The organism is Candidatus Tumulicola sp., assembly GCA_035601835.1.
Lineage (GTDB): Bacteria > Vulcanimicrobiota > Vulcanimicrobiia > Eremiobacterales > Eremiobacteraceae > DATNNM01.
The window spans coordinates 114,608-157,159 of record DATNNM010000015.1; the positions used below are offsets into that span (position 1 = coordinate 114,608).

At 60.2% G+C, this 42,552-nt stretch carries 43 protein-coding genes (1 of these 43 running past the window's edge); 14 read left to right on the top strand and 29 right to left on the bottom strand.

The window, feature by feature from the left end; genetic code table 11:
* The 3 genes from VN934_10250 to VN934_10260 all read left to right on the top strand — a co-directional run.
* Positions 1–557, top strand: the 3' portion of a protein-coding gene (locus VN934_10250) for a putative ABC exporter domain-containing protein (GenBank protein ID HXM19169.1). 1,069 nt of this gene lie to the left of the window's left edge; the window shows 557 of its 1,626 coding nt (coding positions 1,070–1,626); the start codon falls outside the window, past its left edge; the stop codon is at positions 555–557.
* A gap of 78 nt (positions 558–635) precedes the next feature.
* Positions 636–2,420: a copper amine oxidase N-terminal domain-containing protein gene (locus VN934_10255; GenBank protein HXM19170.1), complete on the top strand. Its 1,785-nt coding sequence runs from the start codon at positions 636–638 to the stop codon at positions 2,418–2,420.
* Between the two features lie 113 nt (positions 2,421–2,533).
* On the top strand, positions 2,534–3,124 hold the full coding sequence (locus VN934_10260; protein ID HXM19171.1) for a cob(I)yrinic acid a,c-diamide adenosyltransferase: 591 nt from the start codon (positions 2,534–2,536) through the stop codon (positions 3,122–3,124).
* Here the strand turns inward: VN934_10260 and VN934_10265 are convergent.
* Both VN934_10265 and VN934_10270 read right to left on the bottom strand, forming a co-directional pair.
* Positions 3,121–4,020, bottom strand: a complete 900-nt coding sequence (locus VN934_10265) for a hypothetical protein (GenBank protein HXM19172.1) — start codon at positions 4,018–4,020, stop codon at positions 3,121–3,123. The genes VN934_10260 and VN934_10265 overlap by 4 nt on opposite strands.
* Positions 4,017–5,063: a glycosyltransferase family 1 protein gene (locus tag VN934_10270; protein ID HXM19173.1), complete on the bottom strand. Its 1,047-nt coding sequence runs from the start codon at positions 5,061–5,063 to the stop codon at positions 4,017–4,019. Before VN934_10270 ends, VN934_10265 begins: the two co-directional genes overlap by 4 nt.
* Before the next feature lie 91 nt (positions 5,064–5,154).
* Here VN934_10270 and VN934_10275 point away from each other — a divergent pair, with 91 nt between their 5' ends.
* A complete protein-coding gene (locus VN934_10275) occupies positions 5,155–5,613 on the top strand; it encodes a hypothetical protein (GenBank protein HXM19174.1) in 459 nt (152 codons plus the stop codon).
* A 129-nt stretch (positions 5,614–5,742) separates the two neighbouring features.
* Here the strand turns inward: VN934_10275 and VN934_10280 are convergent, their stop codons facing one another.
* Positions 5,743–7,470, bottom strand: coding sequence for a serine hydrolase domain-containing protein (locus tag VN934_10280; protein ID HXM19175.1), 1,728 nt, complete (start codon positions 7,468–7,470; stop codon positions 5,743–5,745).
* Between the two features lie 164 nt (positions 7,471–7,634).
* Here VN934_10280 and VN934_10285 point away from each other — a divergent pair, with 164 nt between their 5' ends.
* Positions 7,635–7,901: a hypothetical protein gene (locus VN934_10285; protein ID HXM19176.1), complete on the top strand. Its 267-nt coding sequence runs from the start codon at positions 7,635–7,637 to the stop codon at positions 7,899–7,901.
* Between the two features lie 283 nt (positions 7,902–8,184).
* Positions 8,185–8,658, top strand: coding sequence for a peptide-methionine (S)-S-oxide reductase MsrA (msrA, locus tag VN934_10290; GenBank protein HXM19177.1), 474 nt, complete (start codon positions 8,185–8,187; stop codon positions 8,656–8,658).
* Here msrA and VN934_10295 read toward each other — a convergent pair.
* Complete coding sequence (locus VN934_10295) at positions 8,655–8,903, bottom strand: DUF167 domain-containing protein (protein ID HXM19178.1); 249 nt, start codon at positions 8,901–8,903, stop codon at positions 8,655–8,657. The two genes, msrA and VN934_10295, sit on opposite strands and share 4 nt — an antisense overlap.
* Positions 8,904–9,047: 144 nt before the next feature.
* Between VN934_10295 and VN934_10300 the strand changes: the two genes are divergently transcribed.
* The gene (locus tag VN934_10300; protein HXM19179.1) at positions 9,048–10,373 is read left to right on the top strand and encodes an alkaline phosphatase family protein; all 1,326 of its coding nucleotides are present in this window, start codon (positions 9,048–9,050) and stop codon (positions 10,371–10,373) included.
* A gap of 176 nt (positions 10,374–10,549) precedes the next feature.
* Here the strand turns inward: VN934_10300 and VN934_10305 are convergent, their stop codons facing one another.
* Entirely contained in the window at positions 10,550–11,215 is a 666-nt protein-coding gene (locus tag VN934_10305; GenBank protein ID HXM19180.1) for a class I SAM-dependent methyltransferase, read from the bottom strand.
* A 174-nt stretch (positions 11,216–11,389) separates the two neighbouring features.
* Between VN934_10305 and VN934_10310 the strand changes: the two genes are divergently transcribed.
* Complete coding sequence (locus VN934_10310) at positions 11,390–12,367, top strand: hypothetical protein (GenBank protein HXM19181.1); 978 nt, start codon at positions 11,390–11,392, stop codon at positions 12,365–12,367.
* A 93-nt stretch (positions 12,368–12,460) separates the two neighbouring features.
* On the opposite strand, the gene VN934_10315 is transcribed toward VN934_10310, so the two are convergent.
* Genes VN934_10315 through VN934_10335 form a run of 5 tightly spaced genes read right to left on the bottom strand, consistent with a single transcriptional unit; the run spans position 12,461 to position 14,535 of the window.
* On the bottom strand, positions 12,461–12,607 hold the full coding sequence (locus VN934_10315; protein HXM19182.1) for a hypothetical protein: 147 nt from the start codon (positions 12,605–12,607) through the stop codon (positions 12,461–12,463).
* A 40-nt stretch (positions 12,608–12,647) separates the two neighbouring features.
* Complete coding sequence (locus VN934_10320) at positions 12,648–12,980, bottom strand: DUF1697 domain-containing protein (protein HXM19183.1); 333 nt, start codon at positions 12,978–12,980, stop codon at positions 12,648–12,650.
* A gap of 4 nt (positions 12,981–12,984) precedes the next feature.
* Positions 12,985–13,545 (bottom strand): OsmC family protein, encoded by a 561-nt coding sequence (locus tag VN934_10325; GenBank protein ID HXM19184.1) that lies wholly within the window; start codon positions 13,543–13,545, stop codon positions 12,985–12,987.
* Positions 13,538–14,035: a hypothetical protein gene (locus tag VN934_10330; protein HXM19185.1), complete on the bottom strand. Its 498-nt coding sequence runs from the start codon at positions 14,033–14,035 to the stop codon at positions 13,538–13,540. Before VN934_10330 ends, VN934_10325 begins: the two co-directional genes overlap by 8 nt.
* Positions 14,032–14,535: a helix-turn-helix transcriptional regulator gene (locus VN934_10335; GenBank protein ID HXM19186.1), complete on the bottom strand. Its 504-nt coding sequence runs from the start codon at positions 14,533–14,535 to the stop codon at positions 14,032–14,034. The genes VN934_10330 and VN934_10335 overlap by 4 nt, the downstream gene beginning before the upstream one ends.
* 103 nt (positions 14,536–14,638) lie before the next feature.
* On the opposite strand from VN934_10335, the gene VN934_10340 reads away from it, so the two are divergent.
* Positions 14,639–15,169 (top strand): hypothetical protein, encoded by a 531-nt coding sequence (locus VN934_10340; protein HXM19187.1) that lies wholly within the window; start codon positions 14,639–14,641, stop codon positions 15,167–15,169.
* A 44-nt stretch (positions 15,170–15,213) separates the two neighbouring features.
* On the opposite strand, the gene VN934_10345 is transcribed toward VN934_10340, so the two are convergent.
* The 8 genes from VN934_10345 to VN934_10380 form a co-directional block, all read right to left on the bottom strand.
* Positions 15,214–16,206, bottom strand: coding sequence for an XdhC family protein (locus VN934_10345; GenBank protein HXM19188.1), 993 nt, complete (start codon positions 16,204–16,206; stop codon positions 15,214–15,216).
* Positions 16,193–16,645 (bottom strand): carbon monoxide dehydrogenase subunit G, encoded by a 453-nt coding sequence (locus VN934_10350; protein HXM19189.1) that lies wholly within the window; start codon positions 16,643–16,645, stop codon positions 16,193–16,195. Before VN934_10350 ends, VN934_10345 begins: the two co-directional genes overlap by 14 nt.
* Positions 16,646–16,703: 58 nt before the next feature.
* A complete protein-coding gene (locus VN934_10355; GenBank protein ID HXM19190.1) occupies positions 16,704–19,049 on the bottom strand; it encodes an aerobic carbon-monoxide dehydrogenase large subunit in 2,346 nt (781 codons plus the stop codon).
* Between the two features lie 65 nt (positions 19,050–19,114).
* Complete coding sequence (locus VN934_10360) at positions 19,115–19,582, bottom strand: (2Fe-2S)-binding protein (protein HXM19191.1); 468 nt, start codon at positions 19,580–19,582, stop codon at positions 19,115–19,117.
* Between the two features lie 5 nt (positions 19,583–19,587).
* Complete coding sequence (locus VN934_10365) at positions 19,588–20,460, bottom strand: xanthine dehydrogenase family protein subunit M (GenBank protein HXM19192.1); 873 nt, start codon at positions 20,458–20,460, stop codon at positions 19,588–19,590.
* Positions 20,461–20,529: 69 nt separating this feature from the next.
* On the bottom strand, positions 20,530–20,928 hold the full coding sequence (locus VN934_10370) for a helix-turn-helix domain-containing protein (protein HXM19193.1): 399 nt from the start codon (positions 20,926–20,928) through the stop codon (positions 20,530–20,532).
* 156 nt (positions 20,929–21,084) lie between these two features.
* Complete coding sequence (locus VN934_10375) at positions 21,085–22,278, bottom strand: hypothetical protein (GenBank protein ID HXM19194.1); 1,194 nt, start codon at positions 22,276–22,278, stop codon at positions 21,085–21,087.
* Positions 22,279–22,295: 17 nt separating this feature from the next.
* Entirely contained in the window at positions 22,296–22,949 is a 654-nt protein-coding gene (locus tag VN934_10380; GenBank protein HXM19195.1) for a hypothetical protein, read from the bottom strand.
* Between the two features lie 154 nt (positions 22,950–23,103).
* On the opposite strand from VN934_10380, the gene VN934_10385 reads away from it, so the two are divergent.
* Entirely contained in the window at positions 23,104–25,455 is a 2,352-nt protein-coding gene (locus tag VN934_10385; GenBank protein HXM19196.1) for a hypothetical protein, read from the top strand.
* 25 nt (positions 25,456–25,480) lie between these two features.
* On the opposite strand, the gene VN934_10390 is transcribed toward VN934_10385, so the two are convergent.
* The 4 genes from VN934_10390 to VN934_10405 all read right to left on the bottom strand — a co-directional run bounded on the left by VN934_10390 (position 25,481) and on the right by VN934_10405 (position 29,179).
* Positions 25,481–25,693, bottom strand: a complete 213-nt coding sequence (locus VN934_10390) for a hypothetical protein (GenBank protein HXM19197.1) — start codon at positions 25,691–25,693, stop codon at positions 25,481–25,483.
* Positions 25,694–25,712: 19 nt separating this feature from the next.
* Entirely contained in the window at positions 25,713–26,024 is a 312-nt protein-coding gene (locus tag VN934_10395; GenBank protein HXM19198.1) for a DUF6582 domain-containing protein, read from the bottom strand.
* A 62-nt stretch (positions 26,025–26,086) separates the two neighbouring features.
* Entirely contained in the window at positions 26,087–26,347 is a 261-nt protein-coding gene (locus VN934_10400; protein ID HXM19199.1) for a hypothetical protein, read from the bottom strand.
* A gap of 1,473 nt (positions 26,348–27,820) precedes the next feature.
* The gene (locus VN934_10405) at positions 27,821–29,179 is read right to left on the bottom strand and encodes a methyltransferase domain-containing protein (protein ID HXM19200.1); all 1,359 of its coding nucleotides are present in this window, start codon (positions 29,177–29,179) and stop codon (positions 27,821–27,823) included.
* Here VN934_10405 and VN934_10410 point away from each other — a divergent pair.
* Complete coding sequence (locus VN934_10410; protein HXM19201.1) at positions 29,169–29,342, top strand: hypothetical protein; 174 nt, start codon at positions 29,169–29,171, stop codon at positions 29,340–29,342. The two genes, VN934_10405 and VN934_10410, sit on opposite strands and share 11 nt — an antisense overlap.
* Positions 29,343–29,531: 189 nt before the next feature.
* Here the strand turns inward: VN934_10410 and VN934_10415 are convergent, their stop codons facing one another.
* The 3 genes from VN934_10415 to dndC form a co-directional block, all read right to left on the bottom strand.
* Positions 29,532–30,659: a cysteine desulfurase family protein gene (locus VN934_10415; protein HXM19202.1), complete on the bottom strand. Its 1,128-nt coding sequence runs from the start codon at positions 30,657–30,659 to the stop codon at positions 29,532–29,534.
* Positions 30,660–31,005: 346 nt separating this feature from the next.
* Positions 31,006–32,943 carry a DNA sulfur modification protein DndD gene (gene dndD, locus VN934_10420; GenBank protein ID HXM19203.1) on the bottom strand — a complete coding sequence of 646 codons (1,938 nt, stop codon included), beginning with the start codon at positions 32,941–32,943 and terminating at the stop codon, positions 31,006–31,008.
* Positions 32,940–34,316 (bottom strand): DNA phosphorothioation system sulfurtransferase DndC, encoded by a 1,377-nt coding sequence (gene dndC, locus VN934_10425; GenBank protein ID HXM19204.1) that lies wholly within the window; start codon positions 34,314–34,316, stop codon positions 32,940–32,942. Before dndC ends, dndD begins: the two co-directional genes overlap by 4 nt.
* Before the next feature lie 889 nt (positions 34,317–35,205).
* Here dndC and VN934_10430 point away from each other — a divergent pair.
* Genes VN934_10430 through VN934_10440 form a run of 3 tightly spaced genes read left to right on the top strand, consistent with a single transcriptional unit; the run spans position 35,206 to position 37,768 of the window.
* On the top strand, positions 35,206–36,048 hold the full coding sequence (locus VN934_10430) for a ParB/RepB/Spo0J family partition protein (GenBank protein HXM19205.1): 843 nt from the start codon (positions 35,206–35,208) through the stop codon (positions 36,046–36,048).
* Entirely contained in the window at positions 36,045–36,755 is a 711-nt protein-coding gene (locus tag VN934_10435) for a hypothetical protein (protein ID HXM19206.1), read from the top strand. Before VN934_10430 ends, VN934_10435 begins: the two co-directional genes overlap by 4 nt.
* A complete protein-coding gene (locus VN934_10440) occupies positions 36,752–37,768 on the top strand; it encodes a hypothetical protein (protein ID HXM19207.1) in 1,017 nt (338 codons plus the stop codon). The genes VN934_10435 and VN934_10440 overlap by 4 nt, the downstream gene beginning before the upstream one ends.
* 381 nt (positions 37,769–38,149) lie before the next feature.
* Here the strand turns inward: VN934_10440 and VN934_10445 are convergent, their stop codons facing one another.
* The 4 genes from VN934_10445 to VN934_10460 form a co-directional block, all read right to left on the bottom strand.
* Complete coding sequence (locus VN934_10445) at positions 38,150–39,754, bottom strand: DUF2075 domain-containing protein (GenBank protein ID HXM19208.1); 1,605 nt, start codon at positions 39,752–39,754, stop codon at positions 38,150–38,152.
* A 365-nt stretch (positions 39,755–40,119) separates the two neighbouring features.
* The gene (locus VN934_10450; protein ID HXM19209.1) at positions 40,120–40,713 is read right to left on the bottom strand and encodes a hypothetical protein; all 594 of its coding nucleotides are present in this window, start codon (positions 40,711–40,713) and stop codon (positions 40,120–40,122) included.
* A gap of 43 nt (positions 40,714–40,756) precedes the next feature.
* Positions 40,757–41,485: a hypothetical protein gene (locus tag VN934_10455; GenBank protein ID HXM19210.1), complete on the bottom strand. Its 729-nt coding sequence runs from the start codon at positions 41,483–41,485 to the stop codon at positions 40,757–40,759.
* Positions 41,486–42,137: 652 nt separating this feature from the next.
* The coding region (locus VN934_10460; protein ID HXM19211.1) for a hypothetical protein at positions 42,138–42,552 on the bottom strand (415 nt) is incomplete at its 5' end.

The following is a 42,552-nucleotide window of genomic DNA, read 5'->3' on the forward strand; positions in this document are numbered from 1 at the left end:
GGGGCGGCACTGAGACGCTCATCGGGCTGGGGGTCGGACTCGGTTATGCGGCCGTCGCGCTTTCCGCCCAGCGCTCTGTGACACTCGCCGTGGAATTGCGCAAGCCGATGTGGTGGCTCTCCTCGGTGCCGCTGCCGGAGCGGCTTGCCACGTGGACGCTTTCCGCCGCCTTGAGACTCACCGTGTTTGTCGCGTTAGGCGTGATCGTCGCGGCGCTGATCTCGGGCGCGTACGCGGCCGCGGGGTTGGTCTTGGCGTTGCTGCCCGTCTTCTTCTGGGTCGGCCAGTCGGTGGGCGTGGCAGCCTACTCCATCTTCCCCTCCAAAGGTGACCTGCGCGGGCCGGGGGCGCTGGCGCGGATGCTAGCCTGTTATTTGTTGTTCCTACCGCCCATCGGCATTTGGGTGGTGCTTCAGTTCGTGTTCGGGCAGGCGGTAATCGTGTCGGCGCTGGCGGCCTGCTCTTGGGCGGTGCTCGAGGGTATCGGACTCATCTGGTTCGCCTCCACGCGCTTGGCCGGGAACGGCATGGCATTCGCCTGGGCGGAACAGCGCTAACGGAAGCCCCGCGCAGTACGTTTCTCATATATGCACTCCAGGATCGTTGGGCTGGCTTTGGTCGGGGCTCTGTGCGCTATGTTTTTTGCTTCGGCTCCGGCGCTTGCGATTTCGGTTCAGGTCAACGGCGTCGCGGTGGCAGCCGATGTGGCTCCCGTCGAAGAGCAGGGCCGCACCCTCGTTCCCGCGCGCGCGGTGTTCGCGTCGCTGGGCGCCTTCGTCGATTACGACGCGCGGACCAAGACGATCATTGTCGCGCGGCCGCGCACGACCATCATCTTGCACCTGTTCAGCCAGAAGGCGACCGTGAACGGCAAGACCGCGTGGCTCGACGTGCCGGCGCTCGTCGTGCGCGGACGCACGCTCGTGCCGCTGCGTTTCGTGGGCGAATCCTTGGGCGCGTCGGTCGCGTATAGCGCCGCCAACGATCTGGTCACGATTTTGCTTGCGGGCGCGCATCCGTATGTGCCCGGTCCGCCGACCTTCGCGAACAGCGCGAACATCTCGGGCCTGTCCGTCGACACGCACGGCAAATCGACTCTGTCCCCCGGCGACGTCGTGCAGGTGACGATGAGCGGCACGCCCGGCGGCATTGCGACCTTCGATGTCGCGGGCATCGTCAGCGGGATCGCCATGCACGAGGTCGCCAGCGGCTCGTACACCGGCTTCTACGTGGTGCGCGCCGACCGCAACGTCAACGACGTCCACGTGTTCGCGCATCTGCAGATCGGCAGCGAGATCGTCGATCGCGAATCCGGCCAAGCGTTGTCGATCGTCGGGCGCTTGCCGGCCATCGTGCGCGAACAACCGCGCCCGGGTGCGCGCACGTATGTCATGCAACCGTCGATCGCGGGATTCTTCGATAGCAACGGCGGGCCGCCGATCGATCCGCTCTCGGTGCGCATCTTCGTCGACAACACCAACGTCACCGACTACGCCGGCATCTCCGCGTCGAGTTTTTATTTCACGCCGTACTATCCGCTGGCGCCGGGATGGCATCGCGTCGGCGTGTACGGTGACAACGTCGACGGCGTTTCCTTTGACAGCGATTGGTCGTTCTACGAGATCCCATCGTACCCGCCGGGTTACGGATATATCGGTCAGCTCGATCCGGCGTTTGTGCCGGGTTATAACAACGGCTTTGCTTACAATGGCTTCCCGGTGCTGTCGCTGACGACGCCGACGTATGGCGTGGTTTCGAGCGGACAGATCATCACCATGTTGATGATCGCGCTGCCGGGAGGCTATGGCACGGGCTGGGTGTCCGGCGCGCCCGGGACGATTCCGCTGCTGCCGCTCTTCGGCTACCCGGGTTACTATGCGGGCTCATACGTGGTGCCAGGCGGCGTGAATCTTTCCGGGGTGACGTTGGTGGCGCAGTTCTATCCGTCCAGCGGCGGTTCGGTGCTGGTGACCGAGCCGACGGCGATCTCGATCGTGTCCAGCGTGCCGCGCTACTTGCAAAAAATTGTGCACCGCCCGTCGCTGCCGCCGTGGCAGGCTCGCGCTTTGATTGGCGGCGCGTCGCCCGCGCCCTCGTCCACGCCGGCGCTGCGCGTGTTGCCGGTCGGTCCTGGAAATCGGCCGCTGCCGTTAGCCATGCCGACGCCGACTCCAGCGCCTACGCCTACGCCGACTCGCACGCCGCGACCGCACCGCTCGGTTCCGCCGCAACCTTTGGATGAAGCGACGCCGACGCCAACGCCGCCGCAACATCATTGGACCCCGACGCCCGTGCCCGCGGCGACACCAACGCCCGCACCACCACCGACTCCCACGCCGACGCCGAAGCCTCAGAAGACGCCAACGCCGACACCGAGCCCGACGGCGACTTCCGGCGTCCCGTCGCCAAAACCGATCTAGCTGTAGCGCTCCGAGCGAAGCTCGGATGTGCTATACCGGCCTAAATGTAGCGTTCCGAGCGAAGCTCGGATGTGGTATGCCGGACTTTAGTCCGGCGCGTCGAACGCGCGCGCATGACGCGCATCTACACGCGCGCTGGCGACGCAGGGCAAACGGGTCTGGTCGGCGGCCAGCGAGTTTCCAAGGACAGCGCGCGCATCCAATGTTTTGGGGCGGTGGACGAATGTTCCAGCGTGATCGGATTGGCACGCCGCGATCTGGCCGACCACAAGGACAGCGCGAAAGCGCGGCAGCTCGACGCGTGGCTGGCTTGGGCGCAGGACATGTTATTCAATCTCGGCAGCGATCTGGCGACGCAGCCAAAAGATCGAACCGACAAGATGCCGAGCATCACGCAGCGCGACGTCGATGCGCTCGAAAAGGCGATCGACGCGGCCGAGCGCGAGCTCGAACCGTTGCACACGTTCATCCATCCCGGCGGCGCGTATGCCGGCGGCCTATTGCACCTCGCGCGAACCATCTGCCGTCGCGCCGAGCGCGCAATGGTGACGTTGGCGTCCAGCGAGCCGCTCGAAGCGGTCGCCCTGAAGTACGTCAATCGACTTTCGGATGCGCTCTTCGTGTGGGCGCGCTGGATCAATCGCGAATTCGGCGAGCCCGAGCATCAGTGGAATCCAAAGTCGGAGCCGCCGAAACCAGACTAGAGACTGGTGTTCAGCTTTTCGCTCAGCCAGCCGAGCTCGAACTTGTCGTCAGGGTCGAGCGCCATTCCGAGATTCGCAAGCGCCTCCTTGCCCTCGGCGAACAGCCTGCGCGCCTCCAGCTCGTCTCCCCGTGCCGCCGCCACCGCGGCCCAGTTGAGATTGCGCCACGCGCGGCTCTGGGCGTCCTCTTCTGGCCCTGAGTCCCGCTCTCGGAACCTGGAAGCGGCTGTCTTCACGTCACCGAGGTGCAACTCGACCCACCCGAGGTTGTGCAACTCCATCGTGACCCAGGCGGCTTTGCCCAGCCCGCGGTTGAGCTCAAGGCTTTCTGCATAGAGATCGCGCGCTCGGCCATAGTCGCCTCCGAGCCGGATTCCGGCGGCAAGCAGGTGGAGCGGTCCCGCTTCGGCTTCTCGATCTCCCGCAGCTTGCGCGCGTCGCCGAGCCTCCTCGGCGAACTCCGCGACGCGCGCGTAGTCGCCATCGCGCAGCGCGACTCGAGCCAGACCTGTGAGCGCGTCGCACTCACCTCGTGGGTCGAACGCTGCTCGTGCTACCCTCAGCGCCTCCTCGTTGCGGGCGCGGGATCGCTCCTGGTTTCCTTTGCGGAACGCGAACAATCCGTCGGCATAGAGAACACGCGCGCGCGCCGGCGAGGGGTCGCCCGCTCCAGGCGCATCGAGCGCGAGTGAGAGTACAGCACTGCCCTGTTCGAGCTCGCCGCGCGAGAGCCAGATGCGCCACGCCCCGGCCGCGAGGGCGAGTGCAGAAGCTCCATCGCCCGCGTTCGCAAACGAGCGGACCGCATCCGCGACCGCGTTTGGCTCTGCGCCGAGACGATCGAGGTCACCGGACCGAGCGGCATCGAGGAGTTGACGGGGCGTGAGCGAGCTCATGTAAGGACGTGTTCGAAGACCGCCAGCGTCTCCTCGGCTGTCTTGTCCCAGGACATTTGCGCGGCCCGCAGTTTGCCGCGCTCGCGCAACTCGGCTGCGAGTTCATCATTGGTGAGCACGCGTTCGAGCACCGCGGCGAGCGACGCGACGTCGCCTGACTTGAAATAGAGCGCCGCATCGCCGCCGGCTTCCGGTATGCCTCCGGCATCCGACGCGACGACGGGCGTGCCGGCTGCCATCGCCTCGAGTACCGGCAGTCCGAAGCCTTCGTAGCGCGAGGGATAGACCAGCGCTGCTGCGCCGGCGTAGAGCGAAGCTAAGCGGTCGTCGTGCACGTGTCCAAGCGCGATGATGCGCACGTCAGGCAGAGTGGTCACGCTGGCGGGGTCAAAACGGCCGGCCACGACCAGTGCGATCTCAGCTTGCCTCTCAGCCGGCATTCGGCTCAGCGCTTGCAACAACGTGTCCAAGCCTTTGCGTGGCTCCACTTCGCCGACGAAAAGCACGTAACGCGAAACGCCATCGAAGTGCGCCGGCGCGCCCGTGGCTAACGCCGCATCGACCCCTAAGTGCACCACGTCGATGCGATCCGGCTCGATGGCCAAGTGCTTGGTCAATTCGGTTTTCGAGAAATGCGAGTCCGTGATGAAGTGTTTGGCGTGCAAAGCGGCTTGCCGGAACGGGCGCTGCTCGCGCTCCCGCACGTCCGGATCCGCCGGGGGCATCGCGAACAGCGATGCGTCGTGCAGCGTCGCTATCGCAGGGCGCGAGGCGATCCAGCTCATGCCGTTCCAGGGATACCACACGCCGTCGATCGTTGGGTGGGCGGCGCGCCGGTGTGCAACCGCGGCTCGTGGCACGCCGCCGTGGCGTCGATAGTGCGTCGCGTGCAAGAAGGCGGGCCACTCGGGAACGAGCAGCGTGGTGCGCACGCGGCGCTGATCGACTTCAGCCCAGCGCCGCAGGATCGCGCGCGTGTATCTGCCGATCCCGCGCCGGTCACCCGGCAGGTTCCACGCATCGACGCCGATGTGCAAGGTCATGCTAGGGAACGCAAACGCCTCTCGCATACGTTCATAGGTGCGGATGCCATTCTCTTGCGCCAAGCGCTTCGCATTTTAGGGAGACATGACTATGCTTCGTCGCGCCTCGATCCTCGTTGCCGTTCTCGCGATCGTCGGATTCGGTGCGCTTCAGCCGGCGCCGTCTCGGGCGGTCAACCCGACCTACCCGCTGACGTGCAAACCGGGGCCATTTCTCGTTTCACTGCACCACGCGGCCGATCCGACCTCCGGCGCACAGCAGAACGTTCTTTCGATCCGCTTCACGCCCAGCCGGGGAGCCGCATCTGAAGGCCTTCAGCCTGGTCAATGCGCTTGGGGTGACCGAGCCGTACGTGCGAGCGAGCCGACCACGTTGCTCTTAGACCCGGACGACAACTACAACGTCTATTTTCAAAACGGCAAGGTTACCCATCTGTATGTGGCGATCTTCCCGTGGCTAAACGGTTTCGTGGACGGAACCGGACCGATTCAGATCTTCCAGGTGCACCGGGATGGAACAGATTTCAAAGTCGATCGGGTGGGGCCGTAAGGACGTCCGAGCTGCGCTCGGAACGCTACATTGACGTCCGAGCTGCGCTCGGAACGCCACACCCGGACTTCGTTCGGGTCGCTACATTCCGGGGCTAAAGCCCCGGCACTACATTAGGTACGGGCTAGGTTACGGTCGGACGGCGGGGAGGATCTGCTTCGGCACCAGGTCGTTGACGAAGCTTAGCCACACCGGATATTGGCCGTAGTTCGCGGCCGTGATCATCACCGCCATGTCGAGCCGCGGCAGCACGATGAGCAGCTGGCCGCCGTTGCCTCCCGCATTGAACGCCTTGTACGTCTGCCCGTTCACCACATAGGTGAAGAGGTGCCAGCCGTATCCGTAGTCGCCGGGATTGTTCAATCCAGATCGAGGTTCGATCGACGCCTGCAGCCACTTGTCATCCAGGACCGAAGAACCGTTCCAGAAACCGCGATTCAAAAAGAGCTGACCGAATTTCAGGAAATCGCGCGGGAGGAAGTGATCGCCGCCGGCCATGTAGGCCGTGTCGAGCGGCGGGGGCGTGAGCCACATGGCGTACGGGCCGAATTGCATCGGCTTTGCGAAGCGGTCGTAGAAATACTCGGGCAGCCAGCTGCCGGTCGCCTTTGTCACGACGCCGCCGAGCAGGTTGATCCCGGCCGAGCAGTATGTCGCCTTCGTGCCAGGCTCGGATACCAAAGGAAGGTCGAGCGTGAATTTGTACCAGTCCGGCTGCGCCGTCTGAGATTGCATCGCGTCTTCAAGGCCGGGCGAGGCGTCGTCATTGTCGTCGCACGCCAAGCCGGAAGACATCGACATCAGGTTCCCGACCGTGATCTGATTCTTGCGCGGGTCAGGGTGCGCGAACGGCACGTACTGCGGGAACAGCGTGTACGCAGGGGTGTTCGGGGAGAGCGAAGGATGGTCGCGCATCGCTGCGCCGATGAGCAAGGTCGCGACGCTCTTGCCGGCGGAGCGGACGTCGTGCGGCCGGCCGCGATCGAAGCCATTGAAATACTGGTCTAAGACCAGTTTGCCGTGGCGCGCGATCAGGATGCTTTGGATGTACGGCGAGCGCGTCGAAGTCGCCGCCGCGCCGACGCTTTTCAGCACGTCGCGGATCTTCTGCTCGTCCATGCCGACCTCGGCCGGCGATGCTGTCTTCCAACCGTCGCCGGTCTCGAGCGGAACGGAGTACGTCGCAGCGGCGTCGGCCGGCCGTACTTTTCGCAGGACGAACGTGCCGGGAAATGGATCGAAGTGAAACGCGATGCTGCGCGCCGCCGCGTCGAACGTGCCCGTGATGTCGGGCGCGTCTTTGCGCGAGAGCGTGACCCGGTCGCCGGCGACGCTCACGGCTCTGCTGCCGATGCGCGCGCCGAAATTTTCCTCGGGATTGCGAACGAACGCGCTGAGTGTGCCGTCGGATGCACGCTGCACGATGAGATCCACGTGCTGGACGTCGACGAACGGAACGATCCGTCCGCGCCACGGCCCGCCCGGTGGGCCTGAAAAGACGACGGGCGTCGCGAAGCGCGCTCCCGTGCTGACGCTGATCGGCTGGATCCACTGCCCAGCCAAATCATTGTCAGCATAGCGAAGGCGAAGTTTGTTGCCGTTCCCGAAGTCGAATGTCAGCGTGTAGTCCTGTCCGCTCGCCGAACCCCGCAAGGCGCCGACGCGGGCAGACCACGAGCGACCAGAGACCGAGATGACCACTTCGTTTCCAGCGAACGCGGGCCCGAAGGCTTGCTCTCCAGACCACACGCCGACCAGATCGGATGCGGAGAGCTTGGCGGCGGCGGTGGTCATGCTTCCCAAAACGAACGCAAGGGCGGTCGCGCTGAGAATCGCGAGGTGACGTAAATTCATCATCTGGCCTACGCTACTTGACGAACCCTGACGCTATCCTGCCCGCGCATTCCGTTGATTTTCAGGCGTCCCGCGTGGTCCCGGACGGAAGCCGGACTGAGCCTGGGGTATACTACACAAGAGCTCCGAGCTTTCGCTCGGAACGCTACATTGGGAAGGTTGGGATCATGGACTTCAAAGACAAATTGAACAAGGCGTGGGAAAAGACTAAAGAAGTCGCCGGCGAGGTCGGCAAGGGCGCCAAAGAAGGCTACGAAAAAGCCAAGGAGCAGGCGCCGGGCGCTTGGGAAAAAGCGAAGGCCGACATGAAGCATGCGGCCAGCGCAGTGAAGTCGGAAGCGGAGAAGCTCAACAAGCCGAAGGACGCTCAGGCCGGCGCCGGGGCCTCGACCCCGGAACCTAAGAAAGAAACCGACAAGCCTGCCGGTTCCTAAAGCGTCTTCGGATTAGACTAGGCGGATATGCCAGGTCTCGGACGGATCCGGTGGCTTGATCACGGTATCTTGTTCACCTATGATGATTTTCGTCATGGTCTCACTCCCTGTCGCGGTTGTGCGTAACCCGGGGCCCCTTTCGCAAAAGGAGCGCCCTGCTTATATGAGACACAAAGGGGCGCAGTTGTGACCGCTGGTACGCATGGGCTGGCTGGTTGTGTGACGTACGTCACAGGGCCACTGGTCCGGCGCGGGCTGCGGCGCATATACTGATTTGGAGGCGATGATGGAAAAAGCGACGTTTGCTGAGGGCTGTTTTTGGGGCGTTGAGTCCTCGCTCCGGCAGGTACCTGGCGTTCTTGACGCCGTGGTCGGCTACACCGGTGGGACGACTGAGAGCCCCAGCTACCGGGATGTCTGCACTGGCCGCACCGGACATGCCGAGGCTGTCGAAGTGACCTTCGATCCTGCCAAGGTGACGTACGAGAAGCTGCTCGATCACTTTTGGACCAGCCATGATCCGACGACGCTGAATCGTCAGGGTCCGGATCACGGCACGCAATATCGTTCGGCGATCTTCTTCCACTCGCCCGAGCAAGAGGTGGCGGCGAAAGCTTCCAAGGAGCGGCTGGAGGCGTCGGGCCGTTTGCACCGGCCGATCGTCACGCAGATCGCGCCGGCGTCCACGTTCTGGCGCGCCGAAGAATATCACCAGCGCTATTTCGAAAAACAGGGCATCGACGCGTGCCCGATCTAGATCCTCAGGCTTAGTTCTTCAGCGGTAAGGTCTTCGATGTCGAAGACCTTTTCTTTTGAGGTCGCTCCGCGCATGAGGGTGATCCGCGATGGAGCGATCTTTAGCGCTGCAGCCAGAGCCTTGCGACATGCCTCGTTCGCTTTGCCTTCGCGGGCAGGGGCGCGCACTCGAACGATCACACGGCCTCTGTCCACGCTTACGCCGGGCGACTTCGATCCCGGCTTGACGAGGACGGACAGTCGCACGGTTACAGCGCTTTCTGGCAACCGGGGCTAAAGCCCCGGCACTACATCCGAGCTTCGCTCGGAACACTACATTTAGCTCGCTCGGAACGCTACATTTAACCGGGTCCTCACCCCCGCGGTCACCGGTTTTGGTATCCTCGAGGCATGAGGCCGCGCCAGCTCGCCGCGTTGTTGACCGCCTTTTCGCTGCTGGGATGCAGCGGCGGCGGTGGCGGCGCCATTCCCCCGCCTCCGACCCCGACTCCGCCTCCCGGGCAGCAAAAGATCCAACACGTCATCATCATCTTTCAAGAGAATCGCACGCCGGACAACCTCTTCCATGCATTGCCGGGGGCCGACATCGCCAATAGCGGCACGAACTCCAAGGGAGCGACGGTCTCGCTCGTGCCGGTCAGCATCAGCGCGCCGTACGACATCGACCACTCGCACCACGCCTTCACCACCGAATACAACAGCGGTTCGATGAACGGCTGGGATCTGGTCGGCATGAACTGCCCGAGCAAGACCTGCAATCCGCTCACGGCATTCGGCTACGTGCCGCAAGCAGAAGTTCAAGAATACTTCACGATGGCGGAGACGTACACGTTCGCCGATCGCATGTTCCAGACCAATCAAGGTCCGAGTCTGCCCGCGCATCAGTACATCATCTCCGGCACGTCGACCAATGCGGTCGGCAGCAACCTGCTCGCCGCCGAGAATCCCAACTACGCCAACGGCAACTCGCGCAATTGCGACGGCGACCCCTTATCGCGCGTGGCGATGATCGACCCGAGCGGCAGCGAAGCGACAAAGCTGCTGCCCTGCTTCGAGCACGCGACGTTGATGGACGAGCTGGACGCCAAGGGCGTCTCATGGCGCTACTACGACTCGTTCAACGGCGGGTTGTGGTCAGCACCGGACGCGATCTCGCACATCCGCAACGGCGCGGATTGGAACAACGTCATCATCCCGCAGACGACGATCCTCAACGATATCGCCGCCGGCCAGTTGCGTCAGGTGTCCTGGGTGATCCCGAACGGCAAGCAGTCGGATCACGCGCTCTCGACCGACGGCACGGGGCCGGCATGGGTGGCGTCGATCGTCAACGCGGTGGGCAACAGCGCGTATTGGAACAACACCGCGATCTTCATCACCTGGGATGACTGGGGCGGCTGGTTCGACCACGTCACGCCGCAGATCTTCAACTCTTACGAGTTGGGCTTCCGGGTGCCGCTCATCGTGGTCTCGCCGTACGCGAAGCCGGGATATGTGTCGCACGTGCAGCACGAGTACGGCAGCATCTTGAAGTTCACCGAGGAGACCTTCGGCGCGGCCTCGATCGGCTACACCGATGCGCGCGCGGACGATCTGTCGGATTGCTTCAACTACAATCAGACGCCGATCGTGTTCAAGACGATCGCGTCCAACCGGCGCGCTACGTACTTCCTATCGCAGCCGATGGCGAACGTGCCGCCGGACACCGACTTCTGAGGGCTCGCCGTAACACGGACCTAAAGGTCCGTGGCTACGTTTAGGTGCGGTCCGTGGCTACGTTTAGGCGAGGTCCGTGGCTACGTTTATCCGAGCTTCGCTCGGAACGCTACACCCGAACTTCGTTCGGGTCGCTACTTACCGGGGCTAAAGCCCAGGCACTACATCCGGGGTCGCTACATTTTGGGAAAGCCGACGAAGCGGAATGCGATCGGACTGATCCGCTCGGAGATCAGGGCCTCGATTTCACCGTCTTTGCCTTCGGGGTCCTTGAGCAGATGATTCAGGTAGTGCGTCCACGCGAACATGCGCGTGCTGAAGCGCGCGCCGAGGGCTGCGAACATCGCTTTGGACGTATGCAGATCTGCATGCTCCCGCGTCCATGACTGCCGGCATTCCTCGAGGGAAGCAGGCACCGGTCCATCGCGCGGCCCGCGCCCAAGCGCGCGCATGCGTTCGAAAAACCACGCCAGCGTTGGATCGTCCATGCGTTCCCACCCGAAGTCCTCGAGAATGAAGGCGCCCCCGGGGCCCATCAGCGCGGCGATCTTCGTGATCGCACCGTCAAGATCTGGAATGTGATGCAGCGCGCGCATCGCGACGACGCGCGCGAATGGCGCGGAGCCGGTGAACGCTTCGAGCGTGGTCTTGCTGAACGGCGGGCCCTCGGGCGCGGCGGGGTCGATGGCGGTGATATCGTAGCCGTTTTGTTGTAGCGCCAGCGCGAGTTCGCCGGATCCGCATCCGATCTCGAGCAGCCGGCTCGGCGCCTCAGGCAGAAACGCGCGTACGAAGTCCGACGTCGGCCTGAAGTCCGAGAATTCACCGTAGCTTGCGGTCACGCTCTGCTTCCCTTGGAGGTCGTCCCGGCCGGTGGGTTAAAAGTGGCGCGGGAACGCTGTGCACTAGGCAGTTCTTCGGTCGCAACATTTTGCAGGCTCGCGGCGTTCTTGGACTAGGGACTCCATCGCTCTTTCTTGTCATGGGAGGTTTCTCGCATGCATAGGGCTTTTCGAATGCTCGCGGTTTGTCTTGTATTGGCCGTGACATTCTCGCAGGCCGTTCCGGCTCCGTCCTTGGCGGCCCCGCAATTCGTCGCGACGCTCACCGTGGCGCCGCCCAGCTATTTCGGCAAGTGTCCTGCGCTCATAAAAATCAACGGCACGATCCACAACAACGCGCCCTTCGTCCCCTCAGTGAAGTACTCGATTCTCAACAGCGACGGCATCGACAGCTTCAAGATGACCGCCACGTTCAACGCTTTGCACAACGCCGTCATCACCGATGCGCGCACGCCGTCGATACCGGGCGGTTACTGGGTGCAGATGCGCATCTGGGTGAGCAATCAGATGGTTGCCGTCAGCAACAAGGCGGCATTCACGGTCGAATGCACGGGCCCGAGAGCGACGCCGAGACCGACACCGACGCCGTGCATCTTGCCTAGCGGCGCGCCGTGCAACATGCCGACGCCGTGCGTAAGCGTGCCAGGCAAAGTGTGCAACCCGAATGCGACCCCGACGCCGAAATCAACTCCTTGCCAACCAGCGGCCGCATATGTCAATTGCAAGCCGGACCTGACGCCGAGGCCACCCGTAACGGTCGGCGGCCATCTCACGAACTGGGGTGGGGGCGTGACGCTGACGGACGCGGACGCGTTCCTCAACAACAACGGACACTGCGCGTTCAACATCAGGTACATCTACTCCAACATCGGCCCCGTCGCAGCGCTGCCGGCTTGGAAGAACGCGCTTCGTGTCGACGCCAACTCCGCACCGGTCAGCATCCAAACGATCACGCTGGCGCTGGCGGCCGGTGGAACATCGGTCATCAACACGCAGGCGTACCTGCCGGCCGGCGTACACACGCTCACGCTGAAGCTGAATGATACCGGTTCGTTGATCGAGTCCAACTACGCCAACAACACCGGCACCATCAAGTATCAGCTGACCGGCAAGTGCCTCGACACGCGTCCCGCGCTCATGCTCAGCCACTAGGCTGCGCGGCACGGAGCTAAAGCTCCGTGGCTACATAGCGTTTTGGCCCGTGGCTACATAAGCGGCGTCCTGCGAGAGCAGGGCGCCGTTTTTTTACATGAGGATTTTTTCGATGGTGTTCCAGCTGCGGGTGGTGACGCTACGTCCGAATTCCTTGTCGAGGACCTTCATCAGCTCGGTCGTTCCAAACCTGGGTGAGAGCGTGATGGCGGTGCACACCTCGGTCGAGGTGATGCGCACGATCGCTCCGTGCTCGATCTTGGGTTTGCCGATAATCGGCTTACGAGTTAGGAACGTGACGTATAGCTTGGTGTCCGGCGTGATGCGGATGCCTTTGAAGGGGTCGGCCTTCTTTCAGCTTCTGGAGCTGTTGCAACGTGCGCACAACGACGCCGACCTCGTGACCAAACGTCTTCTTCGCCTTTGCTTCGATCTCGGCGGCGATCGTCTGCGGGCTCGCCTTCGTCGTTTCGAAGACCACGTTGCCGCTTACCAGCACGGTTCTGCCATTGCGAAACCCAAGCGCTTCAAACGCCTTCTTCAACGCGTCCATCTTGATCAGCTTGTTGCCGCCGACGTTGATGCCGCGCAAGAACGCGACGTAGGATGGCACGGAGCTAAAGCTCCGTGGCTACATTACTTTTCGCGACGAAGGTGGTCTGCGGGGTGACGCCCGCGGCCAGGGTTTGGTAGACGACGCAGTAGCGCTCGGTCAGTTTTTGCAGCGTCGCCAACTGTTCTGAAGTGAGGTCGCCTTCTAGTTCGAAGCGGAGCCGTATCGCCTGGAAGCCGACCGGTGCATCGCGATCGACGCCAAGCGTGCCCCGAAAGTCTAAGTCGCCTTCGGCGATGACCGTGCCGCCGGTGACGGGAGCCCCGGTCGATGTCGCGACCGCACGCAACGTCACGCCCGCGCACGCCACGAGCGCTTGCAAGAGCATGTCGCCCGAACACGCAAGCGTGCCGTCGCCGCCCGTCGCCGGGTGCAGGCCCGCTTTCACCAATGCCCGGCCGGTCTCGACCGAGCAGCTCAAGGCTTCGGGATCGTCGAGCCGGCCTTCCGCGCGCAACTGGATCAGCGCGGCGCCGGGCTGCTCGCGATACTTATCCTTGATCGGCTGCTGGATCTCGCGTAATGTGGTCGCGTCCATGTTTCGCTCCGTTGTCGTGTTATTCAAACTTAGGTAACTCCGTTTTCCGCTCGAGCTCTTCGAGCGCCTCCAATTCGGGAAGGGAGATGAGATCCTTGTGCCGCCCGGCGGTCTTTTTGGCTTTGACGAGGCCGGATAGCGACAGCACGTGCACGACTTGATCCCCAAGACGGATTTCCTTCGACACCTTTTTCGCGGCCTCGAAGTCGCCGATCCCTGCGACTTCTGCAAGCAGGTCAATCCAGCCGAGGCGAGTCACGAGGGTGAAGTTCAGGCCGTTCTTGATGGTCCGCTCATCAAAACGAAACGGGACTTCCCCACCGGGTACGCGGAGCTGGGGCTCATAGGGCTTGAGTGCGGCAACGAGTTTTCGGATGTTCTCGACGTCGCGGGCGTAGAGGACGTCGAGATCGTTGGTGACGAACGCCGACCCTTGAAGACTCATCGCGACGCCGCCGATGATAACAAAGCGGACCTCGGCGCTGCAGAGCACCTTCAGAGGTTCGTCAAAGTTCACTTGCGCCCGCCGTGTTGTAGACGGTAGGCTGATTTTAGCTCCTCCAACCATGCCGAGGTCTTCGACAGATTGTCAAGTCGTTCTCTCGGTGAGCGGCGTAGGTTTCCGGCGATAAGGGTCAGATCGATTCCAAAGTCTGCGGCTTCTGCGGTCTTGCTGCCCGGCGGCGGATTGCTGAGCCAACTCGAGTATGACGGTTTGCGGCCTGCGCGGCTGAAGCGAGTCCCCTTGCGTAGTTTGCTGCGCTGCTTCAACGCGGTAGGCGCGAGCGATATCGCCGGCACCTTGGGCGCGATCAATGCGGAGGCGCCGCATCCCAGCGCCGAAGCCAGTTTTTCCAACACCGCGAGTGTGGGGTTTGCCCGCGCTTGCTCCATCGCGGACACGACCGGCCGAGAGAGACCCGCCTTCTTCGCGAGCTGCTCCTGGGAAAGGCCCAGCGCCGCCCGCGCTTCGACCACGTTGCGGCGCAGCGTCTGGCGTACGTGTTCTTTCTTCATTGCAACCCAATCGTAGCAGAGGGTTTGGGCAATTGTCAATAAGAGTTTACAATTAACGGCAAGGCGAGGGGAGAAACCAATAGGCCACCGAAGGCGCGGCAGCATGCGGTACGTCATTGCGGTCATGCTGTGCGCGTTCGTGTTTTCCATGAGCGGGTGCGCGAAGAAGTCGTCGACGACGACAACGGTTGCGACGGAGGCGCCTCAGGCAAGCTCGACGCAGGCGGCGATGGCGACGCCGGCGCCGTCGCCGACGGCGCCGTTCGGAAGAATCAACTTCAGTCCCGACCTCGATGTCGCGTTTAAGCCCGAGTGCTCGGCTGCAGCCGCCGGCACGGGCCCGCACAGCGGCTTCACGCTTTCTTTCGGACAGAATGCGCAGATTAGGAGCGGCAGCATACGGCTCCCCGACTACGCCGGCGCGGACGGTACCTACAGCGACTCGAGCAAGCTGATGTCGCCAAACCCGACGTTTTCGATAAGCCTGGCGCAAGGCACGCTCGCGCCCGCGAAGGACAGCTCGATCACCGTGACCATCAGGAATCATGGGTTGGAGGGATTTGCGACTCTTGAGAATTTCCGCTTGAACGGCAATTCCGTCACCGTCGGTACCATCAGCTGGGTCTGCACGTAGGGCGAGCGCTAGTATCCGGGGCTAAAGCCCCGGCACTACATAGGTCATGCGAGGGACTTCTCCAAGAACGTTCGCTTGCAGCGGGCCGAGCAGAAATAGTAAATCTGGTCGCCGACCAGCGCCGTCTCTTTCGCTCCCGCGATCGCGACCGTCATGCCGCAGATCGGGTCGATCGCTTCCTCTGGCTCGGCATCGGCCACCGGTTTGCTCGAGCGCCGCAGCGCCACGATCTCGGCGAGGATCGACAGGGCAACTTCGTGCGGCGTCTTCGCATTGATGTCGAGGCCTGCAGGATTTCGTATCGCTGCGAGATGCTCGTTCGTCCAACCGCGCTCGCGCAGCGCCTCCTGCACGGCGACGCTGCGCTGCCGGCTGGCGACGAGGGCGATGTATGTCGCTTGCGCGCGCAGCAACGCGTCGAGTCCGATGTCGTCGTATTCACCCATCGATGCGCACACGCCGAAGAGTTGCGCTTTGCGAAATGCCGGCGCTTGCGCTTGCAAAGTCTCGGCCAGTCTCTCCACCGGAATGGTCTTGATGGAACGCGCGGCGGTTGAGACCGGCTCGGAGGCCTGGCGGACCGACAGTACGTCGAAGCCCAGCGGGGCGCCGAGTTCGGCGAGGGCGTCGGCGATCGGCATGGCGCCGATCACGACCAACATCGGATTTCTCACATACGGCTCCACGTAAAGATCAAGCGCTCCTTGGCTCGCGCACGTCATGCTGACGCGCACGTAGTGATCTGGCCCTGTGTCTTCTGGTTCGGGGTAGCCCGGCAGATCGGCAATGGTATCCGGAGAGATGCGCACGAGTCGCGGTTCGCCGTTGCGCAGCGCGGCCAGCCCTTGGACGCGCAGCACCTCGGTGGAACAGCCGCCGCCGATGTAGCCTTCGATGCGGCCGTCTTCGAACACGATGGCCGCGTCGCCAAGATGCGAGGAGGACGGCGCCTTGCGAGCCACCACCGACGCGACGGCGAAGGGCACGCCCTCGCGGGCTAGCGCCGCGAGGCGTTGGAGGAACTCAGGCCTGGCCACTGGAGAGCGTTTCGCGCACGCGCGTGAACACGTGCGTGATGATGCGTTTGGCTTGCGCGTCGAGGATGCGGCCGCCGATCGTGGCGACGGGTCCGCTCACCGTCGCTTCGCCGGTCCAGTCGAGGGTGGTGCCGGCGCCATCGGCATTCATGGTGGCGTGCGCGGTGAGGTCCACGACGCTGCCCATGCCGCCGCCGTGGATGGTGACGTCGACGACCTTCTGCTCGGGCTTCGGCTCGAGTGCGACTTGGAACGTGAACTTGCCCTTCACCGGACCGACGCCCACACGAACGACCGAGGTGAAGTGATGTGGGTCGGCGATCTCGGTGGAGATCACGTCCGGCAGGCATGCCGCCACTTTCTCCGGTGAGTTCATGAAGTCGAAGACCGTTTGGTAGGGCGCCGTGATCTGTTCGTGGCCTTCGTAGTGGAGTTTCATCGTGTGTTCAGTACGTCCGGGGCTAAAGCCCCGGCACTACATGCGAGCTTCCTTTGTTTCATGCGGTGATGCCGTGGTCGCGCATCGCGCGCCACACTTTGTCGCGCGTCATCGGCATGTCGATGTGGCGCACGCCGTGCGGCGAGAGCGCGTCCACCACCGCGTTGACGAATGCCGCCGGCGAGCCGACGTTGGGCGACTCGCCCACGCCCTTCGCGCCGATCGGATGGTGCGGCGACGGCGTGACCGTTCGGCCCGTCTCCCAGTGCGGCGTCTCCAGCGCCGTCGGCACGAGATACTCGGTGAAGTTGGTCTGGCGGCAGTTGCCTTCTTCATCGTACGCGAGTTCTTGCATGAACGCGATAGCGAAGCCCTCGGTCAGACCGCCGTGGATCTGGCCGTCGACGATCATCGGGTTGATGACCGTGCCGCAGTCGTCGATGGCGACGAAACGCTTCACGTGCGGCTCGCCCGTGCCTTTGTCAATCGTGAGGGCGCAGATGTACGCGCCGTTGGGGAACGTCAAGTTCGGCGGGTTGTAGTAGTTTGTGCCTTCAAGGCCGGGTTCGATATCGTCGGGCAGGTTAGTATACGCTGCGAACGCGATCTGCGCCATGGTGACGGCGTTTTCGGTGCCCTTCACGCGGAACTGCCGGTCCACCCATTCAAGGTCGGCGGGATTGGCCTCGAGCAGGTGCGCCGCGATCAACTTCGCCTTCTCGCGGATCTTGCGCGATGCCATCGCGATCGCGGCCCCGGCCACCGGCGTGCTGCGGCTCGCGTACGTGCCGAGGCCGTAGGGCGCGGTGTCCGTATCGCCTTCTTCGACCAGCACATTGTTCACGTCGAGGCCGAGTTCTTCGGCGACGATCTGCGCCCAGGTCGTCTCGTGGCCTTGGCCTTGATGTCGCGTGCCGGTGCGCACGATAGCGCTGCCGGTCGGGTGCACGCGGATCTCGGCGCTGTCGAACATCTTCAGGCCGAGGATGTCGAACTGGTTGTTCGGACCCGCGCCCACGATCTCCGTGAACGTGGAGACGCCGATGCCGAAGAGCTCGCCGCGCTTGCGCGCCTCAGCTTGCTCCTTGAGCAATTGGTCGTAGCCGATCGTCTTGAGCGCTTTGTCGAGCGTGGCTTGATAGTCACCGCTGTCGTAGGTCCAGCCGAGCGCGGACTTGTAGGGGAATTTCTCCTTCGGGATGAGGTTCTTGCGGCGCAGTTCGACCGGATCCATCTTGAGTTCGTCGGCCAGGATGTCCATCGCGCGCTCGATCACGTACGAGGCTTCGGTCACGCGGAACGAACAGCGGTATGCGATGCCTCCCGGCGGCTTGTTGGTGTAGTAGCCGTCCACTTCGGTGAAGGCGATGGGGAAATCGTACGAGCCGGTGCAGATGCTGAAGAGTCCGGCCGGAAATTTCGTCGGATCTGCAGCGCCGTCGAAGGCGCCGTGGTCCGCAAGCGTGCTCACCTTGAGGGCGGTGAGTTTGCCCTCTTTGGTGGCGCCGATCTGCGCTTCCATATAGTAGTCGCGCGCGAAATGGGTGCTGGCGAGGTTTTCGGTGCGGGTTTCGACCCATTTGATCGGCACGCCCAGCGTCAGCGAGGCGACGATCGCGCACACGTAGCCCGGATAGACCGGCACCTTGTTGCCGAAGCCGCCGCCGACATCGGGTGAGATGACGCGGATGTTGCTCTCCGGCACTTTGGAGACCAGCGAGATCACGGTGCGGTGCGCGTGCGGCGCCTGCGAGGTGACGTAGAAGGTAAGCCGGCCGGTGCCGACGTTCATGTCCGCGATGCAGCCGCAGGGTTCCAGCGGCGAGGGGTGGCAGCGCGGGAAGCGGATCAGCTCTTTGATCTTGACTTGCGATTTATCAATCGCGCTTTCCGTGCCCGCCTTGTCGCCGACTTCCCAATGCCAGATTAGGTTGGTCTTCTTCTCACGGTCCTCGCGCAAAATCGCCGCGTCCTTGGCCATCGACTGGTACGGGTCGACGATGGCCTTGAGCGGCTCGTAGTCGACCTCGACCGCGGCGACGCCGTCTGCGGCGGCTTCGCGCGAATCGGCGACGACCGCCGCGACCTCTTGGTATTGGAAGAGCACCTTGCCGCGCGCGAGCACCATCTGCTTGTCGCCGGCCAGCGTGGGCATCCAATCCAGACCTGCCTTCGCGAGGTCGTCGCCCGTGATCACGGCCTTGACGCCGGGGACCTTGAGCGCGGGCGCCGTGTTGATGCTCTTGACCTTCGCGTGGCCGTACGGACTGCGCACGAGCGCCATGTAGAGCATCTTGGGCAGCACGATGTCGTCGAGGTAGCGGCCGCGGCCTTGGATGAAGCGCGAATCTTCTTTGCGCGGGACCGGCTGGCCCATGACGCTGGGCGGTGGTGTGTTGGCCATTTCAAGAATCCCCTCCGGGGCTAAAGCCCCGGCACTACATCCGAGCTTCGCTCGGAACGCTACATTTACGCTTTCATGGCGGTGGCGGCTTGCTGCACGGCCTTGACGATGTTCTGATAGCCGGTGCAGCGGCAGAGGTTGCCCGATAGCCCTTGGCGGATCTCGGCTTCGCTCGGATTGGGAATGCGTTTGAGCAGCGCGATCGACGACATGATCATGCCGGGCGTGCAGTAGCCGCACTGCAGCCCGTGCTGATCGTGAAACGCTTGCTGCAGCGCGTGCAGCTTGCCGCCTTGCACGAGCCCTTCGACCGTCTCGACCTTGCTGGCGTCGGCTTGGACGGCCAGCATCGTGCACGATTTCACGGGCACGCCGTCGACGAGCACGGTGCACGCGCCGCAACTGGTCGAGTCGCAGCCGATGTGCACGCCGGTGTAGCCGCGATCGCGCAGGAAGTAGGCCAGCACGGTGCGCGACTCGACCTCGCCGCTCTCTTCGGCGCCGTTGACGTTGATGCGAACCTTGTGACTCATGGGCGTCACACTTTCTTTTTGCGGTCGCGGGCGGTGGTCAGCGCGCGGCCGACCAGCACGCGGATGAGATCGCGTTTGTAGTCGACGCCGCCGCGGGTGTCGGCGATCGGATCGCACGCCTTCGCGGCGGATTCGGCGGCCGCGCGGATGGCGTCGTCGCTGAGCTGCTTGCCGGTGAGCAGCTTTTCGGCGTCCGACGCGCGCAGGGCGGTCGGCCCGACCGCGCACAAACCTATCCCCGCGCTCTTGCACGCGCCCTTGTCGTCGAGCACGACTTTGACGGCGACGGCGGCGGTCGCAAAGTCGCCCACTTTGCGTTCGATCTTGATGTACGCGCCCTTCGCGCCGGCTTCGGGCACGGGCCACTGGACTTCGGTTGCGATCTCGCCTTGCTGCAACGCGGTGGTGAAGCTGTCCACGATGAATTCGTCGATCGGAATCGTGCGAGAGCCCTTGTTGCCCGTGACCACGACGCTCGCGCGGGCGGCAAGCGCGGCCGCGCACCAATCGCCCGCAGGGTCGTTGTGCGCGATCGAGCCGACGAGCGTGCCGCGGTTGCGCACGATCGGGTCGGCCACGACGCGCGCGACGTCGGCCATGAGCGCGTACTTGTCGAGGATGAGCGGGGAGAACTCGATGTCGGCGTGTCGGGTGAGCGCGCCGATCTTGAGCATGCCGCCCTCTTCTTTCAAGTAGGCAAGCGACTTGATGGGGTTGATGTCGATGAGGGCAACCGGCTGGGCGAGCCGGTAGCGCATCGCCGGGATGAGGCTTTGACCGCCGGCCAGGACCCGTGCGTCCCCGCCGTATTTGCTGAGCGCGTCAAAAGCCTCGCGGAGTTCGCCGGCACGCACGTATTCGAACGCTGCAGGGAACATCTTCGGCCTTCCGTTTGGGGCGTGAGGGCCGGAGGATTTGCCCGCCAGGGCGGCTTTGGCCTGCTATCCTTAGAGAAACAGCGAGACGGGCACTTTAAAGAACTCTGCGAAGCGCTTTGCGGCTTTCACGCTTATTTTTCGCCGGCCCGAGAGCATTTGACTGGCCGTTCCCTTTGACTTGATGAGAGCGCCAAGCTCGGTGACGGTCATGCCACGTTCCAACATCAGTTCGCGCAGGATGTCGGCAGGCGTCGCCGCCTGCGGCATCTGGTAATGCTCTTCCTCATATTTCTCGATCAACGCCGCAAGCAGATCGAGATATTCCTCGATCGCGGGCGTTCGCGCGCGAGCGGCGAGCAGCGCCCGCACCTCGGCGAGCGCCGCCTCGTTCTCTTTTTCACTTCTGATCACGCGCGGACGTCGCTCGTTGAGAAGCGCACCGTAGGCCTCCAGGACCGCACTGTTCATCGTTTCCATTTTCCTTTATCGTATTGAGAACGCCTTGAGGTCAATCGGCCTAGGTTCCAGCGCAGCACATCCGGGGCTAAAGCCCCGGCACTACACCCGAGCTTCGCTCGGGTCGCTACATTAGGTCGCTCGGGACGCTACATTAGGTCGCTCGGGTTAGTGGATCTTGGGCGGTGGGGTGTGCTCTAGGCGCGTGTCGACGCGAGAGGGTATCGGGAATTCCGTGATGTCGCCGGCGGGGGTGATGCGCCCGATGCGATTGCTCTGCGGTTCGGTGAACCAAAGATTGCCGTCGGGCCCGGTGAGGAGTTCCCGCGGATAGCTGCCGGCGGCCGGCACTACGAATTCGCTGATCTCGCCGTCCAGCGATACCCGACCGATGCGGTTGCCCGTGCCCTCGGTGAACCACAAGCGCTTGTCGGGACCGACCATCAAATCTCCAGGATCGCTTTGGGGGCTCATCAGCGTGAATTCGACGATGTGACCGCCCTGCGGGGTCATGCGCGCGATCTTGTTGCCGCGCCGTTCTATGAACCAGATGTTTCCGTCAGGCCCTACGATCAGATTGCGCGGTTGGCTGCTGGCCGTGGGAACCGCGAATTTGGTAGCGATCCCATCCAGTGTCACGCGGATGATGCTGTTCTCGCCATGCACCCAGAGATTGCCGTCGGGCCCGATCAGGATGTTCGTCGCGACGTTCAGGAGTGCCGGAATCTTGATCGCACGCACGGCCAGAGTAGGCGACACGCGCATCAGACTTCCGGTCGACGGTTCGTCGAACCACACGTTGCCGTCCGGCCCGACCATGATGTTGGTCGGGACGCCCTTTTTTGACGTGCTTGGGATTTCTCTCACGCTACCGGAGGTGTCGACGACGCCCCAGATGTGGCTTGGGTGCGTTCCACTCAAGTGCCAGTACGGCCCGGATGAAACGAACCAAACGCGCTTGTCGGGACCGAGCATGACCATGTCGGCATTGGTGCTCTTGATCGGAAGACGGAATTCGCGGATATGCCCGGTCGGCGTGACGCGCCCGATGGCGTTGCCGGACTGCTCGCTGAACCAGAGATTGCCGTCTGCCCCTATCGTTACGGATGACGGCTGCGCGTGCGGGGTCGGCGTGAGGAATTCCAGGAAGGTGCCCGACGTTGTCAAGCGCGCGATCCGCGAGCTGGTGAGTTCCGTGAACCAGATGTTGCCGTCGGGACCGATGATGAGCGACGACGGGAGGCTCGTGGCGGCCTGTTCGTCCGCTCGCGCTGTGAGGATGAGGGAGGCGATGGCGCTCAGGCACAACAGCGCGAGGGCGAGTGCGAGACCAGAACGACGGGCCGGACTAAAGTCCGGCATACCACAGTGCCTTTTTTTCATTGGAACCATGGGCCCTCGTCTTGACCGAAGCGCACGCTGTCGATCCACATCGAGATGTCTTTGCCGCACGCTGTGGTGAGCGTGAAGGTCGTGGGAGCGATCCACTGTGCGCCCGGTTCCAGGGCGAGCCGATAGCGCCGCGTGTAATCAGGCTTCTCGCCGACGTTGGTCAAATAGTAATCGAAAAATATCTTCTTCGGGTAGTCGTTGCGGAATTTTGTGAACCACGTGTTGTTGCTGGAATTGCAGTCAAGCGCTTCCTGCAAACCGGCGAGCTTCGTCCACGGCGTGTACCATTTGCCCCAGTTCGGTTGCCCGCGATCGGCGGCGGCTTTGGCGAAGAGGTCGCCTTGGATCGATGCGGCCGCGTACCAGAGGATCGCGCGTCTATTGTTTTGCGGCACGCCGTCACCGAGTTCGTAGAGTCGGGCGATGTCCAGCTGCGCCTCAAGCGCCAGGTTGAGCGCCGCCGTTTCCAAGAGCGGTGCCGCTTTTGAGGTGTCGCGCGGAAACCCGAACCTGCCGTGCAGATAGGCGAGTCCCATCTCGAGATCTTGCAGCGCCTCGGGGCCGATGGTGGGCATCGGCGTTGGTGTGGGGGCAGCGCGTACGCCGGCGGGTAACGCAAGAATGAAAAGCGTGCAAAGCATTGTTGCAAAGCAATGTCGGATCACGCGGGACCGATTCGGTCGGTATCGATGTGCTCTCCTGCTGACGAACGGACCTAAAGCTCCGTTGCTACTTGATGGACCTAAAGGTCCGTTGCTACATTGACGGAAAAGAGCGCTCCTCGAGGTGCGGTTCATGAAGCAGCGTCGTTTCCTTATTCTGCCCAAAATCGCGGTGGTTTGGTTGCTCGCATGTTCGCTGGCCTTCAACGCGTGCGCGAGCTCGCCCAAGACCGCATCAGGTCCCGCAGGCGAAATACGACCCGATCATTCCGACTCTAGCTCCGCCGCTCTTCGCTATCGGGAAGCACTGAAAGCGAAGGTCGCCGAGCTTGGCGCAGATCCCACCAAGCTTTTCGTTTTCGTCGGCAAGTCTTTGAGTTACGAGGGCTATCCCGGCGCTCTGCGCGGATCGCGGGGCGCGCTGCTCGCCGGAGGGGGCAATGCGGCGGATAAGACGTTGCTGCTGTACGACTTTCTGCGAGTCGCGAATCCCAAAGCCGAGCTGCGTTTTGCCTTTTGCACTCTTTCGGACGAGCAAGCGAGTCAGTTAAGCTCCAAAGCGCTGGCCGCCGTTCCTAGCCCGCCGACACCTGCGCCTCAGGCCGCCGGCCAAGTGCCGCCGGGAGATATTGATCCGGCAGCGCAGAAACAAGCGGAACAACTCGTGAGCGCCTGGAGTTCGTTGGCCGAATCGGTCAAGACCGAAGCCGCGTCGCTGGCGGCGTTAGCTAGTCAGGGAGGAGCATCGAGCCCATCGCCGTTCGTGACGCCCGCGCAGCTCGCCAAATGGTCGCAGCAGCACGTATGGCTCCAGCGTCTTGAGAACGCTCGATGGATCGACTACGATGCTACGCTCGACGCGGCCGGCAGCGCCCGCTGTTCTGCCGAACGCACCGCGACAGAGTTGCCGGAACAGATGTATCACCACGTCTCCGTGCGCGTGCGGGCGGAGCAGCGCGAGCAGGGACATGTGGCTAGCCAAGTCCTGTTGTCGGGCAGCTGGCGCACCGCGAGCCTCGTGGGATCGAGCGTCACGATGCTTTTCGCCGAGCCGTTCAACCTCGAGGCCTGGGTGAAAGACGCCTCGTCGTCGCCGCCTGCGGGGAGCAAGCGATACACGCCCATTCTGATCGTCGACGACAATTTCATCAAAGGCTCGCCCTTGACGTTGCCTGCGCCTCCTCAACCCGCAAGCTCAGGCGGTAATGCGGGCGCACTCGACCTGTTCGGGAACAAGTTGCAAGGTAACGCCACGCCGGGGCCAAGCGCAGCGGCGACGACGGCGACCACGACGACCGGCGCGGAGATCACCGGCGTTTGGTTGGACATCGATGTCGCCGCTCCGAAAGGCGCGACGCGCACGATTGAGCGCCCGGTTTTCGATCGCGTCGGATTCGCGGCGCGGCTTCATGGAAAGGCGCAGGATGCGGCCCTCACCGCCCTCGAGGCCAAAAACGGCGAGTACGCTTCCCTCGATAAGGCCTGGAACATCGCGCTGTGGGTTGGGGAGGCGCCTGACGCCCCAGATGCGGCGCCATCGCTCGATCGTGCCGATCCACTCCAAGCGCTCTCACTCGTTGGCACATATCATCATTCGTACTACGGCCTCCGTCAGGCGCTCCTCGCGCGCGAATTCGGGCCGCAAGGACCGCGGATCGCCGTAACGGGCCCGAGCGTCAGCCTTCTGATGGAGCAATTCGGCGCGGCCGACGACGGCTCGGATATCGTCTCGACCATCGACCGCTTGGACGAGCAGGTCGGGGCATTGCCCGGCAAGCAAGCGCCGACGGCGGATACGCCGGTCGGTGCGCTCTGGGGCGCGGCTGCCTTGGAGGCGGAACGATTTTTGTTCATCGCGCCGCAGATCGCGCTTGGTTCGGCCGATTCCACCACTGCTGCCAGCGCAATGGTCGATGTAAAGTCGGTTTTCGACGTAGCGCAGATCGGCAACGTGCACATCACCAAGCTTGACCCTGCTTCAGCTCATCCCGCCGACGCGCTGCAGGCATCCGATGAAGCGAAGGCGCGTATCGCCTCAAGTCTGCAAGACGGCAATGCAGTGATCGCCCCTGAACGTTCGGTCCGCGTCGGCAACGCCGACGTGCTTGGCTGGTGGAACGTCAATCCGCAGAACGGTTTTTTCACCGATGAGTTTGAGACCGGCGGCCACGATGCCGCCGAAACCACCATCCAGACCGGACAGGCGGTGCAGCAGGTCTCAACGATCCGGCGGTACGCAATGGCTCTCTACCGAGCGTACTGCTACACCTACAAATGGCTCACGGCGATTACTTTCCTCATCGCGATGGCTTACCGATGGGATTGGGTTTCGAAGAAGTGGATCGGCGAGCCGGCGATTTTCCTGGCTGGTGCGCTCACCCTTTCAACTCGCGTGATAAAATGCCCCAACGGGGCGTGGGAGCCCCCTGCCCTTCCGCCCCCACCACCACCGATTCCGCCGCCGTTCCCTCTGCCGGTTATCTGACGGGGCGGCTGGAGCCGCCTACCCGCTACTTCTTGCGATTGGTGCGACGCTTGCGCGGGCGCACGCCGTCGTCGGTGAGGTCGACCGCAACTCGAAGTTCGTGAAGTTGGGCGGGCCGCAGACGGATCTCGAGCAGCGTGTCTTTGGATTCGAGCAGCAATCGCGCGAGGCGTTTGTTGGCGATTGCGGCCGAGTGGAACGACCCTTTTCGGAAAGCCACGACGAGCTTCTTGGCCATAGTCCTGGGGACTACCAGGCTATTCGTTAAGAACCTCTATGTTCGACCTCTTGGCGCCATTGGGCTGCGGGCCGATCTCGCGCCAATCGTTCTCTCGTAGCGTCACCCCGTAGTAGTCGGCCGCGGCGCGGATGTTCGCGAAGGCGACGTCGCGCTCGTGATCGGTGACGCGCCCGACTTGATCGAATCTGGCCACCGCGCTGCGCACGTGCGCCTCATCCGTAAGCGGTTCGGCGCGCACTGCCGGAAAGGCAAAGGCCGAATCGGGCAGGTCGCGGCGCGGCGTGTTCGCCGGGCCTTGAAAGGGCAGCCAGGTCGGGTGGATGTTCATAACCCCTTATCACGCTCTTGGGGACGCGCGTCAAGGGTCAGAGGAGAGACCGGCGAGGACCGTTACCGAGCAGCGCGGACGATTTTTCGCTTGGTGCGGTTTGCTGCAAACCGGCGCCTTTCGGTCATCGGCGCCCCAGCCATTGCCTCTTCGAAGGTCATCGGGGCGAATTCGATCCAAAGATCGATTCCTTCGCGGGCCAGCCGGGTCGTCTCGGCCTTTGTCTTGCCGGTCACGCACACCGCCACTTCGGGGGTAATGACAGCCCCGTATCCCGTGCGCGTCTTCTCTATGCTGATCTTGTAGCCCCGATGCTCGATCATATTCTATCTCTTCCCATCGCTCGCAGAATCGCCTTCAGCGTCCCAGCCGGCGGCTCCTCATTGTCGTGACCGGCAACCACCGTGTTTCCCTTGACTGGGTGCTTCCATATTTCATGGCTTCCCCGCTGGCGGGCAATGTGCCAGCCATCCTGTGCCAATCGCCTTCGGATGTCGCGGTTCTTTGGCGGCATGCACGATAATCACGACCACACTACGCTCCGTCAAGGCATGCGACGCCACAAAAAAACACCATCCGCGAGGATGGTGCCCAGGCGAACCCTTCAAATTGTCTGTATTCTATCGATTCTCTGCAAGAAATGCAATAGGAGCAGCGTCGGACCCGCGCCACCGCTCCATCCGCTTGCGCGGAGCTGGAGACGTCGGGAGTTGAACCCGAAAGGCGCGACTCGAAGGGTCCGCCCAGAATAAGGCAAGACCACCGCTGAGCGATGGTCTTGGCGAGTCTGATAAACCGCGCGCCCACAATGTACCACATTCGGTGATGGATTTCAACTCGGGGGCCGAGTCCGGCCGCGCCGCCCCCTCGCGGGCGTTTCAGCCCGGGCTGGAGGCAGCGGGAATCGAACCCGCCGGGCGCGGTTTATCATACTCGCCCTCCCACCAGGGAGTGCCCCCAACCAACGCTACCGTCACGCGCGGCAAGACGATCGACAAGGTCTGTTCGATCTCCGAGCTTCGCTCGGAACGCTACATACGGGTCTAAGCCGATGAATCTGTCGAAGTTTGCTGTCACCCACAAATTGACCATAGCGCGAGTGCCGCCGCACACCGAGCACCGACTTCGCCTGAGAGTGTCGCGGTTCTTTGGCGGCATGCCCCGTGAGTCACGACAGGCCGACTCTTCGTCAAGCGCACACGGAGCGTATTCAGTCGTTTGCGCGGGAAAAGAAAACACCATCCGTGAGGATGGTGCCCTGGGCGGCCCGTCAACCCGAATCATAGCATCTGCCGCAATGAAAGAAAAGAACCACCCACGGGGATGGTTCCGGCGCGGACCTGTCAACACTCATTATAGCCAGTTTCAGGTTAGGCTTGCAACACAGGCGAGCGGCACCGGACCTGCGGCTGCCGCCCTTCTTCCGCTCTCACGGGGGCTGGAGCCGCTCGGCGTCCTCGAGTCCAAGAGACCGCGCTTTCGCAATCCGGTTGGAAACGCCGGTCTCGTGCTGTGGCTCCGCGCCTGGGTTCCGGAAGCTGCCTTCTTCCGAGTGATCCGGAGCAGGTTCAAGCTTGATTCCGCACCCGAGAGTCGCTCGGAGCCCGTGGCGTGATAAAGGTTCGCCCAGATTCCGTCAATCCAGCCGGCTGGCGCTTGATGAGAGGCTCATCTCGAGGAGAACCGCTAACCTACCTTGCGATCTCCTTCACGGCTCGGGAAGGGCCAGACCGTACATCCTTCGCATCTTGCTTTACAAGGAAAATGATGCGCTTATTCTCCTCAAGTACTAATGGTCAAGCGCTTCCTTTTCTCACCAGGATATTTAACCAATAACTCCGCTCGTAGCGGCCAAAATCCGCGAGGATCGACGCCCACCCTTCGGCTCGAGGCGATAGATCTTTACCTGCCGCGTCGGAAAGCCACATCTCCACTATTTCCGCACCCCGAATTGGCTTCAGGAGCTTGCGAACTTTCGCCTTGTTAAGATAGCTGTAGAATCGCGCATCGAATTCTCGTTCACCGGAGCCGTACTTGAAAGACATAAAACAAACTCCGTTTGGCTTCAGGGCTTGAATCAGCCTTGGCACGTCCTCTTCCATTTGTCGAACGGGAAGATGTAGGAGTGATGCCGCGGCCCAAACGCCATCGAACTCGTTCCGGAATCGCGCTTCATCAAATGTCATTTCCACACACTCACTAGCCACCGCCGCCGCCCGCATTGCAGCACTTCTGGGGTTGTCAACTGCTGCCTTGAGTTTCTCCCTACACTCTCGCAGCATCGCCGGAGAAGCATCGATAGCTGTGACTGCATATCCCTTCTCCACAAACGCAAGTGTATCTCGACCAGTTCCGCAGCCCGCATCAAGAATCTTTATCGCGGGGTCAGCTGCATCCTCAGACGGTCGAGGGTCGCGCGTGCGTCCAATCTCGGCGACAAAACGGTCCATAACATTCGAGAGATTGAAGGTATCGAACTTGTCTGCATACTCCTTGGCATGGCTTTCATAATAGCGGAGGTTCTCAAGAAGCTGACGGCGATACTTCCCAAGTTCAACGGGTTTCTGGCGCAACAACTGTGCGATTATCCGATCACCCGCGTTGGCATAGTTCTCGAGGTGCCGCAGCACTAGTTTGTAGCCCTCATGAATTTCCCGATTTAGCAGCCGCGGGTAATAGCCGAATTCTTGCCACCCGTCTTTTTGGTCGCTGGTAAGATCTTGCTTGCTTGCCACGTCTAGAATGGCGAAATGGCCCTGGTAATCGATAAAAGTGGAGTTGACACCACCCTCAATGAGCCCTGATTGTTCGGAGATCAGCTGGGTAAGTTTTGTTCCGATCGCGAGAATTTGATCAATGATCGGCTTGAGCTGCGAATCGTTTTGAAATGCATAGATGTGATCGAGCAGTCGAAACTCCTCTAGCGGTATACTCGGTTTTTCGCGTTCGAGCGTCCACATGAACTTCTTATAGACGACTCGGCTTTGTTCAACGTACAAATGGGCTGGCGCGTAGAAATCCTCGATTTGTCGTAAGCGGAACTTCAATATTTCGGATGCGTAGGCGTAACGAGCATCCATTTGACCTCGAAGAAGGTTGTAGAGCGCGTTTAGAAAGGCGCCCAGCAACCCACCCAGCAAAGCAATGAGCGCCACGGCGTATGGCGCGTACACTTGGGCGGCCGGCAGGCTCGCTGGAGGGGGTTGCGGGGTCGCAACGCTGGCCGGCGTCGAGATAAATGTGGCTGTGGCGCTCGTCGCCGAAAACAACAGCGCAACCCAGCAAATGGGGGCCACCCTCCAAGGCAGCGTCATCTAAAGAAAGCGGCTAAGCGCTGAAATGGTTTGGTCCGGTGGTTCCTCGACGATCCAGCGACCCGTGGTCGTTGAGTCAACGATTTGATGTTTCCTGGCTCTTGACGAGTCCATGGGCAAGGCACCCATTTCCCCGCAAATACGAAGTAGATGCCAAGAGGGCTGATCGATGCCGCGGTGCCCATTAGGCAGGCTAGGCGGCCAAGCTCAGGAGCGAATTCGCCTTATCCGCAATCAATACCGCGGCGAGCGTGCTCTCTTCCGCCTGTGAGTTCAAACCAAAGCTTATTCTGATCGTCTCGTTTGCCTCGGCTTTGGTTTTTCCGATAGCTAGGAGCACGTGCGATGGCTCGGATTTGTTAGTGGCACACGCGGAGCCAAGCGAAAAGCAAAGTTCCTTCGCGGTTGCTTGTAACAAGGCCCGGTTGTTTACCCCTTTCAATTGAATCGAGCAAATGTGCGGGCTAACATCGACTGATCCGTTGATTACCAGCTCGCCTTCGAACGCGCGCTTAAGAGCCGTCGTAAAAGCCGTGCGTACTCCGACGACGTGGGACCGGTTACTATCTCGTTCTCCGCGCACGAGTCTCGCAGCCTCGCCGAAGCCCACGATTCCAGGTACGTTGAGGGTACCCGAGCGGAGCCCCCGCTCGTGTCCGCCCCCAAACTGGCGAGGTCGTATTATCCGTCGAAGACCGGACCGGGAGACCAGTGCACCAACGCCCTTTGGCCCATAAATCTTGTGGGCCGATAACGACACCGCGTCTACATCATCTGTCTTCATTGAAACTTCTTGGGTAAGCATCGCTTGCGTGATATCTGAATGAAAGAACGAACCGCAACGATGCGTCAATGACCCGAGCCGACGAATTTCTTGCACCGTGCCCAGCTCGTTATTCACAAACATAATCGTAACAAGCAAGGGTCGAGCGGCCTCCTCGAGCGCCCTCTCTAGATCACCCTCTCCTAGTACACCTTCGCTTGACACAGGCAGAATCCGCGAGGGTAGCTCGCCGCGACTCTTGAGAACCGGGTCTAGAATTGATGGATGCTCGATCGCGGAGGTTATTACCGGAAGCTCATTGTTGAGCACGAGGTTGTTTGACTCAGTGGATCCGCTTGTGAAGATGACTTCTTCGGGCGCGGCTCCGACCAGAAGCGCTACCTGCTCGCGCGCTCGTTCGACCGCCTTTCTCGCGCGACTTCCCATTGCGTGGTCAATAGAGGCCGCGTTACCAAAGTCGGTGGCGAAATAAGGCAGCATCGCTTCAAGGACTTCTTGTCGGCACGGCGTTGTAGCGGCGTAGTCTAGATAAATCATACGATTCCCAACCGAGCTAAGTCGAACAGCGAATTAACCCGAAGGTTGAGGAATCTGGCGCCCCGGGCGATATGCGAGGCAATCAGCTTTGAGGTGGTAGATTCATCCGCATTTGGATGAACCGCGAGAAAAGCCGCAAGCAAGAACGACTCTATCTCGCCAAACAGTGTGGCTCGATTGATAGTTAGGTCAGCTGCGCCCATGTCAGGGGCTGGTGCGTGTCGTTGTTCAAATGATACAAGCATCGCGAATCGCGCAACCACGTTGGGCGTAAGCCCTGTTTTCGCCGCAACCTGTCTAAGTGCGCTTGTCGTGGTCTCAGATAGGGCTACCCTGGGCGGCGCGATCACAGGGCGACCTCCAGCTGAATGGGTGGAGTGACCCTATCGTTGAAATCGGCAAGATCGTACGTGGTTGTGATCAGCGGCCTCAGTTCCGTGTAAAGTTTTCCGACGATCTCAGAGTCTGTGGAAAAGAGAATAACCTGGTGGCTTAGCCTCGGCAGAAAACTCGAGACAAAGCGTTGTCTGTGACGCCTGTCAAGCCTTCCAAGCGGGGTATCAATTACAAAGGGAAACCTGCGATTTGATAGCTTCGCCAGAGCGAAAACAAAAGCAGTGGCAAAGAGTTGTTTTTCTCCTTCCGACAAGTCACTTTTTGAGATTTCAGCCTGCTGGTCGAAGAGCTTCACTGACTTGTTAACGAAACTAACTTCAGATCGCGCTAGACGGTCCTTCTTGTGCCACAGCGCTTGCAGCGCTGTTGTTAGCAAGTCGGCGAATTGCACCTCTTTCGCCGAGCGCAGTGTGGAGGCGTACTGCGGAAGCGCTGCTCGAAGGCCCACGATCATCTGTTCGCGCACCCGAGTTCGTTTCTCCGTGAACTGCTTTTGCCGCATCTTCTTGAGCGACTTGCGCAACGCCGAGCTTGAAGTTTCGATTTCTTCTCGACGCGCCGAGAGTTTGTCAAGCTCGTTGTCGAGCGCGAGTTTTGCTGACTGACGCTCCTCCATCTCCTTTAGAGCCGCATCTGCTTTCGGGTCATCAACGGGAGCCGCGCGCAATCTTTTTTCATTTTCGAGCCTCTCTTTGGTTGTTGATTCGTGCTCCGCTAGAATCGACCGCACGCGCCGCCCAAGTCTGGGTACCTCGGTGGTCAGTACAGACTGCATCCAAGTCGCTTCGGCAAGAGACATGACTAGGGGTCGTGCTGACAAGCCGACGGGGCGCCGGGTCAAAATTGCGCGGACGGTCTCGACGACTTCGGTAGCTACCTCAGTACGAAGGCCTTTGGACAATAAGGCCCCGTGTAACTCATTGGATGACACTTTTAACGCGCGGGCAAGCGCCTCTATTTCTTCTAGCCGAGTCGCAACCGTGAGCTGCTCGAGAACACGCTCGCGAACTCTCGTGGTTACCAACAGCGGAAGGAGCGCATTCGCCTCGCGGGAGAGCTCGGAGGATAGCGACTCAATCTTGGAATCCAGCTCCGCATGACGAGCCTCAAGCTGCTGCCGCTCTTGTGCAACGACGCCTCCGAGCGCACGAAACCGCCGCTTGGCATCGTCGTACGCTCTTACCGCGGCCCGTTGGGCCTTCCGCGACTCCCGAAGCGCGTGCACCAGCTGCTCGTTCTCGCGCTGCAGTTCGGACAACTCGGATAGCAGGTCATTGCCCTTGGCTGAGTCTGCTCTTCCGGTGGAACGCATGGTCATGACTTCAAGATCTTGTTGAAGTTGGTCGAGCGGCTGCAATCCTAGCAGTTCATCGACGCATGCGAACAATCGAGTATCGTCATCGTGATCCCAGTCCGCTACATAAGCGACTTTTTCAGCGTCGAAGAAGAAATACTGGAGAACCTCGGGCGGCATCAAGTGATTTAGGAATTCCTCCGCCTCATCCTGGGCCAACCGGTGGTTTTCAATCGTCACTGACAAGGATTCGTCAATTCGCCGTCCATTGGGAGTCCAGGAGCGAACAACATCGCACCGCTTGAGCGAACTGCGCTCGGCAAAATCGAAGGCCAGTGCAATACTGCACGGTCTATCAAATTGACCGTTGTGAAAACGGTTGCGAAGGTATTGGAGGTAATCGGTCTCTGAGATGCCATCGGAAAAGCTGCGGCGGCCGTGTAACGCGAGTCTGAAAGCCTGGAGTAGGCTTGTCTTGCCGGCACCGTTTGATCCATAAAAGAGCACAATCGGCTTGTCGGGGTGGGTGGACAGGTCAAATGAGGCCGAGCCGAACACCGAGTAGTTGTGAACCGCCACATTCCTCAGAATCATGGAGACGCTGCTCTCTTCAATTCGGTAATGTCAGCCACAACCTGCTGATCGTCGCGCCAATCTTCGTCCAGAATAGAGTTCAATCTAGCGTATATGCCAGCCCGGCGCTTCACACCCAAACAGTCTCGTTCCGCGTCAATCAACCTTCTGATGAGTAGACTTGGCACTCCCGATTCTCGGGCAATCCGCTCAAGTAGTTGAGCTTCTTCGGAAGCGTAGGACTGTTCATCCAGCAGCGATCTCCACTTTCGTCCTGATACTCGATCAAAAATCCTCGGAACTGAGTCTTCCCAATCGTGTCGCTCCTCGCGCCAGATCCGCCTGATAGCCAGCAATTCTGGCTCGGAAATCAATTCGAAGCCGGATGCTTCTGCTGGTAGCCTCGCCTGGGTAGCAATCAGTTTCTCAAGCAAGATCTTGCAGAAGTCCAGGGTGTATGGACCTAATGCCGCCTCATCGCCACTGTCCTTCAGAAGTATTCGTCCGTCGAGCTTCCTAATCGATCTTACTTCGCTCTTGCGAGGCTCTTGCTGTGTTTCGGCGAGTAGATCCCTAATCTCCAAGAGCTCTTCCATCCACGATTGTCCAGAGTCAATCATCGCCTCCATGCTCTTGTCGCGTGTGACGACTGTGCAAACCCAGCAACCGAACCGACTGTTGCCACAGGATTGCGTCGTGGTGTCTACCACGAGCGGACATTCACCATCTGCGGCCCGATACATAGCCGCCAGGTCGTTGTTATCGGTCCCCCATGGCGTCTGAGCGTTTTGGAGCAAGTAAGACCAGACGTCGTCGGTGGTCCAGTCGGCAATCGGAGCGAAGACAAGAGCCCCCTGGAGAGTTGAGTGCGTTCTTAGGACGGACCCATCGATCTCATGCATGGCCATAACCTGAGAACGCGTGGCACTTTCAGAGCTCCGCACCCCGAGAACGAGCACAACCTCTCCAAACCTCGTAACCTGGTCCTTTATGAACCGGTTCGCCGGCGAGATCTTCAACCGGTCTGTGCACCATCGAAACTTCGTTGTAGGTGCGGGATAGCCACGCCCAATCAGGTTGACCCAAAAGCTTTCCTCGATTAGAGGCTCAACCAGCTTGGCGGAAAGTGAGATACCGTCGCTCGCCGCCCGATCGCCCATCTTCTCGAGCGACGAACGGATGTAGTCCACTATTGCCGGTGATTCCACCAGTGTGTTTGATGATAGGACGTAAATCGGCTTGAGCCGCTGGTCGTCAGGTATTTGACGGAGCGCCTGCCAAACGAGCTGAAGCGCGCACGTCGAGTCCTTGCCGCCGCTAAACCCGATCACCCATGGTCGCAAGTCCGCCTGATAGGTCGACTTGATAAGGTCAATGGTTGCCTTAAGATCCACGTCCTTACCCCCAAAACGCCACTCGAACACATGTTCGCTAGCCCTCGGCGCAGGCACCTGCATGAGATTTTGTGGGTCGAGAACTTCGGCCTTGAGGACAGGTTGTGTGCAGGCTGTGAACAACCGGAAATAGGAGTGGATAACCGAGGCTGCTGCTTTGACCGCGGCGCTACAGGTAGTCTTGGTATCAAACTCCTCTCAACGCGTGCATGAAGCTGGCCCGCTTTGGTGGAGAGTTTTTGATTGGACATCAAGCGGCCTGGCTCATCCGGCGTTCGAACTCAACGGGTGAGAGGTTCCGATCAACACGTGTCGCCGCTGCGGGTTGTAGAAGCCCTCTATGAAGTCGAAGACGGCGAGCGCAGCTCCGCGCCGATCTTTTTAAGCGATGTCGGCCGAGCAGCTCGCATTCGAGGGTCGCGTTCAAGCTCTCGCACATCGCGTTGTCGTAGCAGTTGCCATCCGAGCCGAGTATCTCGCGCTTGAGCTCGAGCTGTCCGACCTTCTTGCGCGACGAGGTGATCTCATCACGTGCCTGCGGCGTCAGACCGTCGCATCGACCGCCGTCGACAGCGTTTTGCTTAAGCCAATTTGGTGCGTGTCCGCCGAGTTATTGAACCCGAAGGCGACTGCGTTAGCGCTGTTCACGGAGCGGATGAGTTCCAGCGCCTGCTGCCGAAACTCAGGCGGGTAAACCCGTGGATGTTTGTCGTGGTGGACCCCTTCTGGGCAAATGCGGAAGTGTCCACTAGAGCGACCCAACTCACAACGATCGCGGCAGATGCCACGGAAGGGCAGTTGGCCAGACGGCCGAAAGAGCATCTCTCGCAAACTGAACGGTGATTATAGCGATAGGCCATGATTCATATTATAGAGAGGAGACAGTTAGGTGCCGGAAGAGAAAATCGAAGTCGTTGATGAGATTGTTAACATTCCACTGGATTCCCTATACATCGCCAAGGGTCAAGTTCGGCTTCGAAATGTCAATGCCGGCATCGATGATCTGGCGGAGAGTATCCGAGTGATGGGGTTATTGGAACCAATCCTTGTTGCGCCTTCGGGTCAAAGAGCGGGAATGTATGAGGTCATTGCCGGCCAACGGCGATTCTTAGCGCACGAGCGTCTAGGCCTGCCTAATATTAGGGCCATTATCCGCAAAGAGGCTGACGAAATGCAAGTGAAGGCAATTTCTCTAACCGAGAATTTGCTTCGCCAAGATGTCCCTCTGGCAGACAAGATCGATGCCTGTACTCAACTTTTCAAACGTTATGGGAGCCCCAAGGCAGTAGCCGAGGCTACTGGAATAAAGGAGCACCTTGTTCGGGAGTACCTGAAATACGACTACTTAGATAAGTCCCTACAGAAGCAGGTCGATGATCGGCGGCTTACGCTAAAGGATGCGTTACGCGTGCAGCGCGCCGCGAGCGTATCGGGAAAATTCAGCGAAGAAGAAGCCTCTAAGATTAGCACTGAAATTGCGAACATGACAAAAGCACAAGGCGAGCGTCTGATAAAGGAGCGAGAGGCCGATCCGTCGCGACCATTGGATGACGTGCTTGAGGAGCAAAAGACAAGCAAAGCCGTAACACAAATCGTGGTGACACTTCTATCTCCTACAAAAACACAGCTGGATGCCTACGCGAAAGCCGAGGATACGACTCTAGATGATGCGGCTCGCTCCTTGATTGAGGAGGGCCTCTCACAGAAGGGTTTCATAGAATCTAGCAAGTGAAAGGCTTGAGCGAGGCTCAACAAAAGTCCCTGATTCTCACAATAAACAGTTCTCAGCGAGGAGCTCCAAGAGAGCTGTCACCACTTGAAGTGGCGAATCTCTTTAAGCTCGCGTTGGACGCAGGTGAAACACTGGGCACGCTGAGTGAGGACTTGACGTTACGCTCGGCAACTATGATCAAGAGGTTCACTCGACTCCTCGACCTTGACCCGAAAACTCATCACCTCGTTGGATGGGGCGGCGAGCCGGGAAAGGTGAGTTTCTCCGCTGCAACAGAAGTCGCGCGCCTTCCGCGGCGTGAGCATGAAGCAGTATTTAATATTCTTCTTGAGCGCTCGTTTTCTCTTGCCGATGCCAAGCAGCTCATCCAACGAGTTTTCAAAGCGAAGGAACCTGTGGATCGTGCAGCGGACTCAATAGCAGCACTGCACCCTTCAGTCAGTCGTCGACACCTTATCCTAGGCCTAATTAGTGACCAGAGGTTAAGTGCAAAGTTAAGGTACTTAACTCAAAGTGAGCGCGATGCGTTATTGAAGACGGTCGTTTTACAGATATATCCAGTGAAGGAATTCGGTGGTAGTCTGAGTGACGCGAGACTATCTATTAGCCTAAGCGAAGAAGACGCACGCGGTCTATTGAGAGAGGGTGGTCGTGACCTCGAAGGTCGCCTTGTGGACGGGCTTTGTGAAAGAATAGGGCTGAAGTGAACTACCCCATCGACGTGACGGCATCAGGTGCAGTTGTCTTGGGGCCTGAAGTTATTTGCGACGGCTTTAGATCTGATAGAAAGATCAGAGTACAGACGCATGTTCACGACGACCACATGGGTGGGTTCAATCGGTCTAAAGGCTACTGCGATGCCATAGTGTGCAGCCGAGAGACTCGTGCCCTTCTAGTTGCTGAGTTCGATGCGGACTTAAATCATCGCCCGGATTTGCTCGGAATTGATTTGGGCAACAACGTGAAGCTGAAAACCTCAAGTATCGAACTGTTGCCGAGTGAACACATACTTGGTAGCGCGCAGGCTGCAGTTACGACGGCAGATGGTTTGCGTCTAGGTTACTCTGGCGATTTTGGATGGCCTCTAAATGAGGTAATACAAGTCGAAGCCCTTGTTGTAGACAGCACATATGGCATCCCTCAACGAATTAGACACTATACTCAGGGCGATGCAAATGGGGCGTTTGTCAAACTGGTTGCGGAGTCATGTCGAACCGGGCCAGTTCATGTAAAGGCCTATCGGGGAACGATACAAAGAGCCTTGAAGCTGCTTTTTGGAGAGACCCTTACGCCAATTCTGGTTTCACCCGTCTTAATGCGCGACGTAAACGTATATCGGCATTTTGGCTACAGCATTCCTCCGCTCTGCGTTACAAGCAGCCACCAAGCGCATGCCGCAATGGAACAGAAGAAATTCATAAGATTTTATGGCAAGTCCGATATCATACCAAGTCGGATTGAAGGCACAGAAATAGTGCTGAGTGGGTTCATGTCGGACCCATGTAGCCCCATCCAATGCTGGTCGCCAGGAAGATACACAATTGCCATGTCGGATCACGCGGATTTCAATGGGACTCTAGAATATGTGCGTGCGACTGGGGCAAAGTATGTGGTCACTGATAACACGCGCGCTTACGGCGTCGAGCTCGCCTTCCAAATACAACAGCGGCTAGGTATCGCTGCTACTTGGTCAAGCAACAGCGAATCTCCACAATGGTGAGTGCACTAAGAGTGAAAACCGCATTCGGATAGGAAACCAGGCTGCTTCTATCGCCCCGGGAGAATAACCGCAGCAGGTCAGACTGATTTTTTGTACCCCGCTAGATCATTGTACCGTATAAACTGCGTTGCTACGGTCTGGCTTAACTCAGCTGGTCCAAACGGCATCGGCAACTGTCCACAGGGCGACCTTGTGCGTTTGGAGTTCCGCGTCGAGCGTGCCGAGTTGCTCGACCCTGGGGCCGATGACGGCGCAGTAGCCGCGTGGTACTCATCCTTGTACCTGATCGCTTCGGTCGTGAATTCGCCTCTTTGGACCCTTCACCGATGTCTTGCACTCGATGAGCGTGATGCTGGTTCACGCACCGGCTGCCTGCTCACATCAGTAACGACCGTTCGAGAGCCGGCCCCTCACAAACTCCTCTGTTTCGACGTCCATAAAATAGACGTAGCAACCTTTCATTCCGCGCGTCAGCAACACTCGATACGTATTGCGGACATAGTTCACAAAGCTTTCCTTTGCTCGCTTTGTCACAAAGGAGTCTCGTGAAAACTCTTTGCGCCCGACCCACTCTCCAGTGGCTTTAGAGTAGGCTAGGTCCTTTCCGAAGATTACGCCGACGTAGTCGAACTCAAAACCCTGGGCTGTGTATATGCAGCCGATTTGCGACAGCCCGTTTGGGTCGGCGGCCCAAAAGGAGGACTGCGGGATCCCGTTCGCGAGGCGGCCCGCTTGGGGCCGCGCGTTCCAGGGGCGGTGAAATGTGCCGATCGCGACGTCGTCGACCAATGTCCCATCCGGCTTTGGATCGGACCACGGCCAGCAAAAACCCGCTACCAGTCGTCCCGTGTACCCCTCATGCGCCCGCGCCTCGATCGCGGCGGCTAGCTCCTCGGGACTCTGCAGGACGCGGAACTCAAAGGCATCTGAGGCCTCAAATACCTCGTCGCGCGTCTCCCTGATCCCGAGTGTATTATCGACCCATGAAACGAACGCTTCTGAGCCGGCGCATCTAAACTGAGTTTGCAGTTCTTCTTCCACCAGAGTCGCCTTGGCGTTTTCAGCTGCTCGCCGCACAAGTTCCGAGCTGCCTATCTCGCCTGGGCGTACAACCTGATGGTCGTCGATTAAGAAAACAGCTACCTTCGCTGCGTCGACGATCTCGCCAACCTGGTCCCGGTCGGATCGATCGGATTTGGGCGTAAACCGGTTATTGCTTGACTCTCGAATCCGATGGGCCTCATCGCAAATGAGCACGTCGAGGGCGCCATCTTCTGCGTTTACGAAGCTGTTGAAGTACTTGAACTGACTGGCCGCGCGCCTCCCAACTTCGCGACGCAGATTCTCCGTAAACGCTTTAGAGCCGGTTGCGTGCTGAACCGCAAAGTGCTCCTTTGCGAGCGTGGCCATAACGTTGACGGCGATAAGGGACTTCCCCGTTCCCGGCCCGCCTTTTACAAGGATCACAGCCTTTTTGGGGCCGTGGAAGCCCCTGCGGGCGTGGCCGAGTATCGTGTTATAGACAACGATCTGTTCGTCGAGAAGCGTGTAGACGTTGTTCCCTTGTATGATTTCCGAAACGTGATCGAGCAACTTCTTGCTTGCCCGATATTTACTCTCGAGGACGCGCTGTAGAACTTCATCGCCGCCGCTCTCACTTACGCGCTCGCGGAGGTACGATGCAAGTTCTTCAGCCTGATTCCCTGCGAACATCGGGCAATCTGATAGCACAGCTTCGAATTTCTTGTCATGGAGCGGCGAAGATGGATCGTAACCCAGATTGTGAAGGTAGCTGCACGCTGAAAGACCGACTGGGGGATCCGGTTCATAGTAGACAGTCTGACTGTCCATGAGGTATTGCCGGTAGTGGCACGCCTGAACTGAGGGATGAGGAACTACTCGGTCTCGACCACCAAGATATGTGACCACGCATTCCTCAATATCGCACGCGTCGGCTTTGTCCCATTGCTTGAGCTCGATAATCACCGCGTTGTCGCGTTTTTGCGCATCGCGACCCGTCAAGAGACAATCTAGCCTTGCCGACGACAACGGCAGCTGAAGCTCAAGGATAATGCCGTTGTTCGTAAGTCTCGCGAATTGCAAGTGGACGGAGAGCGCGGACAGAGAATTGCGCCACGACCGCATCTCAGAGACTGAGGGGAGATGGCCGAAGGCTCGTTGGAAGTTGAATTGGAGCTTGTCAGCGATCGTGTGACGAGCTGCATCATCAAAGAACTGCCGCGTACTGCCTACGTAAAGCTGCATAGGGTCACCACAAGCGAACGCGCACTGGCGAGGGAGTCGAACCAGCGGTTATCCGTGATTGGCGACGCAGAACCGCACGCTCTGCCCTATCTGGTCGTCTGGACTCGAAACAGGGCGCCGAAGCGCCCAAACTCTTTACGAGAGCGATAGCATTCCGTCGACGATCGGTTCTTGCCTCGTGCTCTTTCCAGCTCATCCGACAGCGCAGCCTCCCCGACCACAAGGGCGCGCACGAACCCGGCGAACTTCCCCTCGGACAGGTATCCCTTGGCGGCCACGGCAAAGTCTAGTCCTTGATTGTGGGTGAAGAACCGGCCGGGTATCATCTCACCCCCCTCAATTATGAGCCCGTATCGGAGCCACGGGTAGACCTGTTTTGTTCGAATCGCTTTGGCCGAATAAGTGATCACATCGTGGGTGGTTAACTGGGTCTTGAACTCGATCGCGAGCAAGGGAGTAAAGAATGCGCCGCCCGGATCTTCACGCTCAACGCCAATGGCCAAATCTACTTGAAAAGCTCCGCTGCCCCGATTGGGTAAACGCGGTTTTTCTGCGGCCTCGATTCGCCGGTTTAGCGGCATCTCATAGTAGAGAGCTTCGTGAATCCGAGCCACGTACGACAAACGGAGCGAGTTAACTGCGCTGGCGAACCTCTTGACAAGAGGTGATTCAACCGCCATGACTTCCCCTCGAAAAAGGCCTGTACTCGATGACTGAAACCATCTACTGCGTGACCCGAAAAATAAAATCTCCTATCCCCTCGTAAAACTCGTCCTTCGTATAGCGGCTTGGGTGCCGAACGGCGACAAAGAGTGGCTTCTCGGCGCGCGACCGATAAAGCTTTAACCCAGGGTCCCATGCCAATGGCTGCCCGGCGATAAATTGCCAAGTCGTTAGATACTCGTGACTGGTTCCGTAAAATACCACGGCCTTGCGAGACTTCTTGCGGACAATGTCGCAGATGCGCTCGCGCCTGAGCACCAGCCACTCTCGTTCGTATGTGTCGCGCTCCGCGAGGTACCCAAAACATCGGCTCAACTTAGCGTAAGGCCAGTCCGTCCTACGTCGAGCTGGCAGCGGCATAAGCTCTAATAGGCAATGGTCACCGTTCGGTGCGCCCAAGAGCTGCGTCTGAAAGCTAGTCACGGCATGCTCGGCGATACTTTTTCCCTGCGATTTCAGAAGGATTCTGATAAGGCCGTTCCATGTCGGCTGCGGTTTTGGCGGATCTTTGAAGTATCCATACGTGTCTGGAAAGAGCCGCGAGTACTCTTGGAGGTCCTCGAGGTCTCGCTCGCCTCTCAGTTGCCATTTGTGAAGAATCGTCGCGAAGCTCTCAACTGTTTCGCGACCGCCCTCTTCTAACCCAATGAACAGGGTCTCCGCGGCCTCGTTGCCGTAGCCGTAGAACTTGCGCATGTAGCGCTCCAATAGCTCGCAATCGATTTCCACTTGTTGCCCTCGCTGAACGACGGGTGCGCTTGTTTGCGATGTGTCGCTCTATCGTAGGCTTGACGTGGTTGCTTCGCGGATCACACGCCTAGGGCTTCCATCCACCTCACGTGATATGGTCGAACGCTACTTGCTCGCTCGGTTAGCGATCTATAATACTCCGTTAACCCTTTCCACTCGTCGCCCTCAGAGATGGGTGTAGCCCCCCAGCCCAACGTGTCGCTTTTTAGCTCGTTGCAAGGCGTACAGGCGGCGACAAGATTATTTTGGTCATGCCAATCGCCGCCAAGCGACCCTGCATGAACGTGATCAACGCTCGGATAAACTCGGAGGGCGGCAGGATGCGTGCGGTCTACGGGCATGTGATGACCGGGTGGGAATGGGAACTGTTCCGGGCACAGGCTTCCGATGAGCTCAATGACACCCGCTGCAACAAGTTTACGCTGACAGTAGCGGCATCGCCATTTATCCCTCTTTAGCACTGGCGCCAAGATCGACGGACTCGTTGGCGGGCGGGGTGCGTGAGATGGTCGGTCGGTCGCCGTCACTGAATGAATAACGGGTGGCGGGACCGGGTCGTCAGGTGTGAACCTCAGAAGTTCGGCCTCCGCTTCGCCGTCTCGACGCTCCAATAGCAGTCGAACTGCAATTTCTAGTATGTCGGCGTCTTCAGTTTCAACCATTTGCGCCGCGTTTCGACGGCGACTGTCGCTATACTTGGTGAGCCAAGGAGGACGATGGCGCCTCCGTTAGCGTCGGCGTCAATCGCTCGAGCCACCAGCGGTGACGTCAAATAGTCAAATGCCGCTCGGACGTCGGCGCGGGTGCAGCCGGTCTGCGCGCCCTGCTTCTCCAGCCAAGCGTCGACCAGCATCATCGCCGCGTCTTCATTCAGGAGCGGCGCTTCTTCGCGCGGGCCCTCCTTCGCCGCCAGGACCTGTGCCTTCCAGCCCTCCTCCAGCAGCACGTTCGCGATCGTGCGGACGCGCTTGGCCCGCCCGTGGCGGCGCTCCCACTCGATGTCGTCTAGGACGTTGCTTGCGCGGCCGGGGTCGAAGAGCGGGATC

Excerpts from the sequence above, each read along its gene's own strand:
- VN934_10255 (HXM19170.1), top strand. The coding sequence starts at position 636 with ATGTTTTTTGCTTCGGCTCCGGCGCTTGCGATTTCGGTTCAGGTCAAC.
- VN934_10260 (HXM19171.1), top strand. The coding sequence starts at position 2,534 with ATGACGCGCATCTACACGCGCGCTGGCGACGCAGGGCAAACGGGTCTG.
- VN934_10265 (HXM19172.1), bottom strand. The coding sequence starts at position 4,020 with ATGAGCTCGCTCACGCCCCGTCAACTCCTCGATGCCGCTCGGTCCGGT.
- VN934_10270 (HXM19173.1), bottom strand. The coding sequence starts at position 5,063 with ATGACCTTGCACATCGGCGTCGATGCGTGGAACCTGCCGGGTGACCGG.
- VN934_10275 (HXM19174.1), top strand. The coding sequence starts at position 5,155 with ATGCTTCGTCGCGCCTCGATCCTCGTTGCCGTTCTCGCGATCGTCGGA.
- VN934_10280 (HXM19175.1), bottom strand. The coding sequence starts at position 7,470 with ATGATGAATTTACGTCACCTCGCGATTCTCAGCGCGACCGCCCTTGCG.
- VN934_10285 (HXM19176.1), top strand. The coding sequence starts at position 7,635 with ATGGACTTCAAAGACAAATTGAACAAGGCGTGGGAAAAGACTAAAGAA.
- msrA (HXM19177.1), top strand. The coding sequence starts at position 8,185 with ATGATGGAAAAAGCGACGTTTGCTGAGGGCTGTTTTTGGGGCGTTGAG.
- VN934_10300 (HXM19179.1), top strand. The coding sequence starts at position 9,048 with ATGAGGCCGCGCCAGCTCGCCGCGTTGTTGACCGCCTTTTCGCTGCTG.
- VN934_10310 (HXM19181.1), top strand. The coding sequence starts at position 11,390 with ATGCTCGCGGTTTGTCTTGTATTGGCCGTGACATTCTCGCAGGCCGTT.
- VN934_10335 (HXM19186.1), bottom strand. The coding sequence starts at position 14,535 with ATGAAGAAAGAACACGTACGCCAGACGCTGCGCCGCAACGTGGTCGAA.
- VN934_10340 (HXM19187.1), top strand. The coding sequence starts at position 14,639 with ATGCGGTACGTCATTGCGGTCATGCTGTGCGCGTTCGTGTTTTCCATG.
- VN934_10350 (HXM19189.1), bottom strand. The coding sequence starts at position 16,645 with ATGAAACTCCACTACGAAGGCCACGAACAGATCACGGCGCCCTACCAA.
- VN934_10355 (HXM19190.1), bottom strand. The coding sequence starts at position 19,049 with ATGGCCAACACACCACCGCCCAGCGTCATGGGCCAGCCGGTCCCGCGC.
- VN934_10360 (HXM19191.1), bottom strand. The coding sequence starts at position 19,582 with ATGAGTCACAAGGTTCGCATCAACGTCAACGGCGCCGAAGAGAGCGGC.
- VN934_10365 (HXM19192.1), bottom strand. The coding sequence starts at position 20,460 with ATGTTCCCTGCAGCGTTCGAATACGTGCGTGCCGGCGAACTCCGCGAG.
- VN934_10370 (HXM19193.1), bottom strand. The coding sequence starts at position 20,928 with ATGAACAGTGCGGTCCTGGAGGCCTACGGTGCGCTTCTCAACGAGCGA.
- VN934_10375 (HXM19194.1), bottom strand. The coding sequence starts at position 22,278 with ATGCCGGACTTTAGTCCGGCCCGTCGTTCTGGTCTCGCACTCGCCCTC.
- VN934_10380 (HXM19195.1), bottom strand. The coding sequence starts at position 22,949 with ATGCTTTGCACGCTTTTCATTCTTGCGTTACCCGCCGGCGTACGCGCT.
- VN934_10385 (HXM19196.1), top strand. The coding sequence starts at position 23,104 with ATGAAGCAGCGTCGTTTCCTTATTCTGCCCAAAATCGCGGTGGTTTGG.
- VN934_10390 (HXM19197.1), bottom strand. The coding sequence starts at position 25,693 with ATGGCCAAGAAGCTCGTCGTGGCTTTCCGAAAAGGGTCGTTCCACTCG.
- VN934_10395 (HXM19198.1), bottom strand. The coding sequence starts at position 26,024 with ATGAACATCCACCCGACCTGGCTGCCCTTTCAAGGCCCGGCGAACACG.
- VN934_10400 (HXM19199.1), bottom strand. The coding sequence starts at position 26,347 with ATGATCGAGCATCGGGGCTACAAGATCAGCATAGAGAAGACGCGCACG.
- VN934_10410 (HXM19201.1), top strand. The coding sequence starts at position 29,169 with ATGAGCGCCACGGCGTATGGCGCGTACACTTGGGCGGCCGGCAGGCTC.
- VN934_10415 (HXM19202.1), bottom strand. The coding sequence starts at position 30,659 with ATGATTTATCTAGACTACGCCGCTACAACGCCGTGCCGACAAGAAGTC.
- dndD (HXM19203.1), bottom strand. The coding sequence starts at position 32,943 with ATGATTCTGAGGAATGTGGCGGTTCACAACTACTCGGTGTTCGGCTCG.
- VN934_10450 (HXM19209.1), bottom strand. The coding sequence starts at position 40,713 with ATGGCGGTTGAATCACCTCTTGTCAAGAGGTTCGCCAGCGCAGTTAAC.